General features: G+C 71.5%; 46 protein-coding genes and 4 pseudogenes (1 of these 50 cut by a window edge). 27 read left to right on the plus strand and 23 right to left on the minus strand.

The annotated features are described in order from the left end of the window. Positions 1–302: 302 nt before the first annotated feature. Together ACH4U8_RS41745 and ACH4U8_RS41750 are read left to right on the plus strand one after the other, a co-directional pair. Positions 303–950: a hypothetical protein gene (locus ACH4U8_RS41745; RefSeq protein WP_395783514.1), complete on the plus strand. Its 648-nt coding sequence runs from the start codon at positions 303–305 to the stop codon at positions 948–950. Positions 951–1,148: 198 nt separating this feature from the next. Beyond that, positions 1,149–1,775, plus strand: coding sequence for a DUF6544 family protein (locus tag ACH4U8_RS41750; RefSeq protein WP_395783516.1), 627 nt, complete (start codon positions 1,149–1,151; stop codon positions 1,773–1,775). Between the two features lie 342 nt (positions 1,776–2,117). Here ACH4U8_RS41750 and ACH4U8_RS41755 read toward each other — a convergent pair whose 3' ends face one another. Further along, a complete protein-coding gene (locus tag ACH4U8_RS41755; RefSeq protein ID WP_395783518.1) occupies positions 2,118–2,810 on the minus strand; it encodes a hypothetical protein in 693 nt (230 codons plus the stop codon). Between the two features lie 241 nt (positions 2,811–3,051). After that, positions 3,052–3,402, minus strand: a pseudogene (locus ACH4U8_RS41760) (amino acid permease); the annotation flags it as partial. Here ACH4U8_RS41760 and ACH4U8_RS41765 point away from each other — a divergent pair. Beyond that, positions 3,373–3,657, plus strand: coding sequence for a response regulator transcription factor (locus ACH4U8_RS41765; RefSeq protein WP_395783520.1), 285 nt, complete (start codon positions 3,373–3,375; stop codon positions 3,655–3,657). The pseudogene ACH4U8_RS41760 and the gene ACH4U8_RS41765 sit on opposite strands and share 30 nt — an antisense overlap. Before the next feature lie 192 nt (positions 3,658–3,849). Here ACH4U8_RS41765 and ACH4U8_RS41770 read toward each other — a convergent pair whose 3' ends face one another. Continuing rightward, positions 3,850–5,103: a sensor histidine kinase gene (locus ACH4U8_RS41770; protein WP_395783522.1), complete on the minus strand. Its 1,254-nt coding sequence runs from the start codon at positions 5,101–5,103 to the stop codon at positions 3,850–3,852. Further along, positions 5,100–5,756, minus strand: coding sequence for a response regulator transcription factor (locus ACH4U8_RS41775; protein WP_379988289.1), 657 nt, complete (start codon positions 5,754–5,756; stop codon positions 5,100–5,102). Before ACH4U8_RS41775 ends, ACH4U8_RS41770 begins: the two co-directional genes overlap by 4 nt. A gap of 165 nt (positions 5,757–5,921) precedes the next feature. On the opposite strand from ACH4U8_RS41775, the gene ACH4U8_RS41780 reads away from it, so the two are divergent. The 4 genes from ACH4U8_RS41780 to ACH4U8_RS41795 are packed head-to-tail and all read left to right on the plus strand — an operon-like array spanning position 5,922 to position 9,527. After that, positions 5,922–6,464 (plus strand): hypothetical protein, encoded by a 543-nt coding sequence (locus ACH4U8_RS41780; protein WP_360323735.1) that lies wholly within the window; start codon positions 5,922–5,924, stop codon positions 6,462–6,464. Continuing rightward, positions 6,461–7,609, plus strand: coding sequence for a peptidoglycan-binding protein (locus tag ACH4U8_RS41785; protein WP_395783524.1), 1,149 nt, complete (start codon positions 6,461–6,463; stop codon positions 7,607–7,609). Before ACH4U8_RS41780 ends, ACH4U8_RS41785 begins: the two co-directional genes overlap by 4 nt. Beyond that, positions 7,606–8,334, plus strand: a complete 729-nt coding sequence (locus ACH4U8_RS41790; protein WP_395783526.1) for an ABC transporter ATP-binding protein — start codon at positions 7,606–7,608, stop codon at positions 8,332–8,334. Before ACH4U8_RS41785 ends, ACH4U8_RS41790 begins: the two co-directional genes overlap by 4 nt. Further along, positions 8,331–9,527, plus strand: a complete 1,197-nt coding sequence (locus ACH4U8_RS41795; protein ID WP_360323739.1) for an ABC transporter permease — start codon at positions 8,331–8,333, stop codon at positions 9,525–9,527. Before ACH4U8_RS41790 ends, ACH4U8_RS41795 begins: the two co-directional genes overlap by 4 nt. 108 nt (positions 9,528–9,635) lie before the next feature. Here the strand turns inward: ACH4U8_RS41795 and ACH4U8_RS41800 are convergent, their stop codons facing one another. The 4 genes and pseudogenes from ACH4U8_RS41800 to ACH4U8_RS41815 form a co-directional block, all read right to left on the minus strand. Next, complete coding sequence (locus ACH4U8_RS41800; RefSeq protein WP_395783528.1) at positions 9,636–9,812, minus strand: hypothetical protein; 177 nt, start codon at positions 9,810–9,812, stop codon at positions 9,636–9,638. 100 nt (positions 9,813–9,912) lie between these two features. Next, positions 9,913–10,158: a DUF4436 family protein gene (locus tag ACH4U8_RS41805; protein WP_395783530.1), complete on the minus strand. Its 246-nt coding sequence runs from the start codon at positions 10,156–10,158 to the stop codon at positions 9,913–9,915. 140 nt (positions 10,159–10,298) lie between these two features. Beyond that, complete coding sequence (locus ACH4U8_RS41810) at positions 10,299–10,466, minus strand: hypothetical protein (RefSeq protein ID WP_395783643.1); 168 nt, start codon at positions 10,464–10,466, stop codon at positions 10,299–10,301. Positions 10,467–10,645: 179 nt separating this feature from the next. Next, positions 10,646–11,383, minus strand: a pseudogene (locus ACH4U8_RS41815) (hypothetical protein); the annotation flags it as partial. Here ACH4U8_RS41815 and ACH4U8_RS41820 point away from each other — a divergent pair. From ACH4U8_RS41820 to ACH4U8_RS41835, 4 genes are all read left to right on the plus strand, one after another. Next, a complete protein-coding gene (locus tag ACH4U8_RS41820) occupies positions 11,273–12,091 on the plus strand; it encodes an APH(3'') family aminoglycoside O-phosphotransferase (protein ID WP_395783532.1) in 819 nt (272 codons plus the stop codon). The pseudogene ACH4U8_RS41815 and the gene ACH4U8_RS41820 overlap by 111 nt on opposite strands. A gap of 777 nt (positions 12,092–12,868) precedes the next feature. After that, complete coding sequence (locus ACH4U8_RS41825) at positions 12,869–13,183, plus strand: hypothetical protein (protein ID WP_395783534.1); 315 nt, start codon at positions 12,869–12,871, stop codon at positions 13,181–13,183. Between the two features lie 771 nt (positions 13,184–13,954). Then, the gene (locus tag ACH4U8_RS41830; RefSeq protein WP_395783536.1) at positions 13,955–14,395 is read left to right on the plus strand and encodes a hypothetical protein; all 441 of its coding nucleotides are present in this window, start codon (positions 13,955–13,957) and stop codon (positions 14,393–14,395) included. A 24-nt stretch (positions 14,396–14,419) separates the two neighbouring features. Beyond that, a complete protein-coding gene (locus tag ACH4U8_RS41835) occupies positions 14,420–14,560 on the plus strand; it encodes a hypothetical protein (RefSeq protein WP_395783538.1) in 141 nt (46 codons plus the stop codon). Positions 14,561–14,616: 56 nt separating this feature from the next. Here the strand turns inward: ACH4U8_RS41835 and ACH4U8_RS41840 are convergent, their stop codons facing one another. From ACH4U8_RS41840 to ACH4U8_RS41870, 7 genes are all read right to left on the minus strand, one after another. After that, positions 14,617–14,847 (minus strand): hypothetical protein, encoded by a 231-nt coding sequence (locus ACH4U8_RS41840; RefSeq protein ID WP_395783540.1) that lies wholly within the window; start codon positions 14,845–14,847, stop codon positions 14,617–14,619. 1,103 nt (positions 14,848–15,950) lie between these two features. Next, on the minus strand, positions 15,951–16,472 hold the full coding sequence (locus ACH4U8_RS41845) for a hypothetical protein (RefSeq protein ID WP_395783542.1): 522 nt from the start codon (positions 16,470–16,472) through the stop codon (positions 15,951–15,953). Positions 16,473–16,749: 277 nt separating this feature from the next. Then, positions 16,750–17,985, minus strand: a complete 1,236-nt coding sequence (locus ACH4U8_RS41850) for an SAM-dependent methyltransferase (protein WP_395783544.1) — start codon at positions 17,983–17,985, stop codon at positions 16,750–16,752. Positions 17,986–18,317: 332 nt separating this feature from the next. Further along, complete coding sequence (locus tag ACH4U8_RS41855) at positions 18,318–18,512, minus strand: hypothetical protein (protein WP_360323761.1); 195 nt, start codon at positions 18,510–18,512, stop codon at positions 18,318–18,320. Positions 18,513–18,521: 9 nt separating this feature from the next. Then, positions 18,522–20,969, minus strand: a complete 2,448-nt coding sequence (locus ACH4U8_RS41860; RefSeq protein ID WP_395783546.1) for a tetratricopeptide repeat protein — start codon at positions 20,967–20,969, stop codon at positions 18,522–18,524. Between the two features lie 92 nt (positions 20,970–21,061). Further along, complete coding sequence (locus ACH4U8_RS41865) at positions 21,062–21,469, minus strand: hypothetical protein (protein WP_395783548.1); 408 nt, start codon at positions 21,467–21,469, stop codon at positions 21,062–21,064. Between the two features lie 337 nt (positions 21,470–21,806). Continuing rightward, positions 21,807–22,187 carry a transposase gene (locus ACH4U8_RS41870; protein WP_395783550.1) on the minus strand — a complete coding sequence of 127 codons (381 nt, stop codon included), beginning with the start codon at positions 22,185–22,187 and terminating at the stop codon, positions 21,807–21,809. A gap of 56 nt (positions 22,188–22,243) precedes the next feature. Between ACH4U8_RS41870 and ACH4U8_RS41875 the strand changes: the two genes are divergently transcribed. Then, a complete protein-coding gene (locus ACH4U8_RS41875; RefSeq protein WP_395783552.1) occupies positions 22,244–23,545 on the plus strand; it encodes an MFS transporter in 1,302 nt (433 codons plus the stop codon). 59 nt (positions 23,546–23,604) lie between these two features. On the opposite strand, the gene ACH4U8_RS41880 is transcribed toward ACH4U8_RS41875, so the two are convergent. The 6 genes from ACH4U8_RS41880 to ACH4U8_RS41905 are packed head-to-tail and all read right to left on the minus strand — an operon-like array spanning position 23,605 to position 29,647. After that, complete coding sequence (locus ACH4U8_RS41880) at positions 23,605–25,401, minus strand: gamma-glutamyltransferase family protein (RefSeq protein ID WP_395783554.1); 1,797 nt, start codon at positions 25,399–25,401, stop codon at positions 23,605–23,607. A gap of 23 nt (positions 25,402–25,424) precedes the next feature. Beyond that, positions 25,425–26,303: a PhzF family phenazine biosynthesis protein gene (locus ACH4U8_RS41885; RefSeq protein WP_395783556.1), complete on the minus strand. Its 879-nt coding sequence runs from the start codon at positions 26,301–26,303 to the stop codon at positions 25,425–25,427. After that, positions 26,300–27,193: an LLM class flavin-dependent oxidoreductase gene (locus ACH4U8_RS41890; protein ID WP_395783639.1), complete on the minus strand. Its 894-nt coding sequence runs from the start codon at positions 27,191–27,193 to the stop codon at positions 26,300–26,302. The genes ACH4U8_RS41885 and ACH4U8_RS41890 overlap by 4 nt, the downstream gene beginning before the upstream one ends. Before the next feature lie 5 nt (positions 27,194–27,198). Next, the gene (locus ACH4U8_RS41895) at positions 27,199–28,164 is read right to left on the minus strand and encodes a hypothetical protein (protein WP_395783558.1); all 966 of its coding nucleotides are present in this window, start codon (positions 28,162–28,164) and stop codon (positions 27,199–27,201) included. Further along, positions 28,161–28,640 (minus strand): VOC family protein, encoded by a 480-nt coding sequence (locus ACH4U8_RS41900; RefSeq protein ID WP_395783560.1) that lies wholly within the window; start codon positions 28,638–28,640, stop codon positions 28,161–28,163. The genes ACH4U8_RS41895 and ACH4U8_RS41900 overlap by 4 nt, the downstream gene beginning before the upstream one ends. A gap of 59 nt (positions 28,641–28,699) precedes the next feature. Further along, on the minus strand, positions 28,700–29,647 hold the full coding sequence (locus tag ACH4U8_RS41905; protein WP_395783562.1) for a class I SAM-dependent methyltransferase: 948 nt from the start codon (positions 29,645–29,647) through the stop codon (positions 28,700–28,702). A 428-nt stretch (positions 29,648–30,075) separates the two neighbouring features. Between ACH4U8_RS41905 and ACH4U8_RS41910 the strand changes: the two genes are divergently transcribed. The 11 genes and pseudogenes from ACH4U8_RS41910 to ACH4U8_RS41960 all read left to right on the plus strand — a co-directional run. Beyond that, positions 30,076–31,101 (plus strand): amidinotransferase, encoded by a 1,026-nt coding sequence (locus tag ACH4U8_RS41910; RefSeq protein WP_395783564.1) that lies wholly within the window; start codon positions 30,076–30,078, stop codon positions 31,099–31,101. 50 nt (positions 31,102–31,151) lie between these two features. Beyond that, on the plus strand, positions 31,152–37,571 hold the full coding sequence (locus ACH4U8_RS41915) for an amino acid adenylation domain-containing protein (protein ID WP_395783566.1): 6,420 nt from the start codon (positions 31,152–31,154) through the stop codon (positions 37,569–37,571). Between the two features lie 34 nt (positions 37,572–37,605). Further along, on the plus strand, positions 37,606–41,487 hold the full coding sequence (locus tag ACH4U8_RS41920; protein ID WP_395783568.1) for an amino acid adenylation domain-containing protein: 3,882 nt from the start codon (positions 37,606–37,608) through the stop codon (positions 41,485–41,487). Position 41,488: 1 nt separating this feature from the next. Further along, positions 41,489–43,348, plus strand: coding sequence for an asparagine synthase (glutamine-hydrolyzing) (gene asnB / locus ACH4U8_RS41925; RefSeq protein WP_360324053.1), 1,860 nt, complete (start codon positions 41,489–41,491; stop codon positions 43,346–43,348). A gap of 26 nt (positions 43,349–43,374) precedes the next feature. After that, positions 43,375–45,207, plus strand: a complete 1,833-nt coding sequence (locus ACH4U8_RS41930) for an amino acid adenylation domain-containing protein (RefSeq protein ID WP_395783570.1) — start codon at positions 43,375–43,377, stop codon at positions 45,205–45,207. 1 nt (position 45,208) lies between these two features. Next, entirely contained in the window at positions 45,209–47,668 is a 2,460-nt protein-coding gene (locus ACH4U8_RS41935; protein ID WP_395783572.1) for a condensation domain-containing protein, read from the plus strand. 1 nt (position 47,669) lies between these two features. Then, entirely contained in the window at positions 47,670–48,461 is a 792-nt protein-coding gene (locus ACH4U8_RS41940; RefSeq protein ID WP_395783574.1) for an aspartate/glutamate racemase family protein, read from the plus strand. Beyond that, positions 48,458–49,612 carry an acyl-CoA dehydrogenase family protein gene (locus ACH4U8_RS41945; protein ID WP_360324823.1) on the plus strand — a complete coding sequence of 385 codons (1,155 nt, stop codon included), beginning with the start codon at positions 48,458–48,460 and terminating at the stop codon, positions 49,610–49,612. The genes ACH4U8_RS41940 and ACH4U8_RS41945 overlap by 4 nt, the downstream gene beginning before the upstream one ends. Before the next feature lie 330 nt (positions 49,613–49,942). Beyond that, entirely contained in the window at positions 49,943–50,365 is a 423-nt protein-coding gene (locus tag ACH4U8_RS41950; RefSeq protein WP_395783576.1) for a hypothetical protein, read from the plus strand. Between the two features lie 313 nt (positions 50,366–50,678). Next, complete coding sequence (locus ACH4U8_RS41955; RefSeq protein ID WP_395783578.1) at positions 50,679–51,284, plus strand: dihydrofolate reductase family protein; 606 nt, start codon at positions 50,679–50,681, stop codon at positions 51,282–51,284. Between the two features lie 29 nt (positions 51,285–51,313). Continuing rightward, a pseudogene (locus tag ACH4U8_RS41960) lies at positions 51,314–51,487 on the plus strand (respiratory nitrate reductase subunit gamma); the annotation flags it as partial. 473 nt (positions 51,488–51,960) lie between these two features. Here ACH4U8_RS41960 and ACH4U8_RS41965 read toward each other — a convergent pair. Then, positions 51,961–52,569, minus strand: a complete 609-nt coding sequence (locus tag ACH4U8_RS41965) for a TetR/AcrR family transcriptional regulator (protein ID WP_360322350.1) — start codon at positions 52,567–52,569, stop codon at positions 51,961–51,963. 171 nt (positions 52,570–52,740) lie between these two features. Between ACH4U8_RS41965 and ACH4U8_RS41970 the strand changes: the two genes are divergently transcribed. From ACH4U8_RS41970 to ACH4U8_RS41980, 3 genes and pseudogenes are all read left to right on the plus strand, one after another. Then, the gene (locus ACH4U8_RS41970; RefSeq protein ID WP_395783580.1) at positions 52,741–53,601 is read left to right on the plus strand and encodes an EamA family transporter; all 861 of its coding nucleotides are present in this window, start codon (positions 52,741–52,743) and stop codon (positions 53,599–53,601) included. Between the two features lie 199 nt (positions 53,602–53,800). After that, entirely contained in the window at positions 53,801–54,022 is a 222-nt protein-coding gene (locus tag ACH4U8_RS41975) for a hypothetical protein (RefSeq protein ID WP_395783582.1), read from the plus strand. A gap of 701 nt (positions 54,023–54,723) precedes the next feature. Beyond that, positions 54,724–55,134, plus strand: a pseudogene (locus tag ACH4U8_RS41980) (pyridoxamine 5'-phosphate oxidase family protein); the annotation flags it as partial. A gap of 872 nt (positions 55,135–56,006) precedes the next feature. On the opposite strand, the gene ACH4U8_RS41985 reads toward ACH4U8_RS41980, so the two are convergent. After that, entirely contained in the window at positions 56,007–57,227 is a 1,221-nt protein-coding gene (locus ACH4U8_RS41985) for a hypothetical protein (protein WP_395783584.1), read from the minus strand. Positions 57,228–57,487: 260 nt separating this feature from the next. Between ACH4U8_RS41985 and ACH4U8_RS41990 the strand changes: the two genes are divergently transcribed. Further along, a protein-coding gene (locus ACH4U8_RS41990; protein WP_395783586.1) for a tetratricopeptide repeat protein crosses the window boundary here: on the plus strand, positions 57,488–57,671 show its 5' portion. 188 nt of this gene lie beyond the right edge of the window; only the first 184 of its 372 coding nucleotides appear in the window; the start codon lies at positions 57,488–57,490; its stop codon lies off the right edge, out of view.

The following is a 57,671-nucleotide window of genomic DNA, read 5'->3' on the forward strand; positions in this document are numbered from 1 at the left end:
CGGGGGGGGGGGGGGGGGGGGGGGGGGGGGGGGGGCGCGCGGGGGGGGGGGGGGGGGGGGGCCGGGGGGGGGGGGGGGGGGCCCCGGGGGGGGGGGGGGCCCCCCCGCCCGCTTTTCGCTGTGCGCCTGCGCCGCTCGCCCGCAACGCCCTGCGGGCAACCGGCTGTTGGACCCGACAGGTCGGGCCGGTCGGCCCTGGGACGGACACCGGACACGCGGGAGATTGACGTCACGGCCCGGCGGAACACGTTCGTGGCCGAGCGCCGGGCACCGGGCCCGGCGTCACCAGGGAGGGAACCGACATGGCAATATCGCACCAGCACCGGCTGTCCTCGCGCCTGCACCTGCCGCGCCGCTTCGTCCCGGCGCCCCGGGTCACGGTCGACGAGTCCGCGCAGGACACCGCGACCGCCTCACCGGCCGTCGCTGCGGTCCGCACCACCGACATCGCCGTGGCCGGCCTGCGGGTCCTGCTGGGCTTCGTATTCCTGTGGGCGTTCCTCGACAAGACCTTCGGCCTCGGCTACGCCACCGCGAGCGGCAAGGGCTGGGTCGACGGCGGCTCCCCCACGAAGGGCTTCCTCTCCCACGTAGACGTCGGCCCGATGGCCGGCACCCTGCGCGGCTGGGCCGGCGAGCCCTGGGCCGACCGGCTGTTCATGCTCGGCCTGCTCGGCGTCGGCGTCGCGCTGGTCCTGGGCATCGGGCTGCGCCTGGCGGCCCTCTCCGGGACCGCCATGATGGCGCTGATGTGGATCGCCGAGTGGCCGCCCGCCAAGCACCTCGACAGCGGCAAGCCCACCGCCTCCACCAACCCCTTCGCCGACTACCACGTCGTCTACGCCATCTCGCTGATCGCCCTCGCCGCGATCGCCGTCGGCAGCCGACTCGGCCTCGGCGCACTGTGGGCCCGCCTGCCGATCGTCCGCGACCACCGCTGGCTGCTCTGATCGCCGCGCGACCCGGCCGGGCATCGCCCATGTGACGGGCCGGCGGAGTCTCGTGTGTCGGGTCATCCGGATCCGATCCCTACCGGCGGAAGCCGAAGCCATGCCAACATCGCCTTCGCGGCCCGAGGTCCTCGACTCCGCGCGCCCCGCCGAATCGGCCGATCCCGTGCGCGGCGAGCCGCCGGAGCCGATCCGGCGATGGCTCGCCCACGCGATCCCGGGCGCCGCACCGCCTCGACCTCGGTGGACATGCGCGCGCACGGACGCATCCGGGTCCGGCAACGGTGGTGTCCGTTCGTGGCCCGGCAGACGCTGACCCCGCCCACCGCATTCCGCTGGGACGCGCGCGTGCGCGGGCCGGGCGGGATCCGGATCAGCGGATTCGACCGCCTGGACGGGGACGGGGGTGCGATGTGCCGGCGGCTGTTCGGCGTGCTGCCCTTCATCGGGGCGTCCGGCACTGACATCACCCGCAGCATCGCGGGCCGCCTGGCCGGGGAGTACCTGATGATGCCCGCGTTCGCCCTGCGTCCGGAGGTGCGTTGGCAGGCCGTCGACGACACGCGGGCCGTCGCTCACCTGGTCGTCGCCGGGCATCCGCACGAGGTGGCCGTGACCGTGAACCCGTCCGGGGCCCTGGCCTCGGCTTCCCTGCCGCGGTGGGGCAACCCCGACGGCGGCCCCTGGCGCGAACACCGCTTCGCCGCGATCGTCGACGGCGAGGCCTCCCTGGGCGGACTCCTCCTGGCGACCGGCATTCACGCCGGGTGGGAGAGCACGGGCGCGTTCATCCACTACGACATCGACGCCGCCGACTTCCGATGACACGACTCGCGCACATGTCCGCCACAGCGTCGTGGCCCGATCGTGCGCCCCTCGGCGCACCCGTCGCTCCCCCGTGGGCGAACCCTCAGGCCTCCCGCGGGGCGACCACGAGGGTGGAGTCCGGGCCGAATCCCGCGGCGTGCGTCGGCTTGGGCCAGTCATACCGGGCGGGCAACGGTCACGGCCACGCTCACGGCGACGATTTCACTCGAACAGGCCACGAATTCCCGACTCCCGATGAGTCGATCGGCTGCCCGGCCCGTCGGGGCCGTCGATTCGGCGCTCAACACGGCAAAGGCGGCGACGGGCGTCCTTCCGTTTCCGGAGCCGACCAGCCGGTCATTACCCGAGGGCGCGCCCTATCGGCGACTGAACTTCGCCTCCACGCTTGCTTCGATCCCCGCGTCGACGATGAACGCAAGTCCACCGTGCGCCGAAAGGCCGAGCCTGACCGTGATGGATTCCGTCCGGAAACCGTGCGGCTGCTCCGCCGGCGTCGAACGGTGATGTGATCTGTGCGTGGATACGGCTGTAACTGCTTTGGAACTCATCCCAAGTGAGCGATGTGTCGTCGATCATCGCCTTGTGGCGGTGCGGGTCGCGACCATGTGCGTATGACGCCCACCAGCGCTCCGCGCGACTCTCGGCGGCGGCCACGTGTTCTTCGGTCCACAGATCGGGATCCGTCGGCGGCTGGGACAGGGGATCCACGACCGTATCGAGGCGCACGCGCTCGCCGACACGATGCTCGAGCCGGGTGACTTGGACGCGGCCGCCGCACATTTCCCGTTTCCGGTACGCGCTCTCAGCGTCCGAACCAAGCACCTTGGGCCCGGGGAGATGTGGGACCTCAGTGTCCGCGGTGATCACTGGGGTCTGGACGACCGAGACGACATCCTCAGTGTGGTCAACGTAGCCGAGTTGCAGCTCGCACCCGACGCCGTGGTCGTCGTCCGCGGCAATCCGCTGATCCTCGTGGTCCGACATCTGGTGTGCGCGACGCGCGAGTTCGCCGGAGTTCACCGCGTCGACCACGTATCAACCATCAGGCGCGCTTCGGATCACAGGTCCCGGTGGCAGCCCGACCGGGACCGAGGATCCCCCGCGTGTTACGCAACGCGGCCGAGTGGCAGCACCGTGTTCGCGGCCGAGGGTCCGCCCCGGAAATTCGATGGGGCGAACGGCCCTGTTCGATTCGGGCTGGTAGGAGCAGGGTCGAAAGCGGGGCTGTATCGGGCCGGCCCCGATGAAGGGAGCACTACATGTCCGCATTCCGGAACAAACCCTCGCGAGCGGCGGCATAGGGCATCTCGGCGCAGACCATCGTCCAGCCGCCCAGCGCGCCGATCCCCGACACGATCGCGGCCACCGCGACCGCGTCCCCGGCCCACGAGGCACCCGCCATGTGATCGGCCGCGTCGGTGAACGGCGCGGTGGAGGAGACGAGTTCGGCGTGCGGAACGGCGCCGAAGACGGCGAGCGTGCCGAGTAGGTAGACCGCCGCGCGGGCCAGGGTGCCGTGGACGGTGGCACGGGGCACGTTGCGGCCGGGCTCGCGAACCCGGCCGGCCGCGACCGAGACCGTCTCCAGGCCGATATGGCTGAACAGTGCGATGGCCGCGGCGGCGACATCGCAACGCCGGTGCGCCGCACGCTCGACGGCATCACGGACCGCGAGCGCGAGGTCTTGGCCCTGGTCGCGCGCGGGCTGTCCGACAGCGAGCTCGCCGCCCACCCGACCATCGGCATCGCCACCGCGAAGACGCACGTGGCGCGGCTGTTCACCAAGTTGGACGCGCGCGACCGCGTGCACCTGGTCATCCTCGCCTACGAGGCGGGACTCGGCCCGGCTTCCCGACCGGTGTCGGACGCACGCGGATAGCGTGGTCGCGGCAGGAACGCCCGGTGCACATACGACGGACCCCAGCGGTTGGGCATCCACAGACAGGACCGACTCGGCGGCCCGCTGCCCCGGCACCTCCGTGCCCGGGGTCCACGGTGCCGCGGCCGACCCGAGCGAGGGCGGGGCTCCCGGCCGCGTCGGCGTTCCGGGAGGACGGCGAGTCGGTACGCGTCATCGGAGTGCGGGCGGGTCGCCGTGCTGCGGGGTGGGCAGCCGAACGCGCACGGTGAGCCCGCCGCCGGGGCGGGCGTCGGCGGTGACTTCGCCGCGGTGTGTGGTGGTGATCGCTTCGACCACGGCGAGTCCGAGGCCGAACCCGGTGCCGCGTTCGCGGGCCTGGTGGAAGGGTGCGAACAGGGCGGGGACCTCTTCGGGGTCCAGGATCGGGCCGGTGTTGGTGACCTCCAGGTACGCGCTGTCCCCCACCAGGCCGGTGGTCATCGTCACCGTGCCGTCGCGGTGGTTGTGGCGCACGGCGTTGGCCAGCAGGTTGAGCGCGACCTGCCGCAGGAGGGCGGGGTCGCCCTCGACCGGCGCGGCAGCCGTCGTGTGCGTGACCCGGACACCGGCTTCACGGGCCTCGTCGGCCAGATCGTGCGCGGCGGCCCGGGCGGTGTCCGCCAGATCGACGGGACGCGCCTGGAGCGTGGCGCTCTCGCCGCGGGCCAGGGTCAGCAGTGCGGCGATCAGGCGTTCGGTGCGGGCGTTGGCGTCCAGCGCGCGTTGTACGGCGGGGCGCAGTTCGTCGGGGACGCGGCCCTGGGCGAGCGGGATCTCCAATGCGGTGCGTTGGATGGTGAGGGGGGTGCGCAGTTCGTGTGAGGCGTGGGCGGTGAAGCGTCGTTGCGCGGTGAAGCTTCGGTCGAGGCGGTCGAGCATGGCGTCGAAGGTGTCGCCGAGTTCGCGGATCTCGTCGTACGGGCCGTCCAGGGCCAGTCGTTCGTCCATGCTGCGGTCGGCGCTGATCCGGCGGGCGGTCGCGGTCACCTGGTGGAGGCGGGTCAGCGAGCGGCGGCTCGCCCACCAGGCGAGCAGTGCGGCGAGCGCGGTGAACGCGGCGAGCAGCAACGCGGAGCGGGTCAGCAGGTCGGTGAGGATGGTGTCCTGGAAGTTCCCGAAGCCTTGCGCGGGGGAGGTGGGGAGTGGTACCGACCCCTCCGAGGGCGTGCCGGGCAGGGCCGGTACGGGCGTGCCCGGTTGCACGGGCTGGGCGGGTTCGAGGGGTTTGGCGGACGTGACGAGGTCGCGGTTGGCGTGGATGAGCTGGCGTGCGCTGAGCCAGTTCAGTGCGAGCATTCCGCAGCCCAGGACCGCGAACACCGCCGTGGTGACCAGGGTCAGTCGGCCGCGCAGCGGCAGCCGGTCGGGGGCGAGGCGAGACCGGAGGTGGGACGGAGGACGCGATGCGCGGCCGGGTGGGTTCACAGCCGGTATCCGTAACCCGCGTCGTGCACGATCAGCGGTGGGTCGCCGAGCTTGCGGCGCAGCGCGTGCACCGTCACCCGGACGGCCGTGGTCGCCGGGTCGACGGCCGTGTCCCACAGGCGGTCGCGGAGTTCCTCGGTGGGGACCGGCGCGCCGTCGGCGAGCAGCAGCAGTTCCAGGACGCCCAGTTCCTTGGGGGTGAGGTTCAGTGGGCGGCCGTCGCGTTCGGCGGCGCGGCGCGCGGTGTCCAGGCTGACGCCGCGCCTGCCGATCACGACCGCGGCGCGGTTCCCGGCGGAGCGGCGTCCGAGTGCACGCAGCCGGGCGACGAGTTCGAGGTAGGAGAACGGCTTGGCCATGTAGTCGTCGGCGCCGTGCCCGAGACCTTCGACGAGGTCGGAGAGAGTGTCGGCGGCGGTGAGCATCAGGATCCTCGCCGGATGGCCGGTGGAGCCCAGCGCCCGGCACACCGCGTCGCCGCCCAGTGCGGGCAGGTCCCGGTCCAGGATCACCACGTCGTAGTCGGCGGCGGCCGTGCGTTGGAGCGCTTCGAGGCCGTCGTGGGCCACGTCGCAGACCATGCCCTCGCCGCGCAGCCCCTCGGCGAGCATGGCCGCCAGTTCCCGCTCGTCCTCGACGATCAGCACCCGCATGTGTCCCGCTCCGCTCGCTCGCACCGCCGCTGTGCCGCACGGGCACCGAAGACCAAGCCTGCCCGGCGTGGTGTTAGCCACCGGTTAGGCGCGCAGTCACAGCCGGCTAACCGCGGCCTCCGTAGAACTGTGCACGTCACCCCACGTTCACAAGGGAGATCGAACATGCGTACTTCCACCATGCGCCGCAGGTCGATACGAGTCGGGCTGGCCGCCGCCGCAGCGGGCACGATCCTGGCCGTCGCCGGCTGCTCCTCCGACGACTCGGCCCCCAAGGTCGCCGGGGACGAAGGGGCCGGCCAGGCCAAGCCGCAGGACGACAACGCGGTCCGCAAGGCGTGGGTCGACTGCATGCACAAGCAGGGCCAGACCAGCGTCACGCAGAACAAGGACGGCAACATCGGCCTCCCCGCCGCGAAGACCGACACCGGCCTGGAACCCGGCTACGAGACCGCGACCAAGCTGTGTGACGAGAAGGTCCCGGGCATCAAGCAGGCCAAGCAGGCCGACAACACCAAGTTCGTCGAGATGTCCCGCAAGTGGGTCGCGTGCGCCCGCAAGAACGGCTACACCGACATGCCCGACCCCGACCCCAAGACCGCCATCGTCACCATCCCGCGCGCCGTGTTCGACCCCACCAAGTGGGACGCGGCCTCGCGCGCCTGCGACGCGCAGTTCCCGATGGCCGGCTACTCGATCGGCGAATGACCATGACCCACACCGCCGAAACCCCCGCCCCCGCCTGCGACGAGAGCGGCCCCGGCCGCAAGAGGAAGCGCGCGAGGGTCGTCGTTCCGCTGCTGGTGGTCGCCGTGCTGGCCGGCGGCGGCGTCGTCGCGGTGGTCCGCCCCTGGGACCGCGACAGCGCAACGACGAAGCAGGCCGCCGTCCGGTACGACCTCGTCCCGGTGGAGCAAGGATCGTTGTCCACCAGCATCCAGCTCACCGGCTTGCTCGCGTTCGACACCCCCGCCCCCATCGTGGCCTCCGGCAAGGGCACCGTCACCGCCCTGCCCGCCGTCGGCGCCGTCGTCAAGACCGGCGGCAGGCTGTACGAGGTCGACGGGCAACCGGTGGTGCTGATGACCGGCGACCGCCCGATGTGGCGCGACCTGGGCCTCGACGTCCCCGACGGCTCCGACGTCGAGCAACTCGAGAAGAACCTGATCAAACTCGGCCACGCCAAGGGCCTGGACCTGTCCGCCGACCGAAAGTTCACCTCCGCCACCGCCGTCGCCGTCAAACGCTGGCAGAAGTCGCTGGGCGTCAAGGAGACCGGAACCGTCGCCCTGGGCAGCGTTGTCATGCTGGCGCAGGAGTCCGTGCGCGTACAGCAACTCGGCGCCAAACTCGGCTCGACCGTGGGCAGCGACTCGATCATGACCGTCACCCGCACCGACCTCGTCGTCACCGCGCAACCCGCCGACAACCAGGTCTCCCGGTTCAAACCCGACGGAAAGGTCCGCGTCAAACTGACCGACGGAACCGCCGTCGAGGGCCGCATCCGCTCCCTGGCCCGAGGCTCCACCGGTGGCGAGGACAAGTCGGGCGGCTCCGGAGACGGCCCGAACGGCAACAAGACCACCGTCACGATCGTGCTGGAGAACCAGGACAAGGCCCAGCAGGCGGGGCCTTCCCCGGTGACCGTCAACGTCGTCGGCGACACCGCCGACAACGCGCTCGTCGTCCCGGTCACCGCGCTCCTCGCCCTCGACGGCGGCGGCTACGGCATTCGCGTCGCCGACGGCCCCACCACCCGACTGGTCAAGGTCCGACTGGGCCTGATCGCCGACGCCAAGGCCCAGATCACCGGCGACGTGCAGCCCGGCGCACAGGTGGCGATCCCCAAATGACATCCACCCCACCGCAAACCCCCACCCCGGTCCTGGAACTCTCCGGCATCGTCAAGGAATACCCGGGCTCACCCCCGCTGCGCATCCTGCACGGCCTGGACCTGACCATCGAGGCCGGCGAACTCCTCGCCGTCGTCGGCCCGTCCGGCTCCGGCAAATCCACCCTGCTCGCGCTCCTGGGCTCCCTCGACCGCCCCACCTCGGGCCGACTGCGCTTCGAAGGCCGCGACGTGTCGAACCTGTCCGATGCCGAACTGGCCGCGCTACGCGCCCACCGCATCGGCTTCGTCTTCCAACAGTTCTTCCTCCTGTCCGGACTCACCACCGTCGAAAACGTCGCCACCGGGCTCCTGTACAGCGGCGCGGGATTGTCCGAACGGCGCGCGCGGGCCGCCGCGGCGCTGCGCTCCGTCGGACTCGGCCACCGCCTGGACCACCACCCCGACCAGCTCTCCGGCGGCGAGAAACAACGCGTCGCGATCGCCCGCGCACTCGTCGGCCGCCCCGCACTCCTGCTCGCGGACGAGCCCACCGGCGCACTCGACAGCGTCTCCGGCACCGCCGTCGTCGACCTGCTGCGCACCCTCAACGCCGACGGCACCACCGTCGTCGTCATCACCCACGACCGCGAACTCGCCGCCTCCTTCCCCCGCCGGATCGGCATCCACGACGGCCGCATCGACTTCGACGAACGCGCGCCCCAGCCCACCGGAGCCGGCCTGTGAGCACCACAACACGCCGCCGCACCCGACTACGCCCCACCGACCTGCTCCGCCTGGGCATGATCGGACCGCGCACCCGCAAGATGCGCTCCGCGCTGTCCGCACTCGGCATCGCGCTGGGCATCGCCGCCGTCGTCGCGGTCACCGGCATCTCCAACTCCAACCAACAGCACCTGCTGGAACGACTGGACCAACTCGGCTCCAACCTGATCACCGTCGCCCCCGGCAAAGGCTCGGACCAGAAACCGGTACCGCTGCCGCCCGCCGCCGAGAAGATGCTCGCCGCCATCGGCCCCGTGCAGCAGGTCACCGCGACCGGCGCCACCAAGGCCGACGTCTACCGCAACGACCTCGTCCCCGAGCAGCAGACCGGCAGCATCACGGTGCTGGCCGCCCGCCTGAACCTGCTCGACGTGCTGCGCGCCACCCTGAGCAGCGGGCACTGGCTCGACGCCGCGAGCGAGAACCTTCCGGTGACCGTCCTCGGCGACCAGACCGCACAGCGCCTCGGCGTGACCACGCCGGGCGAGCGGGTGTGGCTGGGCGGCCAGTGGTACAAGGTCGTCGGCATCCTCGCCCCCAACGAACTCGCCCCCGAACTGAGCACCACCGCCCTGGTCGGCTGGCCACAGGCGGTCGCCCACCTCGGCGCGGACGGCACCGCCGCCACCGTCTACCTGCGGTCGTACTCCGAACGCGTCCCGCAGGTACAGTCCGTGGCCGCGGCCAGCGCCAACCCCGGCAGCCCGAACATGGTCGCGGTCAGCCGCCCGTCCGACCTCCTCGCCGCCCGCGCCGAAACCGAGAACACCCTCACCGGGCTCGTCCTGGCCCTGGCCGGCGTGGCACTGCTGGTGGGCGGTGTCGGCATCGCCAACACCATGGTCGTGGGCGTGATGGAACGCCGCGGCGAGATCGGACTGCGCCGCGCCCTGGGTGCCCGCGGCGGCCAGATCGCCATGCAGTTCCTCCTGGAAGCCGTACTCATGGGCTTCCTCGGCGGAATGGGCGGACTGCTCCTCGGCGGCCTGGCCGTCTACGGGTACGCGCTCGTCCAAGGCTGGGCGGTGGCCATCCCGCTCTACACGCTCTTCGCCGGCCCCGCCGTGTCGGTGGTCGTGGCCGCGCTCGCCGGGATCTACCCCGCACTGCGCGCCGCGAAAGCCTCCCCCACGGACGCGCTGCGCTCGGCCTGACCGAGACCGGTCGCCCCGGGCGGCGTCTCGGCCACGAGCCGACGCGCCGACCGGGGCAACCGGCGTTTCCCGAGTACCGCGCTTCGGGGCGTTCGCGCGCGGGGGCGGTCAGCGTCGCGGGCGGTACACGGTCAGGCCGACCTCGACCGGTGAGCCGCCCGCCGCGGTGACGACGCGGACGAGAGCCAACTCGCGCGTCGTGCGCGAGCGGACGCAGAACGACCGTCCCGCCGACACGTCGCGCAAGGTGACGGTCCCGGTGGGGCGTCCGTCGAGGGCGGCCACGCACTCCTCCGGTGTCGGAGTCGGCGTTTCGGCGCGCAGCACGGCGGCGTCGCTGTCTGAGGTCCACAGTGGATTTCGGGTGTGGGCAGGGAAGTTCAGGTCACCGCGCACCTCCGGCGGGGTCTGTAGCGACAGGCCACGCCGCAGGGGCGGGACCGCCGTCCTCGGCCGGGTTGCCGCGCGGTGTGACGAGCAGGCGCAGGACGAGTTCGCGCGCGGTCGCGTCCACGCGTTGCACCGAGGCCCGCACGTCCACCCGGTCGGGCGCCGAACTCGACGCGCGGTGACGGGTGTCCAAGGCCATGCGTTCGCCGACCTGGAGCCAGACGCCCACCACGAGGACCACACCCCCAGTGCCAACGCGGCGGCCACCGCGGCCGCGAGGCGGCCTCGGCTCCAGACCGCGCACACGATCACCGGTTCGTAGCCCGCGACGGTCCGGGCGATCAGCGCGATGTCCCGCTGCACGCCGGCGAGCTGCCGGCCTCAGATCGACCGGCTCGCCGGCCACGACATCCAGGTCCGCACGTGTGGCACGTCGTCGGCGGGTACCCGCGGGCCGAGGTCGCCGGGCGCGGGCGACGTGCCGCCCGCGGCGGCGCCGAATCCCAGGGCACGCAGGATGCCGCTGCGGGCGGGACGGGAATCGGACATGGGAGACCTCCAACCGGTCGTGCTGCCACACGGATCGCGGCGTGCGTAGAGAGGGGGTGCGGGAGAACCGCTCGATGCCGGTGCCGGTGTCGAGTTCGAGTACGCGCGCGAAGCGGTCGAGGCTGCTCGGTCACCCGGCACTCACCGACGACCCAGCGGTACGTCCAGCGGGTGGTCCCGGTCGCCCGGTCGAGGCCCAGGATGCCGTCGCCCGCGCTCACCGTGATCGTGTCGCCGGCAGTGGCCGCGAGCCGGATGCCGTTCTGCGGTTTGCCGACGTTTCGGTGCCACAACAGTGTGCCCGTGGCGGTGTCGAGGGCTGCGATCTCCTCGCAGGCGACCGGGTCGCTGTGCGGTTTCCCGTATCCGATGACACCGACGCCGCCGCTGGTCGCCGTGCCACCCGCGGAAGCGCTGCACGGGACCAGGTTCTCGACGGGGGCGGGCACCTCCCAACGCTGGGCGCCGGAGTGGAGGTCGTAGCGCACCCCGGACACGTCGATCCGCACGAGGACGTCCGCGGTGAGCCAGAGGCCGACCACGTCGACGTCCAGATCGCGGTCGCCGGGCATCGCGGACCAGGTCCGGTGCCGCTCACCCTCGACGACCAGAGGAGGCAGCGGGTCTCCGCCGAACGCCGCGCCCGGCCGCAGCGCCGCGGACCGACCGGCGGGCGCGGCGGTGCCGGCGCCGTCGCGCGCCTCCTTGGCGCCCTTGCCGACGTCCTCACCGTCAACGCCCAACGCGCTGGCATGGTCGACCTCCGGGATTAATCGCGGTGCGGGGTGCTGGTTAGGTTGGCGGGCATGATCGATCCGATGTCCGTATTCCGAACGTTGCTGGATGTCGGCCGCGATGGCGGCGGGTGGGAACCCGTCACGGAAGGCGAGTCCGAGGCCAGTGTCTTTCGTTCTCATGATGGGTCGCGATACGCCAAGTGCGTCGCTGCCGACCACGTGGCCTCATTGGAGGCGGAGCGGGACCGTGTCGTCTGGCTCAGCACGCAGGGTGTGCCTGGTCCACGCGTACTCGACTGGCGCGTCAGCGCCAATGGTGCCGCCTTGTTGACAAGCACGGTCACAGGAGTCCCCGCCGATCGTGTTTCGGCTTCGATGCTCCAGGCGGCCTGGAAGCCGATCGCGGATGCCGTGCGTCGGTTGCACGATCTTCCTCCGCAGCAGTGCCCATTCACTCGCGGCCTTGCTCAGATGTTCGCCACTGCGCGCGACGTCGTCGCGCGAGGTGCGGTCAACCCGGATTTCCTCCCGCAAGATCAGCAGCAAACGTCTCCCGACGAGCTGCTTGCGCGACTTGCCCCGCAAGTTGAATGCCGTCTCGCGCAGGAAGCCGCAGAAATTGTGGTCTGCCACGGGGATCTGTGCCTGCCCAACATCATCCTCGACCCGGAAAGCATGACCGTGGCGGGCTTCATCGATCTCGGCCGCCTCGGACGGGCCGACCCCTACGCCGACATCGCCCTTCTTCTCGCCACTGCCCGCGAAATGTGGACCGACGACCAACAGTCGAACTCAGCGGACGAGACGTTCGCCAACCGCTACGACATCGTCCTCGATCGTGGCCGAGAGGACTTCTATCTGCACCTCGATCCCCTCACCTGGGGATAAGCCGTTGACCGATGCCGCCGAATGGCGACGACACGGATGACAACCACCAGGTTCCCTGCCGCTCGGAGGGCGCCACATTGCGACAGGCGCAGCCCGGCCCTTCTGCACCGCGCCTGTCAGGGACACGGGACAAGAGGGCCTGGGACGACCAAAGCTATCGGTTCACACCCGCATCTTTACCGCAGACACTCCGCCCCGCCCTCAGCACATCCCGATGTCACCCGATAGAGGTGGCTCCGATTCTCGTTGCCGATCATGGAACTGCGTCGTTGTCCATCCCCTTCACGGACAGAGCAACGTGGCTTCCGTTTCCGTTGCCCGAGTGGCTCCCGCTCACCCTGTCAAAAACAGCCCGACCCTGTGGCAGATCCGCCTGCGCAACGACAACGGCGGACACGGCCTCCACGAGCTGGGCACCGCGAGTTGCTCCGCACCCGGCTCGCTGTGAGTGGGGAACGGCTCAGCGGTCCCCCGCTCACAGCACGTTATTCCCCGGATCGCCCGGGCTGTTCACCGTGCTCGACCCGGACTCAGTCCCCGTCGTACCCTCCGCTGACCTCGACGAGATCGGGGCGTTCCCCATCTGCGCCGCGCTGTCGACCGCGGCCGCCGTCGCCATGGTCAAGGCCGTGCGGCTCCACCGCCGCAGCCGCTGATGAAAGAACCGCAGGATTTCGTCGAACGCCGCGTGTCTCCCATCGTGTGCGCGCCGAAATCTCGATGGTGCCTACTGTCGCCCCCGGCACCTGACGGCCTCGGGCGGTGTCCCCTGTCAGCATGGCAACTCCTGGTCGCGGTCTGCGGGTATCTGCGATCCCGCAGCTTCCACAGGCTGGTGCTGGGAACGGGCCCGACCGCGACCACCTGCACGGCGCCGCCATCGTGGGCGTGCGCCCGCTGCCGTGGACGGCACACGCGTGGATCCTCACCCCCGAAGGCGAATTGGGCATCACCGTCGAGAACGCCGAACGCCCGTGGCTGCCCCTCCTGTTCACCCCTGCTCGAAAAGCATCGAACCAGGAGGATCGTCTTCGCTCGTTCGAGTTAATGAATGGCGGCCCGCCCCGGCGGGCCGCTGCCATGAACGAGTGACCGCTACCGGCGCCCCCACGCGCCCGTCCGCCGCTCCCCCACGCATGCAACTCGTCGCCGGACGCCACGACCAGGCCGTGGCGGACCTCACCGGCCGACAACTCGCCACGCGCCTGCCCCGCTTGGTGAACACCACGTTCCGCCTCGCCTGGACGGCGGACCCCGGAGCGCTGACCGCTCTCCTGCTGTGCCAACTCGGCGCGGCGCTGTGCGCGGCGTTCGGCCTCGCCGCCACCGCCGGCGCCCCGACCGGACTCCTGGCGACCACCCCGACCGCCGATCGGCTGCGCGAGGCCGCGCCCGGACTCCTGGTCCTGGTCGCGGCATTGGTCGTGCGGTCCCTCCTCGTTTCCGGGGTGCTCGCCGTCCAGGCCCGGCTCGCGCCGCGGCTGGGTCGGATCGCCGAGGTCCGCGTCATCGCCGCCGCCACGTCGGTGGAGGCGGTCGCCTACGAGAACCCGGGATTCGAGGACGCGTTGGACGCCGCCGACACCGGCGCGGCCAACGTGCGCAACCTTCTGGCGGACACCGTCGACCTGACCGCCGCCGCCCTCACCCTCGCCGCGACCGCCGGCGTACTGGGCCTCCTGCACCCGGTCCTGGTGCCTTTGCTGGTGACGGCCGCCGCGCCGCGAGGGTGGGCGGCGATACGCACCGCGCGGATCACCCACACCGCGGCGCACGCCACCCGCTCCGACACCAGACTGCGCAACACCCTGCGGTCCTACATCACCGCCCGCACCACCGCCCCCCGAGGTCCGCACCGCCACGATGCGCCCGTTCCTGATCGGCCAGTACGAACAGGTCGCCGAACGCCTCGAACACCAGGCCGTACGACTGGCGGTCGCGTCACTACGCGTACGCATGACCGGAGACGCGCTCGCCGCACTCCTGACCGGGAGCACCTGGGCAACACTGGTGTGGCCGGCCGCGTCGGGCCGGGTCTCCCTCGCCGCGGCCGGGACGGCCGTGGTCGGCATCCGCGCCGCCTCGACGGCCGTGGACGTCATCGTCCGCGCCGCGGCGAAGGTCTTCCACACCGGGCTGTACGTCGACGACTGGCAGGCGTTCCTGGTCGACGCCGAACAATGGCGCACCACCCGAGGAACCACCGAACTTCCCCTCGCGGGGCCCACCGCGGTGCGGGCCGAGGCGCGCGCCCTGCGCTCGCTGCGCCGGCTCCTGGACGTGCTCGCGGCGGGACCGGCGTAGCGAGGCGGGGCCGGGTCAGGGGCCGTGTCGGATGCGGTCCGGGTCCGCGTCGAGGACGGCGAGGTCCGGGTGGTCCCGCAGTCGCTGCTCGCGCGCCCGGTCCCCGAGGTCGGCCTCGTGCGCGGCCCGCACGACGCCCGGGGCGACCGGGGTGACCAGACGTAGACCGCCGGCGCCCGAGCCGGTGTTACCCGAGGCCCTGTCGACGGGTAACGAATCCGTTACCCGCGCAGGTCGGCGGTGGGTCCAGGCGTTACCCGAGCAGCAGAACGGGGCCGGGCGTCGCGGCGTCCTCGCAGGGCCGTCTCGAACGCGGCGTCGGGGTCGTCGCGGGTGCGGGGGTTGCGGCGGGGCGGGTCGGCCATCGCGTACGGCCAGGCGATGGTGTCGTCCTCGTGACGGCCGAAGAGGGCGGTGGCGCGGGAGTTCAGGTCCACAGCGGCAGTGGTCACGGCTGGGTCTTCCGTTCGCGTGAGGGTCCGACGGGTGGGCCCGAGGCAGAGGTCACTCGAACGGGGGACCCGTGAACCGTCGACCCGCGGGCAGACACATCCCGAGGCGCGGTTCCGGGTCCTCGGGGAAGGAAGGCCCGGACCGCGCCCATCCGTGACGCCGACGCCCGGTGAACGAGGACCGGGAACAGCGGATGCGGGCATTGCGACGATCGGTCGCCACGCACCCGTTTCCGGGCCGGTGGCGGGGCGATGGGTACATGTACTGCGCGGAGCGGGTCCACCGGCCGATCGTGGTCGACCGGGTCCGAAGGATCGTCGCCGAGTACAACGCACGTGACGTTGAGGCAGCTCTGGTATCGGGCGATCTCCGAGGGGTTGGTGCCGAACACGCCGTCGATGTACCGCCGGCTGTCCTCCCGCCTTGCGCAGGCCCGGCGCGAGGGGCGCTTCCCCGACCTGGTCGACACCCTGCGCGAGGTCCACGTCCCACCGGCCTGGACCGACGACGCGGCGTTCCTGGAGCAGGCGCCGGACCGGTTCCGGCCGGACCGCGCTCGCGGCCGGGAGGTCGCGGTGTACGTCGCGGCGAAGAAGGACTCCCTGCGGGGGATGTTCAGTTCCTGGTTGGCCGATAACGAGAGAGGAGTTGCGCGGATTCCTCGCCGAATGGCCCGACATCCCGTGACGTTCGGCGCGTTGCCTGCGCGGCGGCCCCTGACGCCCCGCTCCGGGCGTTACCCGGACAGCGCAGTCCCGATACGAGACGGCGCGAAACGGCGCCGCCCCAAGTTCGGGGGCGGCGCCGCGCAGTCGAAGGTCGGTGAGCGTGGCCGCCTCACGGCGGAAGGCACACCGTGGCTCCGGCCGAACCGGTATTCCACGGAGGCAATGGTTGGGCCCGGGGGCACACCCTCACCGACACCGGATCACAACCGGCGCCGTCTCGGGTTCATTCCCCGCCGCCGAGCCGCGCCTGCGGTCCCGGTCGCGACGGACTCGACCGGGGGGTGGGCGGGGCGGTCGCCGCGCGGCCCCACCCCCGCGTGGGCCGCACGGCAACAGGCCGCGTGATCGTTTCCCGGGTTCGGGTAGGCGCCGACTCAGTGCTCGGAGTGCTGGGCCTGGTACGTGTCGGCGATGTCGAAGTACTCGTCGCAGGCGCCGCATTGCGCGTGCCCGAAGATGTGTGTGATGCCGAGAGCCAAGGCTTCCTGCTCGTCGCGGGCGGCGACGTCGTACAGGCGTTTGCCAAGGCCCTCGAGATCCTGCGGTCGTGTCGGTCGGAGCGGGCGTCGGTCCTCGTCGCCCAGGTCCCAGTCGCGACAGGCGGAGTAGTAGCCGTACTCGCCGATGGCGATGGTGACTTCCGCTTCGCAGTGCGGACAGGCGACCATGAGGAATGCGTCGGACAGTTCGTCGATGGCTTCGCTCCATATCGCCGAACCCTCGAGGGCGAGCATGGTGCGGAAGACGTATGTGTAGTCGGGGGTCTCCGGGCGTCGTTTCAGACGTTCGTCGGCCAGGCGGCGAAAACCCGAGATCTCCGTGGCGTGGTCGTCGAAGACCGCGTCTGCCCGGCCCTGCTCGATCGCCCCCTGCGCGATGGCGCCCGCCAGGAGCAACGCTTCACGACTGTCGTGCGCATCCGATGTCGAGGCCAGGGCGAGGAGGCGGGGGTAACAAGTCCCGGCCGTCGCGCCGTGGTTCCAGCACCTGATCCGGACAATGCCGGCGCAGGGAGCCCACCTCGTAGGCTGTTTCGTTTGCCCCGCGCACCCGCGCAGCGCGCACCGTGCGCCGTGCGCCGCCATCCCGATGGACGCCCGTACTTGGCTTCGGCAGAGGCGGGCGTTTTTCGTTGCCCGTCCCTGGCGAGCGGAGCAGGTGACTCGGCCCCACTCAGCCGTGGTTGCTCGCCTCGACGCTCGCGCGCAGTCGGCTGAGCGCGTCCGCGTACTCCGCGGGCGAGGCGGAACGGAAGGTGACGGGTCGTGTTCCGCCGTCGGCTTGCGCGAACTCGACGGTCAGGGTGCCGGCGGCGATGCGACCCGCCCTGAGGTGTTGGTCCTCCACCTCGAAGACGATCGCGTCTCCATTCGTGCGTCCGCCCAGCGGGTAGTCCTTGGTGACGACGCTCGCGTTCGGGGCGGTTCCGACCACGTAGGACTCCAGGCCGGTTCCCGAGATGGCTCCGGGTACGGTCGTCTGCCACTGGAGGTACGCGACGGTGTCCGGTGCCGTGAACAGATAGCCGGACGTCGCCGCGATCACCGGCGTGCGCGATGCGGATGGTGTGGTCGTCGATTTGGAATCGTCGGAGGAACAAGCGGCCGACAGGCCCACGACCAGTACCAGGACGACACGAGCGCAACGAAGCATACGGACAGCATCGACCGACCGGCCGGACCCGGCTACTGCACACATCCGAACGGGTGCCCGGGTGTCACGGGGGTCGGGCGGAGGCTTCGGGCAAGACCTGGAGGGCCCTCCTCGGGCGTGTTCGAGGGAACACTCGGGTGCGACCGAGGAAGCGCGACCCACGAAAACCGTGTGCCATGTGCGGTCGTGCAGGGAAAGAACCGCCCCATGGCGGATATGCGAGCGTTCCGGGACGCCCGCCGGGGACCAGGACGCGGGCGAACTCGCGCAGCATCGCGTCCGGGCCGGCGGCGCGGCCGAGGACGTCCACACGCACGATGCCGTCGGCAACGACGTCGGGCAGCCGGTGTCCTCCAGTTCCGCGACGCGGAAGACGGCCCGGCCGGCGCCGGCGCCGAGGAAGACGTGGCGAGGTGTGCCGGCCCGGGCCACGGCGACCGGTGAACAGTCGAAGCCGTCCAGGCGCAGGGCGAGGGCGCGGGCGAGCCACAGGCCGATGCCGCCGGTGCCGCAGCCGGCGTCCATCAGGAGCCGGCCCGGGCGCATCCGCAGGCGCGCGGCCGTCGGCCCGAGCAGGGGCATGTCGCACGAGCCGGAGGCGGCGACGTCGGTCGGGTGGTCCTCCCCCATCGCCCGCGCGTACAGGCGGGTGACCAGATCGGTGCGGGCCCGGGCGGCGTGGAAGGCGTCGTACCGGGCGCGTAGCCGGTTGCCGGGGACGGGGGAAGGTGCGGCCGTGGTGGGGGCGTGATTCATCGGGGCATCGACCTCCTGATCCGTGAGCGGGTGCCGGGGCAGACGACGTGGACGGCATGGACCGGGCCGGTCGCGTCCGAAAGGTCCAGGGCCACCGGTTCGTGTCCGGTGACGTGGTCCAGGCACCGCGCGACGTCGGCGGCCTGCGCGGCGAAGCCGCCGCCGGTCGTCGGGGCGAAGCGGGCGGCCGTTTCGGGCCACGGGCCGGGTCTGTGGTCTGTGCCGGGTGTGCGGGTGGGGTCAAGCCGTTTCGCGACCGTCGCGCAACGCTGCCGGGGAGCGCGTGGGGCGATGTCGCTGCCCTTGATCACCTTGGCGAACTCCGCGTCGAATTATTCCTTGCCCACCTTCTCCGCAAGCGTGGTCAGGTACTTCACCTGCGCGTCGGTGGCCGGCTCCGTCCTCGCCTTCGCAGCACGCTCGCTCCGCAGGGCGTAAATCCGCTCGTTCTCCGCCTTGCGGGCCTCCTCCGCCTCCGGACTGCGTCGTCCCGCCTCGGCGACCACCCCACCTTGCCGCGCACCCACCCACGCCGGCTACGCGGACCGCACCCGTTCCAGATGCGTCCGTACCCTCGCAGTAAGCGGGTGCCCCGGGCTCAACACCCGTTCGCAGTCGGCCAGGGCGCGTTCGAACATCGGGACCGCCCGCGCCAGATCACCCGCCGACTCGTACACGTACGCAAGGTTGCTGCGGGCGGTCAGGGTGTCGGGGTGGTCGCCGCCCAGCACCCGTTTGCGGTCGGCCAGCGCGCGTTCGTACAGCTCGATCGCCCGCGCCAGATCACCCGCCGACTCGTACACGTACGCAAGGTTGCTGCGGACAGTCAGGGTGTCGGGGTGGGCGCCGCCCAGCACCCGCTCGCAATCGGCCAGCGCGCGTTCGAACAACGGGACCGCCCGCACCAGATCACCCGCCGACACGTACACGCCCGCGAGGTTGTTGCGGACGGTCAGGGTGTCGGGGTGGTCGCCGCCCAGCACCCGCTCGCAATCGGCCAGCGCGCGTTCGAACATCGGGACCGCCCGCACCAGATCACCCGCCGACTCGTACACGTACGCAAGGTTGCTGCGGGCGGTCAGGGTGTCGGGGTGGTCGTCGCCCAGCACCCGTTTGCGGTCGGCCAGCGCGCGTTCGTACAGCTCGATCGCCCGCGCCAGATCACCCGCCGACTCGTACGCGCCCGCGAGGTTGTTGCGGACAGTCAGGGTGTCGGGGTGGGCGCCGCCCAGCACCCGCTCGCAATCGGCCAGCGCGCGTTCGAACATCGGGACCGCCCGCGCCAGATCACCCGCCGACACGTACACGTACGCAAGGTTGCTGCGGGAGCCCAGGGTGTCGGGGTGGTCGCCGCCCAGCACCCGCTCGCGGTCGGCCAGCGCGCGTTCGTACAGCTCGATCGCCCGCCCCAGATCACCCGCCGACTCGTACACGTACGCAAGGTTGCTGCGGGCGGTCAGGGTGTCGGGGTGGTCGCCGCCCAGCACCCGCTCGCAATCGGCCAGGGTGCGTTCGTACAACGGGACCGCCCGCGCCAGATCACCCGCCGACTCGTACGCGCCCGCGAGGTTGTTGCGGACGGTCAGGGTGTCGGGGTGGTCGTCGCCGAGTATCCCCTCATGGGTGGTGTGGGCGCGTTCGAGGGCGGGGACGGCGAGGGCGAGTGCGCCGTGTTCCCAGCGGTAGGCGGCGGCGCGGGTGAGGACATGGGCGGTGTGGGGGGTGTCGTGGTCGGGTGTGTGGTGGCCGGTGAGGGCGTCGGCGTGGGGGAGCAGGGTGTGGCATCGGGCCCAGGTGTCGGGGTGTCGTACGTCGGTGGGGAAGGCGGCGGCGAGGAGGGTGGTGGCGCGGTCGCGGGCGTGGTCGATGTGTTCGGGCAGGCGGTGGGGGTCGGCCGGGTCCGGGGTGCGGGCGAGGTGTTGGACGAGGCGGTGGACGGACAGGGTGGTGTCCCGGTTGTCGGTGAGCATGCTGTACGCGACGAGTTCGCCGATCGCGGTGGCCACTTCGGGTGGTGTGGCCAGGGGGTCGAGGAGGTCGCGGGGGATGGCGTCGGGGGCGTACCAGGCCAGGATCCGCAGGATGTCCCCGGCCAGGGGGGTGTCGGCGAGGTGGTCCAGGGTCAGGCGCCATACCCGGGCCACCGCGCGTTCCGGCGTGCCTCGCTCGGCGGTGGCCAGTACCGTTCCCGGCCAGCGGGCGAGCATGTCCGGGTAGGCGGTGGGTGTGGTGCCGGTCCGCGCGCAGAACGCGGCGGCCTGTTCCACCGCCAGTGCGAGATGCCCCAGTTCCGCGCACACCGCTTCCGCGCCCCGGGTGTCTCGGGGTGTGTCGTGGGTGAGGATCCGGGTGAACAGGTCCAGCGACTCGGACGGTTGCAGGGTGTCCAGGCGCAGGGTGGTGGCGTCGCGGTGCCAGTCGGTGGCGCGGCGGGTGGTGATCAGTACCCGTCCTCCGGGGATCCGGTCGAGCAGGGGGCGGACGTGGGCGGGGTCCTCGACGTTGTCCAGGACCAGCAGCCATCCGTCGTGCTCGGCGAGCCATCGGGTTGCCCGCGCGACCTGTGCGGGGGTGGGTAGTTCCGCGAGTCCGGGGTGCAGGGTGCGGGCCAGGGCGGCCAGGCCCGCATCGACGGCGGCGGCCCCGTCGGCGGAGCTGGTGGTGTCGGCGACGATCCACCATCGCACGCGTTCCGGGCGTCGCGCGGCCCAGCGGGCCGCCAGCGCCGACTTGCCGACGCCGCCCAGGCCGTGGATCGCGTGCACCACCACCTCGCCGGGAGCGGCGAACGCCTCGTCCAGCGCGGCCAGTTCGTGGTCGCGGCCGACGAACAGTCCTGTACGGGGGATGTTGCCGACGCCCGGGCCGGGCGCGTCGGCCGGGATCGGGGCGTACGCCTGCGGGGGCAGCGCGCGCTCGGCGAACACCGCCACCGAGCCCACCACGTCCCGCCCGGCCGCGATCGACCCCTGCCCGGCGGACACCTCCCGGCCCGGTGCGGGCGGGGACGAAGCCGGGGCGGACGCCTTCGGGGTGGACGGTTTCGGAGCGCGTCGCCACCAGGGGTGTCGATCGTTCACGGGCCGCAGTGCGCGCTCGAGCCGTCGACGTCGCCGCCGGCCGCGATCGACCCGCCCCTCGCGTGAATCCCCGAAGCGCCCGCCGCAGCGCCCGGGGCGGCGGACGTGTTTGGCGCGGTGTCGTGGGCCCGGGTGTTCCCGACGTTCCCGCGGGCCGCGACCGACCCACCCTCTGCGCGCACACCTTCCGGGGCGGGGGGCGGGTTCGCCGTCCGCAGCTGCCACAGCGCGACGCCCAGAGCGGCGAGCCCGACCACCGCACCGACCACCCCGGCGACCTGATCCAACCGCTCCAGGTCCGCCGCAGACACCCACACCACCAACCCGACCGCCACCCCGACACCGACACCGGCGCCGGCGCCGACGCCGACCGGAGCCCACCACGCCTTCGCCCACCCCGTCATCCGACCATCGTCCACCCCACACCGCGATCACGCCCCCGGAACCGATCGAATCGGCGAACACCCACGAAGGCGACCGTGCCGACCTGGCCACCAGGCCGCCGTGCGTGCGCCGACGAGATCGGGATGAGGGCCCGTACGCGGCCTCGGCCACCTCAGCCCCAACGCCTTCGAGGCACAAGAAACACACAAGACCGATACCGTGACACTCGCGGCATGAAAACCGGTGTCCATGATCCAGGGGCAACCTCAGTAGGGAACCGCGTGCAGCGGGTAGTAGAGGCGCTCGTCCGCCCAACACGTGATCACCGTGACGACGGCCGCAGTCGATCTTCCCGACCTATCCCAGGTACTGCTTGCCGACGTGCGCGGTCGCCGAGCCGTCCTTGCGGTCGCCGGAATCGTCGATCACCAACACCCCGCCCGCGTGCGGTGCGGTCGCCGGATCCGCGAGCAAAAGCTCCACGCGGCGGGCGTTGATCCGCTCGTGGTCCCAGGTCGACTCCGACGGGAAGAACCGGAGCCGCTGCACCGCGAGATGCCGTGCACCGGCCACGGGTTCCGTACCTGCCAGGCAGGTCAGCGTCTTGTTGCGGTCTCTCGGCAGCAACAGCCCGGCCAGGTACTCGCGGAACCCACGTCGCTGTGCCAACGTCGAGAACAGGTCGTCGAACCGCGCGGCATAGACCTCCAGCGGCCCCGGTGCGGGCGGACAGGGCACACGCCATCCCTCTCGTCTCCCGTTCATCGGGGCCGGCCGGCTGCCAGACTGGGGCGGTGACTACGGCGAAATCGGCGGCATCGCAGGGGCTTCCGGCGTCGAGGCTGGGCAGGAAGTTCACGCTGCTGTGGTCGGCCTCATCGGTCTCCGCCGTGGGTGACGGCATGCGGGACGCGGCCCTGCCCTTGTTGGCCGCCGCGGTGTCGTCGTCACCGAGCGCCGTGGCGTTGGTGACGGTGGCCGGAACGCTGCCCTGGCTGGTGATGTCCTTGGTGGGGGGTGTCCTGGCCGACCGATTCGACCGGCGGCGCCTGATGTGGCAGGTCGACCTGGTGCGGGCCGTGGTGGTCCTGGGCTTCGCCGCGTGGGTGCTGGTCGCGAGCCCGCCGTTGGTGGTGCCGGCCCTGCTGGCCTTCGTGCTCGGATGCGGCGAGACGGTCTTCGTCAACGCGTCCACGTCCGCCCTGCCGGATGTGGTGCGGCCCGAGCAACTCGAGGCCGCCAACGGTCGTCTGGAGGGCGGTCTCATCGTCGGCGGACACTTCGTCGGCCCGCTGCTGGGCTCCGCCCTGTTCGTCGTCGGCGCGGGGTACCCGTTCGCCGTGGACGGCGTCTCCTTCGTCCTGGCCGCCGCGCTGGTGGCCGCGTTGGGTCGGTCGAGCGCGAGCACGCCGTCACCTCGTCGCCCGGTGGCGGCGGACATCCGCGAGGGCGTTCGCTGGACCTGGACGCACCGCGGGATCCGGCTGCTGGCCATCGTGGCCGCGGTGGCGTCGATGGCCTTCTATCTGGCGGTCACCATGCTGGTGCTGCTGTTGACGAAGACCCTGGGGGCGTCGCCCGTGGCGTACGGCATGGTGTTGGCCTCGGGTGCCGTCGGCGGAGCGTTGGCCGGCGTCACCTCGGGCCGGCTGCGCAACCGCCTCGGCCTGACGGCCAGAATCGGTCTGTCCTTCTTCCTGATGGGAGCCTCACTGCTGGGTCTGGGGGTCGGCTCCTCCGTGGCCTTGGCGGCCGTCCTGTACGCCTTGGCCAGTTTCGGTGTGGTGACCTGGAACGTGCAGGTGGTCTCCCTCAGGCAACGGGTCGTACCGCGTCGGCTTCTCGGTCGGGTCAACAGCTGCTACCTGTTGCTGAGCCGTCTGGGGATCTTGGTCGGCGCCGGGCTCAGCGGCTGGCTCGGTTCCGCGTTCTCCGTGCGCACCCCCGCCATTCTCGGCGGTGTCGTCCTGCTCGCGTCCCTCGTCGTGGTCCCCAGGTTGGCGAGTCTCGAGGCGGTTCGAAGCCGACCCGCCGGACTCGACGGCGCAGCCGATCCGGATCCGGATCCGGTCGACGATCCGACGCTCCCCCGGTGACCGGGCACCGCTTTCCGCAAGGCCGGGCGCGACTCCCACCGCGCCCGTCCCGTCCGCGGTCACCGAACGACCGCGTACGCCTGTTGCCCACGCGGACTCGCCGCCGCCAGCACGCCGCCGTGCGAGTCCGGGCCCGTGGCACACACCTTGCCCAGGGTCATCGGCGCGACCGCCTGCACCTCGTGGCCGCGCCGGCGAAGCTCGGTCAGGACGGCCGGATCGAACCCGTCCTGCTCCACGACCGCAGCCAGCGGCCGCGCCCGACGGGGCGTGAACGAGCTCGGTACGTGATCGGTGTGGAAGGTCGCCGCTTCCACCGCCTGCTGGGGGCTCATGCCGAAGTCGACGTGGTTGACGAAGAAGTTCAGGGTCCACTGGTCCTGTTGGTCGCCCCCGGGCGTACCGAAGGCCAGGTAGGGCGCGCCGTCCCGGAGCGCCAAGGTCGGACTGAGCGTCGTACGGGGCCGTTTGCCGGGAGCGACGGAGTTGTTGTGCCCCTCGTCCAACCAGGCCATCTGGCCTCGGGTGCCCAGCGGAAATCCGAGACCGGGGACCACCGGGGAGCTCTTGAGCCACCCGCCACTGGGGGTGGCGACCACCATGTTGCCGTCGCGATCGGTCGCACTCACGCAGCACGTGTCGCCCTTCGCCGCCGTCCGCTGCAGGACGGTCGGGATGCCGTCGGCCAACTGCCGCAGCCAGTCCGGGTCGCCGGAGGAGGCGGACACGTCCAGTACCGGGGGAATCCACGGTTTCCGACCGTCGGGGGAGCCGGGGCGCAGGACATCGGACGCCTCGGATCCGATCAGGGTCCGGCGGGCCGCCGCGTAGACGGGGTCGAGGAGGCCGGCCAGCGGCACGTCGGCGTGCTCCGGGTCGCCGTACCACGCCTCCCGGTCCGCGAAGGCCAACTTGGCGGACTCGATCACGGTGTGCACGTGGTCCGCGCTCCCGAAGCCCATCGCGTTGATGTCGAAGCCCTCCAGCAGGGCCAGTTGCTGGAGGAAGACCGGGCCTTGGGACCAGGGACCCGCCTTGTGCACGCTGTGACCGCGGTAGTCGAGGGCCACGGTGGCCTCGACGGGTACCCGCCAGCCGGCCAGGTCGTCACCGGTGAGCAAGCCGCCGTTGTGCCGGCCGGTGGAGTCGATCGGCTCCTCGGTCGCCATGAACCGGTCGACGGCCTCGGCGACGAATCCCTCGTAGAAGGCCGAGATCGCGGCGTCCGCCTGTGCCTCGCGCGTTCGTCCGCCCGCCGTGGCCTCGGCGAGGATGCGGCGATACGTCCGGGCCAGCGCCGGATTGCGCATCCGGGCGCCGGGCGCGGGAGCCGCACCGTGGTGCAGATAGGTACGGCCGGACTCGGTCCACTCGTCGCGGAAGAGCGACGCCATCACCTCGATCATCGCGGCGGTTTTGGGCAGCAGCGGATAGCCGTCCTCGGCGTAGCCGATCGCGGGCTCCAGCACGTCCTGTACCGTCAGCCGGCCGAAGTCGCGCAGCAGGCGCATCCAGGCGCCGAAGGCCCCGGGCACGGTGGCCGCCAGCAGTCCGGAGCCGGGTATCACCGCCAGCCCGCGCCGGCGAAACGCCTCGGGCGTCGCCTGCCGCGGCATCGGACCCTGTCCGCAGACGATCCGGGTGGACCCGGTCGCCGCGTCGTAGACCATGATCGGGACGTCTCCGCCGGGGCCGTTGAGATGCGGCTCCACCACCTGGATGACCAGGGCCGCGGCGGTGGCGGCGTCGAACGCGTTCCCGCCGCGGTCGAACATCGCCATGCCCGCCGCCGAAGCGAGCCAGTGCGTGGAGGAGACCGCGCACGCGGTGCCGTGCAGTTCCGGACGATGCAGCACGAGACGTCCTTCCGAGGGGTCGGTCAAGGGGATTCGACGGGGCCCGCGAGGTGTCCGCAGGCGACCGGTGTCACCCGGCCGGTCACGCTGCCTCGCACCACGAGGCCGTTCTCGACCGTCACCGTGCACTCGAGCAGTGCGGGGCGGCCCGCCTCGGCTCCCTGGCGGACCGTGTATCCGTGCTCGCCGTTCGTGGCGGGCAGTCGCCCGGCGACGATCAGCCACCCGCCCAGGGCCATGGCCACCGGTCCGCACGCGGGGTCCTCGGGGATGCCGAAGCCGGGGGCGAACAGCCGGGCCCGGGCGAGGCGATCGGCCGGGTCCCAGGTGAACAGGCACAGAGCCGGCAGCGCGACGTCGCGCATGTGCGCGTAGTCGGGTCGGGCCCGGGCGATCGCGCCGGCGCGGACCGGGAGCACCGCGAAGCCCCCGCCGAAGCCCGCCAGTCGCGGCCCGCCGTCGCCGTCCGCATCGGCGAGGTCGGCCTCGGTCAGCCCCACCGCGTCGAGCAGTGGTTGCCGATCCAGCGGCTCGCCGCGCACCGGCCCCGTCGCGTGCAGGGTGGCGCGGTCGGCCCGCGCCGCGAGCACTTGGCGTCCGGTGCCACATTCCTGCACCAGCCGGCCGGTGGGAACGCGGCCCAACCGAGCCAGCGTGGCGGCGGTCCCCACGCCGGAATGCGCGCCGTGCGGTGATTCGGCGTCCGGACCGAAGACGCGTACCCGGTACGACGCGTGGGGCGAGGTCGCGGGGAGGACGAAGGCGGTTTCCGCGGCGCCGAGTTCCGCCGCGACGCACTGCATCACGGCGGACGAGAGTCCCGTCGCGTCGGGGACCACGGCCAGGGCGCTGCCCGTGAAGGGACGGTCGGTGAACATGTTGACGAGCTCGTAGCCGATCATCGTGTGTCCGTCGACGTGAAGAGCTTGCCGGCGATCCGCTCCACGACCTCGGGGCTGCCCTGGTAGGGGAAGTCGGCTCGGGGCCAATGGACGACCAGGTCGGTGAAGCCGATGTCCGCGAACAGCCCGCAGGCGTCCTCGTAGGCGTCCACCGAATCGATCACGCCGGTGATCATCGCGCCGGTGACGACCAGGCGGCGCACCGTCGAGGGGTCGCGGCCGATGTCCGCGCACGCCGCGTCGAGGACTTGCGCCTGTGCGCGAAGGTTCGCGATCGCCGATGCGTAGCCGCTTGGTTCACCCCAGCCGGGGTCGCCGGCCGTCACCCAGATGTCGGCGTGGCGAGCCGCCAGCCGGATGCCTCGGGGGCCGGTCGCGGCGATGGCAAGGGGCAGGCGCGGGCGCTGGACGCAGCCCGGCACCATGAAGGCGCCGTGGGCTTCGAACCAGGCACCCCGGTGGTCGGTCACCCGTCGGCGCAGCAGCAGGTCGGTCATTTCGACGAACTCCGCGAAACGGTCGTGGCGTTCGGCCGGGGACGGGGGTGTGTGGCCCAGCACCCGGTCGTCGTGGCCTCCGGCGCCGGCGCCGAGTCCGCAGATCAGCCGGCCGTCCGAGATGTCGTCGAGGGTCATCAATTCCTTGGCGAAGGTCACCGGGTGCCGGTAGGACGCGCTGGCGACCATCGTCCCGAGTCCGATCCGGGAGGTGGCCTCGGCCGCGGCCGCCAGCGTGGGGACGGCGCCGAACCAGGGCTTTTCGCGGAACCATCGCCACATCAGGTGGTCGTAGGTCCACGCGTGGTCGAAGCCGAGTTCCTCGGCGTGCGTCCACAGTCGCCGCGCGTGTAACCAGCGCTGCTCGGGCAGCAGGATCACCCCGTGCCGCATGGTGCTCACGAGGCGGTCATCTCCTTGGCCACCCGGGCCGCGGAGAAGCCGGCGGCCAGACCGGCGACGCGAAAGAGCGAGGGGGTCAGATCCTCCTCGCACTCCACGATGTCGGGATGTCGCATCTCCGCCAGTGTCTCGTCTCGGCTCTCGGGCGACCCCGGGTACAGGCCGTTCGTGGCGAGGTCCATCACGATGGCCTTGTTGCGCCGCAACAATTGCGCCAGGATCTCCTGCCGCGTGGTCGGCGCCCGCAGGGTCAGGAAGTAGCAGTCGAAGATCCCCTCCCACATGCGGGGCTGGTTGGCGTCGCGTTGCGCGACGGACTGCTGGAGCAGCGACCTGCCGCCTTCCACCAGCTTGGCCGCGACCCCCAGGTGGATGCGGTGGCTCAACTCGACCTGTCGGACCAGCCGTTCCCGCTCGGAGTCGACCACGGGTGGCAGTTTCCGGCCTCGGAACAGGCTTCGTACCGGCGGGTAGTCCGGCGCCCAGGTACCGCTGAAGGTGCTGTGCAGCCGATGCATGCTCGGTCGGATGTCCGCGTTGTAGATGGCGCTGTTGCACGAGCCCGTGTACAGCAGCATCCCGCAGTACGCCCGCACGTATTCCGTCACGGCGACCGAGGCGGCCTCGCGGTCCTTCGGGTTCGAGGACAGTCGCGACAGTTCGTCCGCCAGCAGGCGCCAGATCACGAAGGAGACGTGATGGCCGATGATCCAGCGAAACCAGAACAGTTGCCCCAGGCGGCTGTCGTCGACGGGTGGGGTGATCCCGAAGCCCTCCTTGGCCCGGGCCAGAAAGCCCAGGCACGCGTCGTCGAGGTCGGCTTCGTCGCGACTGCCGCCGTCGGGCGCGGCGCTGTTCGGCGCCGGCATCGTCAGCGGTTCCAGGCCGTAGGGGTAGTCGCCGAAGTCCCAGCCGTGGGTGCCGGGCAGGGAGAGTGCGGCGACGGCCGACGGGCGCCTCATGCGTTCTCCCCCACTGCTCCCCCGATGCAGGTGAACTCGAATTCCAGGCCGTTCACGTCGAGACAGTAGAAACTTTGGGTGCCCTGCGCGTCGGTCACGATCTCGGTGGGTTGCTCCGGGTCGACGAACGCGTAGCGGTGCGAACCGGAGAGTTCCAACCAACGGCTGCGCCAGGTACGCAGTTCGGCGGGCGTTTCGACGCCCAGGCACACGTGTTGGAAACGAGGTGCGTCCGGCGCGGCCCGGCGCTCGGTGGGAGTGCCGCGTTCGAAGAGATGGAAGTGCGCGGCCCCGACGGCCAGTTCGGCCATCCGCACGACGCCGGGCAGGCGGGATACGGTCAGGTCCGAGAATATGTCCGTCGCCCAGGTCAGCCGGCCGCCGAAGAAGTCCTCGTACCATGAAATCGAGTTGTCGAGGTTGTCCGTCTGCACCGCGATGTGGTGCAGAACGGGCACCGATTCGAGATCGGGCATACGAATCCTCTCAGGTGGCCGGCGGCCTGCGTCGGCCCGGTTCCGACATCCTGCGTGGTTCAGAGCCTTTCGAGTTCGAAGATGACCTCGCCGACGGCGACGTCGATCGAATTTTTGCTCCTGAGCCGCCAACCGCCTTCCTCGAAAACGGATTCCCAGTCGCGCACGGTCGGAATGAAGGTGCCCATCATGTCGTGCGCGACCTCGAATCCCAGCGCGAAGATCGGCAGGTCACGGTCGGCGACTCCCTCGCTGCGGGTGGCGTCACCCAGCAGGAATCTGCGCGCCCGCGGGAACAGGGTGCGCAGCCGCCGAAGGTTTTCGATGCACCGTTGCCGGGGCCAGAAGTCGTGCCCCATCATGAAGCAGGTCAGGAGTTCGACCTCTTCGAACGCCGGAACCGGGGCCATCGTCAGCACGTCGGCCTGCACGAACGTCATCCGGTCGGCAAGGCCGGCCGCGGCCGCCGCGGCGGTTGCCATCCGTACGGCCGGCTGGGCGATGTCGATGCCCACGGCCCGGGTACCCGGATGGCGGCCGAGGAGTTGCATGAGCCGCTCGCCGCTGCCGCAGCCCAGGTCGGCGACGACGTGAAAGTCGAAGTCCAGGCCCTGCACCGTCTGCCAGAACCAGGGGTCGTAGCAGAACTCGCTGATCTCCCGGCACGCGAAGGCGATGGCGGCGCTGTCGCGCGGGCAGAAATTTCCCACCCGGTTCTCGGTACGCACGACCTCGGGCGCCCGCCGGAACAGATCGGCACTCCCCCTGGTGAGCCAGTGAAAGAACGATTTGTTTCGGTATGCCTCGGAGAAGTGGACGCCCGGTAATATCTTGAACTCTTCGCGCTCGACGATCTCGACCGCCGACAGTGCCCGAAAGAGGCCGAGAACGGAAACGGTGTCGAGTCCCCGTTCGGCCGCGAAACTCTGCACGTCGAGCATTCCCTGCGTGTGTAACTCGTCAAACATACCGAGTTCCCAGGCGGCACCGATGGCCGAAGCCGCCACCGCAGAATTGTATATGTGGGTTATCGCTCTTTCGCTGTCCCCCGGCGTCACATCCACCCCTCTCACGCAAAATGGTGAGAAACAAAAATTTACGACAGGCGACATTTAATATCCATGATCACGATCGGGTAACGCAAGTGACGTGCGTCACATCGGCGTCGTGTTGACAGGGCGACCGCACCGACGGCAGGTTCACCATGACCCACCTGGACGACCAGGGCCGCCGACCACTCGGCACGCCGGGACGGCGGCTTGAATTCATGTCACCCCGCCTGTCTCGCGGCCTCCCTGGATAGGGCTTGGCGCGACCGTCGGACCGGAATGCGGCAGAGTGACTGGAGTTCACGTTGTCCGATTCGTCAGCAGACATACACTTATCAGGAAATTCTTCCGTCTCGTCATATACCGAGTGGGATCCACTCGAAGAAGTGATTGTCGGGATAGTTGACGACGCCACGTTTCCCCCGTGGCACGCGTCACTGGAACCGGTCATTCCGGCGCACCAGCACGAGACCTTCCGCCGCCGCGGCGGGCAACCGTTTCCCGCGGAGCTGATCGCCGCGGCCCGCAAGGAACTCGACGAGTTCGTGCACATCCTCGAAGCCGAGGGGGTAACGGTCCGACGCCCCGAGCCGGTCGCGCAGCGCACGCCCTACGCCACGCGCGACTGGACCAGCACCGGTCTGTACGCGGCCATGCCGCGGGACTGCCTCCTTGTGGTGGGCGAGGACGTCATCGAGTGCCCGATGGCCTGGCGCTCCCGGTACTACGAGAGCCTCGCCTACCGGCCGCTCCTGAAGGAGTACTTCCGGACCGGCGCCCGGTGGAGCGCCGGACCCAAGCCCGAACTCACCGACGCACAATACGACTTGACCTGGACCGAGCCGGCCGAGGGGATGCCGACCCGGCTGATCGTGACCGAGTTCGAGCCGACCTTCGACGCGGCCGACTTCCTGCGGCTCGGGCGCGACATCGTCGCGCAGAAGAGCAACGTCACGAACGAGTTCGGTATCGACTGGCTGCGCCGCCATCTCGGTGATCGATACCGGATCCACGTCCTCGAGTTCGACGACACGCACCCCATGCACATCGACGCCACGCTGGCCCCGCTGGCTCCCGGGAAGCTGCTCGTGCACCCCGAGCGGGTGTCGAAGGTACCCGCGATCTTCAAGGGCTGGGACGTGATGCGCGCCCCCCGGCCGGTGATTCCCGACAGTCACCCGCTCTACCTGACCAGCAAGTGGATCAACATGAACGTCCTGATGCTGGACGAGAACCGCGTCGTGGTCGAACGCGACGACGAGCCGATGATCTCCGCGATGAAGGAGTGGGGCTTCACCCCCATCCCGTGCAGCTTCCGCAACTTCAACAGTTTCGGTGGCTCCTTCCACTGCGCCACCCTCGACGTGCGACGCAGCGGCGGACTCGACTCCTATCTCGACCACCCCGGCTGACCCACCGCAGGGAGCACCTCGCCAAGCGTCGTCTCGATCTGGAGTGTGAGATGTCGGACCGCAGCGCCGGACGTATCGAGCTCATGGCAGGGCAGCGGGGCCTGTGGTACGCCCATCGATTCGACCCCGAGAGCCCGATCCTCAACGAGGGCGAGTATCTCGACATCGACGGCTCCCTCGACATCGGCCTGTTCGAGGAGGCATTGCGGCAGACCGTGTCCGAGGCGGAGACCCTGCGGCTGAGATTCTTCGAGGACGAGCACGGGCTCCGCCAGGAGGTCGACCCGGACCTCGAACATCGCCTGCACGTCGTCGACGTCAGCGCGGACCGGGACCCGCACCGGTCCGCGCTGGAGTGGATGAGTGCCGATCTGGCCCGCCCGCGCGACCTCGAACGCGGGCCGCTCGTCACGTTCGCGCTCTTCAAGCTGCACGATCGGCGTTTCCACTGGTACCAGGGCTGCCACCACATCGTGAACGACGGATTCGGCTTTCCCCTGGTGGTCGCCCGCGTCGCCGAGCTCTACACCGCCCTGTTCGAGGGCGGCTCGGCCGACGGCGAACCCCTCGAGTCCGTGCAGGCCCTCGTCGACGCCGATGCGGCGTACCGCGCCTCCCCCGCGTTCGAGGAGGACCGCCGGTACTGGCTCGACCTGCTGGCGGACCGGCCCCGCCCGGTTTCCCTGGCCGGCGGGGCGGTGCAAGGACCGGCCCGCGCGCGCCGGCGCGAGACGAGGAACCTGGACCCCGCGGCGGCCGACCGACTCCGGTCCGCCTGCCGCGCCTTCGGAACCAACCTGGCCGGCCTCGCGGTCGCGGCCACCGCGCTCTTCGCCGCCCGGGCCACGGGCGAGACGGACGTGGTCATCGGCTTCGCCGTACCCGGCCGCGGCCCCGGCATCGAGCAGACGATTCCCGGAGTCGTGGCCAACGTGGTCCCCATCCGCCTGTCGGTGCATCCCGAGACGACCATGGCGGACCTGGTCGACCGAAGCCTTGTCCAGGTCCTGGAGGCGATGCGCCACCAGCGTTACCGCTACGAGGACATCCGCCACGACCTCGGCCTCGCCCCGGGGGAGGTGCCCTGGGCGGTCTCGCTGAACGTCATGCCGTTCGACTACCGAGTCACCCTCGCCGGCCGGCCCTTCGTCGCCCACAACCTCGCCACCGGGCCCTTCGAGGAGATCTCCCTGAACCTGTGGGACATCTCGCGCGACGGCAGCCTGCAACTGGCCGTCGACACCGACCCCGACCGGTTCGACGAGCGCACGCACGCCGGCTGCGCGCGCCTGCTCGACGAAGCGCTCGACCGCGTCGTCGACACGCCGGGCCACACCCCGGTGGGCCGAATCGACGTGCTGCCGGCCGCCGTTCGGCGGCTGCTCCTGACCCGGTGGAACCCCCCGTCCGCACCGCTCCCCCCGCGCACCCTGTCCGAACTGCTCGCCGAGCAGGCCCTGCGCACCCCGGAGCGGACCGCGCTGGTGTACGGGGACACCTCCTTGACGTATGCCGAACTCCGGGCCCGGGCGGCGCGGCTGGCCCGCGTGCTCACCGAGCGGGACGTCGGACCCGAGCAGTTCGTGGCCGTACTGCTGCCCCGCTCCCCGGCGGGCGTGGTGGCCTTCCTGGCCATCCTCACCGCCGAAGGCGCCTACGTGCCGATCGATCCCGGGTACCCGCCGGAGCGCATCGCGTACATGCTCGACGACGCGCGACCGGCACTGGTGGTGACGACGGCGGACCTGGCGCGGAAACTTCCACCCGGCTGGACCGGACCACGGTGTCTGCTGGTGGACGAGGTCACCGGCGCCGCCGACCGGACGCCCCTCGCCGAGTCACGCGACGCACCCGCGCCCGACCTCCTCCCGACGCATCCGGCGTACGTGATCTACACCTCGGGGTCGACCGGACGTCCCAAGGGAGTGGTGATCGAACACCGGTCGATCGCCCGGTACGTGGCCCACGCCGTCCAGGCGTACGGCGTGGGCGAGCAGGACCGTGTCCTGGCGGCGTACGCCTTCACCTTCGACGGTTCCATGCTCGAACTGTGGGTCTCCCTGGCCGCCGGGGCGCAGATCGTGCTGGCCGACGACGACCAACGGCTCGACGCCGAAGCCCTGCAACGGCTGATGGCCGCCCACCGGGTCACCGTCGCGCATCTGTCCCCGGCCCTGATGCATCTGCTGCGGCCCGACGAACTGCCCTCGCTGCGCACGGTGTCCGCCGGTGGCGAGCGCGTGCCGGCAACGCTCGTGGACCAGTGGGCCGCGGACGGACGAGAGTTCTGGAACGGATACGGACCCACCGAGACCACCGTCGACGCCGCGCAGAAGCTGTGTGTCGCGCCCTCCGACGGCCGATCGCCGCCCATCGGCCCACCGGTCGCCCACGCCGCCGCGTACGTGCTGGACGCCGGTCTGCACCTGCTGCCCCCGGGCGCCGTCGGCGAGCTCTACATCGCCGGACCCGGCCTGGCCCGGGGCTATCTGCGGCGCCCCGGCCTCACCGCCGAGCGCTTCGTCCCGAACCCCTTCGGTGCGCCCGGATCGCGGATGTACCGTACCGGGGACCTGGTGCGCTGGACGTCGGACGGCGATCTGGACTTCGTCGGGCGGGCGGACCGCCAGGTCAAGATCCGCGGCTTCCGGATCGAGCCGGGCGAGGTGCAGGCCGCCCTGGCCCGGTGCGCCGGCGTCGCCGCCGCGCTCGCCGTGGTGCGCGAGGACCCCGGCACCGACAAGCGCCTGGTCGGCTACCTGGTGCCCGCAGCGGGAGCGCGGCCGGACATCGCCGCGATCCGTGCGCAGGTGGCCGGCTTCCTGCCCGACTACATGGTGCCCGCCGCCTTCGTCGTGCTGGACGCGCTGCCGTTGACCACCGCGGGAAAGGTGGACGAGCGCGCCCTGCCCGCACCCTCCCGCCAGGCCCCGAGCGGCGGACGCGAGCCCGGCACACCCGCGGAGAAGGCACTGTGCGCGATCTTCGCCCAGGTGTTGGGCCTGACCTCGGTCGGCGTCGACGACAGCTTCTTCGCGCTGGGCGGCCACTCCCTGTCGGCGACGCGCCTGCTCACCCGGATCCGGACCGTGCTCGGCCGGGAGACGGGCATTCGGACCGTGTACGAGGCACCGACCGTCGCGGCACTGGCCGCCCGGCTCGGCACGGCCGGCCCGGCCCGGCCCGCACTGGTCCCGGCGGTGCGGCCCGACCGGATCCCGCTGTCGTTCGCCCAGTCCCGACTGTGGTTCCTTCGACAATTCCAGGGGCCGGTCGCCACCTACAACGAGGGCATGGGGCTGCGTCTGCTCGGTGCCTTGGACGTCGCCGCCCTGCGCGCCGCGCTGCGCGACCTGGTGGGCCGGCACGAGGTCCTGCGCACCGTGTTCCCGGCCGACGACGGCCATCCGTATCAGCACGTGCTCTCCGCCGACTCGGTCGACCTCGACCTGCCCGTGGTGCCGATCGACCCGGCCGACCTGGCACAGGACCTGGCCCGGGCCACCCGGCGGGCGTTCGACCTGGAGTCGGAGATCCCGCTGCGCGCGCGGTTGGTCGCCCTGTCGCCCAGTGAACACGTCCTGTTGCTGGTGATGCACCACATCGCCGGCGACGCCTGGTCGTTGCGTCCGCTGTTGGCTGATCTGGGCCGGGCATACACCGAGCGCGCCGCAGGACGGGACCCCGGCTGGGCGCCGCTCCCGGTCCAGTACGCCGACTACACCCTGTGGCAGCGGAACCGGCTCGGCTCGGCGGCGGATCCGGACAGTGTCCACGCCGGACAACTGGCCTACTGGCGGCGGGCCCTGGCCGAGCTGCCGCAGGAGATCAGCCTCCCGTCGGACCGGCCCAGGCCCGCCCTGCCCTCCTACGCGGGCGACTCGGTTCCGCTGGAGATCCCGGCGCACGTGCACCTGGGGCTGGTGAACCTGGCCCGGGCACACGACGCGAGCACGTTCATGGTGCTCCAGGCCGTGCTGGCCGTGCTGCTGTCCAAACTCGGAGCCGGCGACGACGTCCCCATCGGTGCGCCGGTGGCCGGACGTCTGGACGACGCGCTGGAGGAACTGGTGGGGTTCTTCACCAACACCCTCGTGGTGCGTACGGACCTGTCGGGAGATCCGACCTTCACCGAGTTGCTCGCCCGGGTGCGGGAAACCTGCCTGGACGCCTACGCCCACCAGGACGTCCCCTTCGAACTGCTGGTCGGCGACCTGGCGGTGGAGCGTTCCCTGGCCCGGCATCCCCTGTTCCAGGTAGCGCTCGTGCTGCGCAACACGCGCTCGGGCGAACTGGTGCTGCCCGGCATCGAGGTGCACCCCGAGTCGGTGTGGACCGGCATGTCCCCGTTCGACCTGGTGGTGGAGTTCGACGACGAGTCCGCCGGGTCGCAGGGCCCCACTGGACTGAGCGGCGCCCTGCTCTTCGGCACCGACCTGTTCGACCGGAGCACCGCGTCGTCCATCGCGGACCGGCTGCGGCGCCTGCTCGCCCAGGTGGTGAGCGAGCCCACCCGCCGGATCGGCGCGTTCGAACTGTGGGCGCCCGGCGAGCGCGAGCGGGTGGTGCGGGACTGGAACGACACGGATCACCCGGTCGTCGCGACCACGCTGCCGGCCCTGTTCGAGTCCCGGGTCGAGCAGGGCCCCGAGCGCACGGCGGTCACCGCGCCCGACGGGAGCATGACGTACCGCGAGTTCAACGCCCGGGTGAACCGGCTGGCGAGGCTGCTGGTGGCCGCCGGGGTGGGGCCCGAATCCGTCGTCGCCCTGGCCGTGCCCCGCTCGCTCGACCTGGTGGCGGCGGTGTGGGCGGTGCTCAAGGCGGGTGCGGCGTACCTGCCGCTGGATCCGCAGTATCCGGCCGAGCGGATCGCCTTCCTCCTCGACGACGTCCGGCCGGCCCTGCTGCTGACCACCGTGCGCACGAGTGCGGAACTGCCGCCCGGCGTCCCGCGCCTGCTCCTGGACGAGCCGCGGACCGGCGCCGCGGCGGCCGCCGAGTCGGCCGAGGACCTGCGCGACGACGAACGGACCGGGCCGTTGTCGGCGCTGCACCCGGCGTATGTGATCCACACGTCCGGCTCGACCGGCAGGCCCAAGGGCGTCACCATGGGTACGGGTGCGATGGTGAACCTGGTGCAGGCGCACGCCCGGTGGGTCCGGCGGGAGCGGACGGGCATCGGCGGCCCGGTGGCGCAGTTCGCGGCGATCAGCTTCGACGTCTCGGCCTGGGAGATCATCGAGACCCTCACCTCCGGCAGGCACCTGGTCGTCCCCGACGACGAGGTCCGGCGCGACCCGGCGGCGTTCACCAGATGGCTGGACAAGCACGAGGTGGAGCAGTTCTGCGCGCCGAACGTGATGGTGGAGGCGGTGTGCGAGGCGGCCCCGGCCCAGGGGTTGGCGCTGCCGGCACTGCGCGACATCGGACAGGGCGGCGAGGTGCTGCGACTGACCCCCGGGGTCCGGGAGTTCCTGTCCGCGCGGCCGAAGGTGCGGCTGCACAATCTCTACGGCCCCACCGAGACGCATCTGGTGACCGCCTTCTCGCTGCCGGCGGACCTGACGCACTGGGAGTCCTCGACCGCGCCGTTGGGAACGCCGATCTGGAACACCCGGATGTACGTGCTGGATCGAACCCTGCGGCCGGTTCCGCCGGGGGTGACCGGTGAGTTGTACATCGCCGGCGCGGCCCTGGCCCGCGGGTACTGGAATCGTCCCGGCCTGACCGCCGACCGGTTCGTGCCGAACCCCTTCGACGACCCCGGCGAGCGCATGTACCGCACCGGCGACCTGGTGCGCTGGTCCGGCGACGGTTGGCTGGACTATGTGGGCCGCGTCGACGAGCAGGTCAAGGTGCGCGGGTTTCGGATCGAGCCCGGAGAGGTGGAAGCGGTGCTCGGCCGGCACCCGGACGTCGACCGGGTCGCGGTCGTCGTGCGCGAGGACCAGGCAGGAGAGAAGCGGCTGGTCGCCTACGTCGTGCCGGCCGCGGGCACCCGTCCGGACCCGGTCGCGCTGCGCCGCTTCGTGGCCGAGTCGGTGCCGGACTTCCTGGTGCCCACCGCGGTGCTGATCCTGGCCGACCTGCCGCTGACCGTGAGCGGCAAGGTCCATCGCCGGGCGCTGCCCGCCCCGGACTTCGCGCAGTTCGCCTCGACCCGGGCACCGGCTACACCGGAAGAGGAGGCCCTGTGTGCGCTGTTCGCGGACGTACTGCGACTGGAGCGGGTCGGACCGGACGACTCCTTCTTCGACTTCGGCGGTCATTCGCTCCTGGCCACCCGACTGACGAGCCGGATCCGGACCGTGCTGGGCATCGACGTCGCGGTGGGCGCGGTGTTCGAGGCGCCGACGCCGGCGGCGCTGGCCGCCCGGGTCAAGGGCACGAAACGTTCGCGCCGGCCGGCGTTGCGGCGGATGCCCCGCCCGGGGCCCGCGGCCGAAGAACGGAGCGACGGCTCGTGATCCACTCGGACCGCACCCACCTGGGGTACCGCCGATGATTCCGCTGTCGTACGCGCAACACCGGATCTGGTTCCTCAACAAGCTGGACGACGGGACGGGCTACCGCATCCCGTTGGTGTACCGACTCGTCGGGGAGCCGGACGTGGCGGCGCTGCGGGCCGCGTTCACCGATGTCCTGGCCAGACACGAGAGCCTGCGCACGGTCTTTCCCGAGTCCGACGGCGCCCCCCGCCAAGTGGTCCTGGAGGACTCCGCGGCCTGGCCCGTCCTGGCGGTCGAACGAATTCGGCCGCCGGAACTGCCCGGGGTCCTTCGAGCCGCGGGAGCGCACGTCTTCGACCTCACCACCGAAGCACCCGTGCGGTTCACCCTGCTCTCGCTCGGACCGGACGAGCACGTCCTGCTGATCCTCCTGCACCACATAGCGGCGGACGGCTGGTCGCGAGAACCACTCCTGCGCGACCTGGCGACCGCCTATGGGGCGCGGTGCGCGGGGCGGGCGCCGGGCTGGGATCCGCTGCCGGTCCAGTACATCGACTACACCCTGTGGCAGCGTGAACTGCTCGGCGACGAGGCTGATCCGAACAGTCTGATCAGCGAGCAACTGGCCTACTGGCGCGGCGCCTTGGCCGGCATCCCGGAGAACCTGTCGCTGCCCCTGGACCGGCCTCGGCCGGCCGCGGCCTCCCATCGCGGCGAGACGATCCCGATGCTGATCGCACCGCGAACGCACCTGGCCCTGATCGAGTTGGCCAGACAGGAGCGGGTCAGTCTCTTCATGGTGTTGCAGGCCGGGCTCGCCGCCCTGTTGACCCGGCTGGGCGCCGGCACCGACATCCCCATCGGCTCGGCCGTCGCCGGCCGGTCCGACGAGGCGATGGACGATCTGGTGGGGATGTGCGTCAACACGCTGGTGCTGCGCACCGACACCGGCGGCAATCCGTCGTTCCGGCAACTCCTGGCCCGGGTACGGGAGACGGATCTGGCGGCGTACGCACGTCAGGACGTGCCGTTCGAACGGCTCGTCGACGTGCTCTCCCCCTCCCGTTCGGCAGCGTGGAACCCGCTGTTCCAGGTCATGCTCGTCCTGGAGGACCGCACCACGAACCTCCCGTACCTCCCGGGCCTGCCCGCCACCGAGGAACCGATCGACAACCCGGACTCGAAAGTCGACCTGTCACTCCACCTCCGGGAGCGACAGACCGGCGACGGCAGCCCCGACGGCCTGGAAGGCGGCCTGGAGTTCGCCCGCGATCTGTTCGACTCGATCACCGCCGAACACATGGTCGAACGACTGGAGTCGGTGCTCGCGACCATGGCTGCGGACCCGGACCGCTCCATCGGCGACGTGGAGATTCTCCGGCCCGGTGAGCGCGGCGCCCTCCTCGGCGCGTGCCGCCCGGCCCCGGCTCGAACCCGGGAGCAGTTGCTCCCCGGGCTCTTCGAGGCGCAGGTGGCGCGTACTCCGGAGGCGACGGCACTGATCGCCGGGCAGGCACGGACGACCTACCGGGCACTGAACGCGCGGGCCGACCGGCTGGCCCGATGGCTGACCGGCCGGGGTATCGGCGCCGAGGACATCGTGGCGCTGCTGCTGCCCCGCTCCATCGACGCGGTCGTCGCCATGCTCGCCGTGCTCAAGGCCGGCGCCGCGTACCTGCCGGTGGACCCGGATTACCCGGCCGCCCGGATCGCCTTCATGCTCACGGACTCGGCGCCCACGCTGCTCATCACCACGGGGAGCGCGGCCGGCCCGGCCGGGGCGGGCACCGTCCCCGTTCTGGACATCGCCGCCTGGCAGCACGAGGCGGCGGATACGCCGCCCGAAGCGGGACCGACCCCGAGTGCGCGGGCCGGTGTGCCGCACGAGGCGAACGCCGCCTATGTGATCTACACCTCCGGTTCCACCGGCCGCCCCAAGGGCGTGGTGGTGGAACACCGTTCCCTGGCCGCCTACGTGGAACAGGCACGGGCGGCGTATCCGAGCGCGTCCGGGTCGAGCCTGGTCCATACCTCGCTGTCCTTCGACCTGACGGTGACCGCCCTGTACACCCCGCTGGTGAGCGGCGGGCACGTGCGGTTGGACGACTTGGCCGGGCCCCACACCGGCCCGCACCGCCACTCCCTCTTGGACGTCACACCGAGCCATCTCGACCTGATGGCGGCGATGCCGGTGGATCCCTCGCCGACCCGATGCCTGCTGATCGGCGGTGAGGCGTTGCGCGGGGAGTCGCTGGCCGGGTGGCGGGAGCAACACCCGGACGTCGTGGTCCACAACGTCTACGGCCCCACCGAGGCGACCGTGGACTGCGCCCGGTTCCGGCTCGACCCGGGCGAGCCCACACCGCCCGGACCGGTTCCCATCGGCCGCCCCCACGACGGCCTGAGCATGTACGTCCTGGACGAGCGGCTGCGCCCGGTGCCGAGCGGCGTCGCGGGCGAACTGTACGTGGCGGGTCCGGCCCTCGCGCGAGGCTACCTGGGCCGGTTCGCGCTGACGGCCGAGCGTTTCGTGGCGGATCCGTTCGGCCGGGCCGGTGCCCGGATGTATCGCACCGGTGATCTGGTCCGCCTGCGCTCCGACGGCGAACTCGAATACGTCGGGCGGGCGGACCACCAGATCAAATTGCGCGGCCACCGCATCGAGCCGGGCGAAGTGGAGGCCGCGCTGCTGGCCCTGCCCGGGATCTCCCGGTGCGCGGTCGTGGTCCACGAGCGTTCTTCCGACGACAGACGCCTGATCGGGTATGTCGTCCCGACCGGTCCGGTCGCGAGCGTGAGCCCGGCAGCCGTCCGGGCGGCCCTCGCCGACGCACTGCCCGCGCCGATGGTCCCCTCGGCCGTCGTGGTCCTTGCCCAACTGCCGGTCACGCCACACGGCAAGCTCGACCGCGCCGCTCTTCCGCTGCCGGAGACCGACGCACCGGTCGGTGACCGGCGGGCGCCGCGTACCCCGGCGGAGGCGTCGCTGTGCCAGGTGTTCGCCGAGGTGATCGGCGTCGACACGGTCGGCATCGACGACGGATTCTTCGAGTTGGGCGGGCACTCGCTGCTCATGCCGCGGTTGCTCACCCGGGCCAAGGAGGCCCTGGGGCTGGAACTGACCCTGAAGCAGTTGTTCGTGCGACCCACCGTGGCGCAGCTGCTCCGGGACCAGCCCGCGACGGCGGACCTGCTCGGCCCGCTGATCCGCCTACGCGGCGGAACGGGTCGGCCGCTGTGGTGCATCCATCCGGGGAGTGGCCTGGGCTGGAGTTACGCGGGCCTGCTGCCGTACATTCCGGCCCGACACCCGGTGTACGCCCTCCAGGCGCGCGGCCTCGACGGCTCCACCGCCCTGGCCGGCAGTTTCCCCGGGCTCGTCCGGGACTACTGCGCGCGGATCGTCGACATGCAACCGAACGGGCCGTATCTGCTTGTCGGTTGGTCCTTCGGCGGAGCCACGGCCCATGCCGTCGCGGTCCGACTGCGCGCGTCGGGGCATGCGGTCGCTCTGCTCGCCGCCATCGACGCCTGGCCGGCGGGCGCCCGTACCGATCGCGACACCGAAGAGCCCTCCGACGTCCGGCTGGTGGCCTTCGACGGCGGGGAGGCGATGGCGGCCCTGGACGAGGAGTCGGTGGCCGCGCTGCTGCGGGCCACCGGCAACAACATCCGCCTCCTGCAGGATCCGGGGATCGTCCCGGAGTTCTTCGACGGCTCGCTGCTGCTCTTCGAGGCCGCGCCCGGCGGCCGAGGAACGCAGGCCGGGCAACGGTGGCGGTCCTGCATCGGCGGGGACATCGCGGTGGTGCCGGTGGACAGCGAGCACCTGCGGATGATGCGCCCCGCGGCGCTGCGCGTGATCGGACCGGTCCTCGCCCGGGCGTTGCGATCGACGATGCCCCTGTCGCCGGCGATCAAGGAGCGGATCTGACATGTGCGGCATCACCGGGTCCATGGTCCTGCACAACGCTCGACCGACGACGGCCGAGGTACTGGAGCGGATGAGCGATACGTTGACGCACCGCGGCCCGGACGCGGCGGGCACCCTGATCCAGGACGGCGTGGCGCTGGCCTGCCGCCGGCTGAGTCTGGTCGACCTCGCCGGCGGCGGGCAGCCGATGTCCAACGAGGACGGCAGCGTCACGATGGTGTGCAACGGCGAGATCTTCAACCACGTCGAGCTGCGTGCCCTGTTGCTCGCCCGGGGCCACCGATTCGGGTCGTCCTGCGACGTCGAGGTGATCCTGCACCTCTACGAGGACGAGGGGCCCGAGCTGTTGGCCCGACTCAACGGCCAGTTCGCGTTCGCGATCCACGACCGGCGCAGGCGACAGCTCTTCCTCGCGCGCGACCACGCCGGGATCGCTCCCCTGTACTACACGGACACCGGCGGGCACTTCGTCTTCGGATCGGAGATCAAGTCGATCCTGGAACACCCCGGCGTACCGCGCGACGTGGACCTCACCGGTCTGGACCAGGTCCTCACCTTCCCCGGGCTGGTGAGTCCGCGCACCATGTTCCGCGGCATCGAGAGCGTGCGCAACGGCCACTACCTGATCGTGCGGGACGGTGTCGTCACCGATCGGTGCTACTGGGCCCTGGACTACCCCCGCGACGACGTCGCGCACCGGCCCGACGAGTTCTACCCGGAACACCTGCGTGAACTGCTCACCCGGGCCGTTCGGCTCCGGATGCGAGCCGACGTCGAGGTCGGTTTCTATCTCAGCGGCGGCCTCGACTCCTCGCTGATCGGCGCGCTGGCGTCGCAATCGGGACCCCCCGCCCACTCCTTCTCCATCACCTTCCCCGACGCGGCCATCGACGAGTCCGGGTATCAGCGCCTGATGGCGACCAAGGTGGGGTCCGTGCACCACGAGGCGGTCTTCACGGAGCAGGACACCGTCGCCGAACTCCAGCGCATGGTGCGCCATGCCGAGTGCCCGGTGAAGGAGACCTACAACACCTGCTCGCTGGTCCTGTCGGCGCTCGCGCGAGAACACGGCGTCAAGGCGATCCTGACCGGCGAGGGGGCCGACGAACTCTTCGGCGGGTATCCCGGGTACCGGTTCGACGCGGGCGGGCGCGGCCCGGTGGTGTCGGGCGATCCGCTGGAGGACGCCTTCGAGGACGACCTTCGCGCCCGGCTGTGGGGCGACCCGGAGCTCTTCTACGAGCGCCGGTACCACGCGTGGCGGGACGCGAAGCTCGAGCTCTACTCCGAGCAGGCCCGGGCCGCCTTCGAGGAGTTCGACTGTCTGCACCACCCGGTCGTCGACCACGAGCGCCTGGTGGGCAGGCCGCGGCTCAGTCAGCGCTCCTATCTGGACTTCACCCTGCGGCTGTCGGACCACCTGTTGACCGACCACGGGGACCGGATGGCCCTGGCCAATTCCGTGGAGGCCCGCTACCCGTTCCTCGACCGCGCCGTGCTCGATTTCGCCACGCGGATTCCCAACCGGCTCAAGGTGGGCACGCGGGGCGAGAAGCTCGTGCTGAAACAGGCCGCAGAGGGACTGGTCCCGCCGGAGATCATCCGCCGGGAGAAGTACGGGTTCCGCGCGCCCGCGAGCCCTCGGCTGCTCCGGCGCAACGTCGAATGGGTCGACGACCTGCTGTCCCCGGCGCGCATCGCCCGTCAGGGCTACTTCGATCCGGCGGTCGTGGAGCAGTTGCGCTCGCGCAGCCTGGACGCGGGCTTCGACCTGCATCCGCACCTGGACGACGATCTGTTGCTGGTCGTCCTGACGTTCGGAATTCTGCTGGACACCTTCAACCTTCCCGGTCACGTGTGAACGCGGGTCGAGCAAAGGAAACCGCAATGGCGTTCGAACCGATCCAGTCGCTTGTCGCCCGCGCGATCGACCGCTTCCCCGACCGAGTCGCCGTACAGACCGCGCACGGCTCGCTGCGCTATCGCGAACTGGACCAACGCGTCGACGCCGTCGCGGCCGAGCTGTATCGGTGCGGAGCACGCGGCGCCTCCGTCGTCGCGGTCCTCGCCGGCGACCGGGCCGAGCTGACCGCGGCCCTGCTCGCCGTCCTGCGGCTGGGCGGTGTGGTGGTCCCCCTCGACGTGGGCACCCGGCCGGATCGGCTGGGCTGGATGCTGCGCGAGGCGGACCCCGATCTCCTGGTCGTCGGCGCCGACGACGGCGACCTCGCGGAGGACGTGCGCGACACGTGCGACCGGGCCACCCTGGTCGATCTCGGCACGGTCAAGGACCGACCCGGGGACGACTACCCGCCCCACGTGCCGGCCCCGGACGATCCCTGCTACCTGTTCTTCACCTCCGGCTCCACCGGCCGGCCCAAGGGGATCCTCGGCCGGCTGAGCGCGGTGGACCACTACATCCGCTGGGAGGCGGAGCTGCTCGGCGCCGGTCCCCAATGGCGGGTGGGCCAGCTGATCTCGCCCGCGTTCGACGCCGTGCTGCGCGACCTGCTCCTGCCGTTGAGCGTGGGCGCGACGGTATGCGTGCCGGCCGAGGACGTCCGGCTCGACCCGGTCGCCCTGTGCCGGTGGCTGGACCGGGAACGGATCGATCTGATCCACTGCGTGCCCTCGGTCTTTCGCGCCCTGGCGGGCGCGATCGACACGGTCCGGCCGGGGTTCGAGGCGCTGAAGTGCGTGGCCCTGTCCGGCGAGCGCGTGCTGCCCGCCGACGCCGCCGGCTGGTTCGACCGCTTCGGCGAGCGGATCCGGCTGCTGAACCTCTACGGGCCCTCGGAAACCACCATGACGAAGACCTTCCACTTCGTCACCGCCGCCGATGCCCGGGGCAGGTCCGTCCCGATCGGACGCCCGATGCCCGACACCGCCGTCCTGCTGCTCGACGAACGCGGCCGGGAGGTACCACCGGGGCGGGTCGGCGAGGTTCACCTGCGTACGGCCTACCGCAGCCTCGGGTACCACCGCAGGCCGCAGGAGACCGAACGCGCCTTCATCGCCGACCCCACCCGGCCCGGCGACGACGAAGTCGTCTACCGGACCGGGGACTTCGCCCGCCTGCTGCCCGACGGCACGCTCGACTTCCTCGGCCGCCGGGACCGACAGGTCAAGGTCGGCGGCGTGCGGGTGGAGCTGGACGGGGTGGAGCAGCTCCTGCGCGAGGACCCGTCGGTCGCCGAGGCGGCCGTCGTGTCGGTCGAGCCGGACGACGCCCCGCCATACCTGTGCGCGTTCGTCGAGACCGGCACCGGGACGGACTCCGAGGAACTTCGCGCTCGGCTGAGCGAGCATCTGCGCGCGCACCTGCCGGACGGCGCGATCCCGGCGGTGATCGTGCCGCTGGAGCTCATCCCGCGCACCATCAGCGGCAAGATCGACCGCAAGGCGCTCACCGTGCCCGTGCGGTCCCCCGCCCGACCCGACGCGGACGCCGTCGCACCGCGCACCGCCACCGAACGCACGATCGCCGGGATCTGGGCGCGTACGCTGCCGGCCCCGGTCGACGACGTGCACACCCGGTTCTTCGACGTGGGCACCTCGCTGGCCGTGATCTCGGTACTGGCGCGGCTGACCGAGGAGTTCGGGGTGTCCGTCCCGCTGGCGGACTTCCTGGCGAACCAGACGATCGAGGGCCTGTCGAACCTGGTCGAGCGCTTGCTGCTCGCCGACGACGACGACGCCGACGACCTCTTCGGGAGCTGACATGACCGACCAGCCGCTGGACGCCGAGCAGATCGAGTCCGTCGAACGCCGGGTGCGGACGGCCGTGTTGGACCAGGACGGCGTCCTCGACTGCGCCGTCGTGTTCAACGAGGCCGACCCCGCGGCAGCGGGCGCCCGCGCCTGTGTCCGGTGCGGGATCAGCGCCGCGTACCCGGGACTGCGCTTCGACCCGGACGGCGTCTGTTCGCTGTGCGCGCGCTACGCCGCCCATCGATCGGCGATGCACGCCTACTTCCGTGACCCGCGGGAGCTGGCGCCGCGGCTGCGCGAGGCCGCGCGAGGGCGCGGATCGCACTACGACTGCCTGCTGCTGTTCAGTGGCGGCAAGGACAGCACATATGTGCTCTACCAGCTCGTGGGACTGGGTCTGCGGGTGATGACCTTCACCTTCGACAACGGGTTCATCTCGCGGACCGCGCTGCGCAACGTCGAGACCGTCACCGCCGAACTGGGCATCGAACACGTCACCGCCACCCACGCCGACCAGAAGCGGATCTTCCTGAACTCGCTCCAGGAGCACAAGAGCGTGTGCAACGGGTGCTTCCGCTCCCTCCTGGACCTGAGCACCGAACTCGCGCACCGGCGCGACATCCCCACGGTGGTCACCGGGCTCTCCCGCGGCCAGATCATGGACGAGCGGCTGTCCTGGTTCCACGAGCAGGGCATCTTCGACGTGGCCGAGATCGAGGAGAAGCTGCGGCTGGGCCGGGAGGTGTACCACCGGGCCGCGGGCACGGTCGACGCCGCCGCGGTGAACGCGGTCCAGGTCGTCGACTACTTCCGCTACTCGGCGGTGACGAAGGAGGACGTGCGAGCCTTCCTGCGCGAGCGCTCGTCGTTCTGGGCGCAGCCCACCGATACGGGGTTCTGCAGCTCGAACTGCATGATCAACGATGTGGGCACCTACGTTCACGCCGCGGAGCGCGGTTTCCACAACTACGAGGCGCCGACCCGCTGGGAGGTACGGCTCGGGCATCTGGACGTCGCCGAGGCGGACGCGGAGCTGCGGGCCCCGGTGGAGACCGCGCAGGTGAAACGGATGCTGGCCAGGATCGGCTATCCGGACCCGGCCGACGCCGACCGGACGGGCGCCCGGCTGGCGGTCTACTACGTCGCCGACCGAAGCGCGTCGGGCGACCGGCTCGCGGCCGCGGTGGCCGATGCCCTGCCGCCCGCACTGGTACCGGCGCAGTGGGTGCAGGTGGCGGAGATCCCCAGGGTCGCGGGCGCCGTGGATCAGTGGGCTCTGCGCGGGATGCACCGCCCGAAGGCCCCGGGCTCGCGGGGCGGGGGCGTCACCGCGGACGCGGATTCCGATCGCTCGGTCGCGGTCCGTCCGGTACAGCGTCGGATTCTCGATCGGGATCCGGTCCGGGCGGCGCACCGGGCCCGAGCCCTGTTCCTGACCTCGGAGTCTGGTTTCCCGGTCGCCGACCTGAAGCGGGTGTGGCTGCAACTGCTGCTGCACCACGAGGCGTTGCGGCTGCGGTTCGGCCACGGGGATCAGGGCTGGCGGCAGTCCCGGGGCGGCCTCGGCGGTGCGGTCCACGTCTCGCGGGTGGACCTCACCGGCCAGGACCCGGGCGCGCAGGGGCAGGTGCTGCGTCGGCTCACCGACCGGATGCGGGCCCGGCTGCACGTCGATCGGGGTCCGCTGCTGCGGGCCGCGGTGGTCGACCGGGGCACCCGGTCGGCGGGTCTGTTGGTCGTGGTGCACGAACTGGCTGCGGATGTCGAGTCCTGGCGGGTGCTGTTGGCGGACCTGGCCCTGGGGCTGGGACAGCTCCAGGCGGGCTCGGACGTCCGGTTGCCGCCTGCCGCGTCGTTCCTGGACCACCCGGCCGAGCCCGCCGGCGTCGAGGACGAGGCGGGCCCGGAGGTCGCCGGGGCCGGCTGTGTCCTCCCGGGTTCGCCCGCACCCGAGCCGATCGCCGAGGAGCCGCTCGAAGCGCGCTGCCCGGTGCGCGCGGCGACGGCCCGCGACGTCGCCGCTGCGATCGCGCACGTGCTGGTCGAGGAGTTCGGCGGCGGGCGACTGGTCGCGGACGTCCTCGACCACACCACGCGCAGGCCCGCGGCACGGGTGATCGGACCGCTGGCCGAAGCGGACCGCTGGGTGGTGACCCCGCTCGCGCGGGGAGCGAGCGTCGTACGGGTCGCGAGAGCGGCCGAGCCGGCCCCGGTGCGCTACGAACACTTCGGCGATCCGGCCGCCGCGCTGCTTCCGTCGGGGGTGGCCTGGACGCTGCGCGACACGGTGTGGCGGGACTTCGCCGGGCCGGGGCACCCGGGCGACACCGATACGACGATCACCGGTGTCGTCGACGCCGGCGAGCTCGTGCTCACCTGGTGGTGTCCCGCCTCCGTGGGCACGCGGCTGGCGGCGGCCCACATCCCCGAGCGCGTCGCGCGGCGGCTGATCGGGGAGCAGGCCGGCTGAGGTGGCGCGCTCACGCACCCTCGGTGTGCTCGGTGGGATGGGACCGGCGGCGACGGCGGAGTTCCTGCGGCTGCTGGCCGTGCGCGTCGCGGCCGGCAGCGACCAGGAGCACCCCCGGATCCTGATGCTGTCCGAGCCGGGCATCCCGGACCGGACCGCCGCGCTGCTCAGGGGCGACGACGCACCGCTCCTGCCGATCCGGCAGGCGCTGTTCACCCTTGCCGGCTGGGGCGCGGAGCTGCTCGCGGTGCCCTGCAACACCGCGCACGTCTACATCGATCGATTCCGCAGCCGACTGCCGGTGCCCCTGGTGCACATCGTGGAGGCGAGCGTGCGGGCCGCCGAGGTCGCCAGTCCCGACGGGGCCTGGTTGACGGCGACCGCGGGTACCGTCGCCGGCGGCATCTATCAGCGCTATGCGCAGCACCGGGGATACCGACTCCTGCTCCCCGACGAGGCGCTCCAGCAGCGCATCCACGCCGCCACCGTGCTGGTGAAGGCGAACCGGCTGCCGGCTGCCGGCACGACCCTGGGTTCGGCGGTCCACGAGCTGCTGCGCATTCGGTGCCTGCCGGTGATCAGCGCCTGTACCGAACTCCCGCTCGCCTACGCGCACAGCGGGCTGCCGGCGGAGTTCCAGGTGTCCAGCGTCGACGCCCTCGCGTCGGCCTGCGCGCACGCCCTGTACGCCCACCGCGGACCCGCACCGGGCCTGCTCTCGTCGACGGCCCGACGGGCGGTCGCCGGGTCCGGCTCCGGGTCCACGTCCGATCCCCCCGAAGGAGCACGATGACACTCTCACGCCTGTCGAAGGAACGCCGGCTGCTGCGCGAGACCGTCGCCGACTTCGCCCGCGCCAAGGTGGCTCCGGTGATCGCCGATATCTACCGACGCGAGGAGTTTCCCTACGAACTGGTCGCCGCCATGGGCCGCATGGGCTTGTTCGGACTGCCCTTCGAGGAACGCTACGGCGGCATGGGCGGGGATGTGTTCACCCTGTGTCTGGCCATCGAGGAACTGGCCAGAGTGGACTGCTCGGTGGCCGTCGCACTGTCCGCGGGCGTGACGCTCGGCGCGATCCCCATCCATCGGTTCGGCACCGCGGCACAGAAGGAACGCTGGCTCCCCGCCCTGTGCACCGGCGAGCGGATCGCCGGCTTCGGGCTCACCGAGCCCGGCGGCGGGACCGACACGGCGGCGGCCCGCACCAAGGCGGAACTCGACGGTGACGAATGGGTGATCAACGGCAGCAAGGCGTTCATCACCAACTCCGGTACCGACGTCACCAGCCTGGTCACGGTGACGGCGGTGACCGGTACCCGCGCCGACGGCGCCAAGGAGATCTCCGCGCTCGTCGTGCCGTCGGGCACCCCGGGCTTCACGGTGGCACCGTCGTACTCCAAGGTGGGCTGGTGCGCCTCGGACACCCACGAACTCGGTTTCGCCGACTGCCGGGTGCCGGCCGAGCACCTGCTCGGCGAACGCGGCCTGGGCATCGCGCAGTTCATGTCGGTGCTGGACGAGAGCAGGATCGCGATCTCGGCCGTCGGAGCGGGGATGGCCCAGGGCTGCGTGGACGAGTGTGTGCGCCATGCCAAGGAGCGGACGGCGTTCGGGCAGCGCATCGGCGCGTACCAGTCGATCCAGTTCAAGATCGCCGACATGGAGACGCGCGCCCACACCGCACGCCTGGCCTACTACTCGGCTGCGGCCTCGATGCTGCGCGGCGAATCCTTCTCGAAGGAGGCGGCGATGGCCAAGCTGGTCTCCTCCAGGGCGGCGATGGACAACGCCAGGGACGCGACCCAGATCTTCGGTGGCTCCGGAGTGATGAACGACAGCCCCGTGGGCCGCTTCTACCGCGACGCCAAGATCCTGGAAATCGGCGAAGGCACCACCGAGGTACAACAGATGATGATCGCCAGGCACCTTGGCTTGTCCTGACCCCACCGCCGGGCAGCGCCGCGACGCGTCATCTCCGGGTTCGCCGACCTCCCGAGTTCGGGAAGGGCCGACACCATTGCCGGCCGGTCATCGGATCCGGACGCGCGCGGCCCGACCCCGGGAGTCCGAGGCTGCGCCGACCGCCCGGAACGTCGCGGCCGGCCACGCTCGGTCCGACCGCGACCCTTCTCGGGTGGGGTGAGTGGGTTATCCCAGTCCGCGGTCGAGGGCGGCGGCGAGTTCGCCGTCCTCGGTATCGCCGCTCAGCTCCCGGAAGAAGGCGCCGCCCGGCTGCTGTTCCCTGCCAGGCACGGGCCGTAGGGTGTGCCGATGACCGAGCCCCCGACGTGGATCGACATGCGTCCCATGCCGTTGCCCACCATGCCGCGTCAGGTGCGGATCGCCGGGTGGTGGCTGTTCGCCATGGCCGCGATCGCTTTCGCCGTCGGCGTGTTCGTCTTCGTGAACGCCGAGGGCGAGAGCCACGCGTACCGTGCGGGACGACTGATGGGCGACATGCTTGCCGCCCTCGTGGGTGCGCTGCTCGCCCTCCGATTCGCGCGCGGCACCGGAAGGACACGCGTGGCCGCGATCGTCTGCGCGGCATTGACGCTCCTCTCCGCGGTCAGGATGGCGACCGAGGGCGAATCCGTCGGCCTGGTCCAGATCGCGGGCGCCATCGTGGTCGCCACCCAACTCACCCGCACCCCCGCCAAGGAGTGGTTCGATCGGCCGGCGCCCCGGCGGGAATGACGAGCCTCGGATCGGCCACCGGGACCGCGCAGCGGGCGCCCGGCGTCGTCTCCTGCGCAGCCGGGCCGACGCCGACCGGACCCCGGGACGGTCTACAGGTCGACGAAGGAGTAGAGGCGCTTGTCTTCACGATGCCGACCCGACTGCGTGCATGGTGCAATCGAGTAGGGCTCCGGGTTTTCCGAAGCACCGCCGCTCCGCCGACCGGATCGGCTGCAGCGTCACGGGTTTTCTCGTCGTTCCACAGCGCGGCCGATGAGTTTGTGGCTCCCGGTCGGTCCAAGCTCGTGACATCCGAGGAAAGGACACCGCCATGTCGGAGCTTCTCGTCGACTTCATCACCTCCCTCGACGGCCACGCGTCGGCACAGGGATGGCCCGGGTTCTGGGGCCTCGAGGGCCCGGAGTACCTCGCATGGCTCGGCGAGCAGCCCGAGGCCACCCACCTGATGGGAGCGAACACCTACCGCCTGATGTCGGGCTTCGCCGCCGGCGAGGTCCCGAAAGGCCAAGACGAGTTCAGGGCCGAGGAAGAGGCGTCCGTCGACGAGCTCACGCAAGCGTCCAAGGTGGTGTTCTCCTCCTCGCTCGAGGAGCCGCTGACGTGGGCCAACTCCACGCTCGTCCGCGACGACGCCGTCGAGGCGGTTCGCGCCATGAAGTCGAGTGGCTCGGGGCTCCTCGGCACGATCGGCAGCCTCAGCCTGTGCCGGTCCCTGCTGCGAGCCGGACTCGTCGACCGCTTCCGGGTCGTGATGTTCCCGGTGATCACCGGGGCCACGGGCGAAGAACGCATCTACGACGGCTATCCGGACGTCGCCCTCGAGATGATCGAGCACCGCACCTTCGACGGCCGCATCCAACTGGTCGAGTACAAACCCCGCGTGCTCGAACACCCGCCGCTCGGCGTCCCCGCGTGACGTCGCCCGTCCGCCGGTCCGGACGGCACATGGGTGGGGCCGGGGGTGGGGCGCCTGGTTCAGTCGTCACTGGTGCCGGTGTCGTCCGGGGCGTCCATCTGGCCGCGCTCAGCGCGCCGGTCCTGTTCGCGGTCTGGTCCTTCACCAGACGGGTCCACATGCTCACCGCTCCCTTGGGCCACCTCACTCGCTCCTACATCGTCTCCCGCAGCCGGGACGCCCAGTTGGCCTCGCACGCTCCCCGACGAGGATGGGAGCACACTCGAATGAACCACCAGCCGGTGTCGCTTGCGGAGGGACTCCTAACGCCCGTCGGGCACGACCCGCCACGTGGGCCCCTCCGGATGGGGTTGTGCGCCATCGGAATCGCGGCCTCACGGGCGAAGGATCCCTCACTCGGCAGGCGGTCCCCACCCGGGAAGGACACGTTACGGCAGCGCCGTTCGAACCGGAACGTATTCGATCGCCCGGCGCCGCACGCTCTCCGCCCTGTTGTGCCCCGGGCTTGCGGTAGGGAAGAGCCGCGGCGCTGGGGTTCCCACTGTCCGCAGGGTTCGGCAGACCGGCCGGCTCGAACGGCCGCGCGTCCGGCACCGGACCAGTGCAGGGGTCACGCGGACGACGGTAGGGCCGGGGCCGCGGAACGTCGCCGGGTTGTCCGTTGCGACAACGGCGATCAGCGACCGTTCGCGATCAGTCGGGCCGCCACGGCTCGGCCGTGGGCGAGCGGGTCCGTTTCCCACCCGCGCAACAGGCCGGCCATTGCGCCGTCGTACACGAGCAGTACATCCGCGGCCAGGGCGGTGGGGGCCGGGCCGCCGACCGCGTTCGCGAGCAGGGTCAGCCTGGTGCGGAGCAGCGCCGACTCTGCGGCGAGTACGGCATGGGCCGGGTGCTCCGGTGACGGGAGTTCGGTGGCCGTCGCGAGGAAGGCGCAGCCGCGTGCGGGGACGTGGCGGTTTCGGTAGGTGGCGACGGCGTCGAAGAGTGCCAGCAGCTTGCCGGTGGGGGTCTGCGCGGCGTTCACGGCCTCCTGCCAGATCCGGTCCCAGCGGTCCAGGCGGCGTTGCAGTGCGGCGGCGATCAGACCGTCCTTGCCGCCAAAGTGTGCGTAGAGCGTGCCGGGCGAGACGTGCGCCTGCTCCAGGACTCGGTCGACGCTCGTTCGAGCGATGCCGTCGCGGTAGAAGAGTTCGTCGGCGGCGTCGAGCAGTCGGGTTCTGGGGGGCGCGTCGGGTTTCGGTGCGGGATCGAAGGCGGGGTCGGGCCGGGAGTCCTGTGCCATGCCTGTACCATAACGCTCGTTACACTGAAACGATCGTTACGGTGGCAGGGCGTCGATGTCGGGTCGGGTCGTCGCACCGGCCGAGGGGTGGATATGGCCGGCACCTCGGGAGCGGAAACAGGCGCGGGAGCAGGAGCAGGGTCGGGATCGGGAACGAGGAGGTCGGGGTCGGTGTCCGCTCGGCCGGGTCCGTTCGTCGGCGCCGTGTTGGTGCTCGTCAGCTGTCTGGGCGTGCAGACCTCGGCCGCGCTGTCGTCGGGGCTCTTCGGCGCGTTGAGCGTGCCGGCCGTGGCGGGACTGCGTCAGGCGACCGCCGCGCTCGTCCTGTGCGTGCTGGTGCGGCCGAGGGTGCGGCGGCGTGGTCGGGGCGAATGGGCGGGGATCCTCGCGTACGGATCGGCGATGGCCGGCATGAATGTGGCGTTCTACGGTGCGGTGGACCGGCTGCCGCTCGGCGTCGCGGCCGCCTTGTTGTTCCTGGGGCCGTTCGCGGTCGCGGTCGCGTCGGTCCGGACTCGGCGTGACGCGTTGTTTCCCCTGGTCGGCCTGGTGGGCGTCGTGCTGGTCACTCGGCCCGGCGGGGGTGTCGAGTGGCTCGGGATCGGTTTCGGGCTGCTCTCGGCACTCGCGTTGGCGCTCTACACCGTGTTCGCGCAGCGAGTCGGCCGGGCCGACACGGGATTGCACGGTCTCGGCCTGTCCGTGGCGGTTTCGGCGGTGTTGTTGTTGCCCTTCTCCGGGCCCGCTGTGCCGCGCGTGGAGGCAGGCCAGTGGGCCCTGGTCGGCCTGTCCGGCGTCCTCGGAGTGGCTCTGGCCTTCACTCTCGACTTCACCGCCGTCAGACTCGCCGGCGCCACGGTGGTGGCAGTCCTGTTCGCCCTCGATCCTGTGGCGGGGACCCCGGTGGGCGTCATAGCCCTCGGCGAGGGCCTGCCCCCGTCCGCGCTCGCCGGTATCACGTTGATCGTCGCGTCCGGTGCGGCGGTCACCTGGCGCGCGGGGACAGCGCCGTCGGCCGACGGGAACACTTGACGACGCCCTCTACAACCAACCGCGTCCCGGGTCGCCGCCAGGGCCCTCTCGCCGTGGCCGACGATCGCCACCGGCGCCGACCAGCGCGCGCCCCGCAGATCCAGGTCCTCCAAGAGGCGGCGGCGATCGGCGTAGCGCGCGGTCGGCGACCAGGTCGCGGTCGTCCAGGAACGCAGGGCCTGGCCGGCAACGAGGACCCATGTTCGTGGGCTGCCAGAAGTGCGGCCTGGACGGCGTTCCGGGCATCGCCCATGGTGCGCTCGTAGTGGCCGAGTTTGTCGGCGGGTTCGGCGTCGGCAATGCGGAATCCGAGGCGTTCCTCGCGCGTGACGACGCCGCTGGGTTCGTGGACCGTGACGGCGGGTGCGGCGGTTGTGGGGATCTCGTCGCCGTGGTCGTCGGCGGCCTGGCCGGCGCGTAGGCGGTCCAGCCTGCGCCGGCGGAGTTCGGCGCGGATGAGGGCGGGTTCGTCGTCGTCGCCGAAGCCGGCGGAGACGTCCTCGCGGGCGGCGCTCAGGCGGCGAGTTCCTTGGCGAGTTCACGCATGACGACGGCGTGTTCGCAGGTGGGCGCGTAGTCGAGGAGGGCGGCCTCCTTGGGTTCCTTCACGGTCGGGGCCGACCCTTGTCGGTTGCCCACCCGCCCGGGTTCGTGCCCCCGACCCGCTGTGGAGCCGGTACACGGAACGAATGCGGTGGCTCCGGACGGACACCCGGATCGGCCGACGGGACCCCGGAGCACGCCGCATGCACCGCTCGTGTCGCGCGGCAGGCCGCCGATCGGGTGGCCCGGCCCGGCAATCGGGGCGGAGCACGGGCCGGTTCGGCGCCGAGGGACACATCGGCCGCCACACTGGCCGTGGGACCGTCACCGACCGAGCGGAGAACCGTGATGACCACCACCGACGCCACACCGACCGATCCGGCGCGCACCCCGCCCCGGGCGGTCCGGGCCGCCGCCGACGGGGACGCGAAGACGATCTCCGCCGCCCTCACCGCGGGTCGGTGAAACTCCGAGGATCGCCGTCCGTGCGTCCCAGGCCCCGTCTCGGGGGCACCCGCCGGTCGTTGCGAGCCGGGCGCCGCCGCGGGCCGCAGGAGAGGTGGTGTCGTGCCGGGACGGTTGAGCCGCGAGGAGCGTGAGCGATTCCTGGCCGAGCCGCACGTCGCGACGCTGTCCGTGGAGGCGGGCGATCGGGGGCCGTTGGGTGTGCCGGTCTGGTACTGGTACGAACCCGGCGGAACGGTACGGGTGTTGATGAGCCCGCGCTCGCGCAAGGCCGGACTGATTCGCGCGGCGGGTCGCTTTTCCCTGCTGGTGCAACGCATGGAACCCACCCCCCGCTACGTCGGCGTCGAAGGCCCCGTCACCCACAGCGCAACCGCGGATCCGGAACACTTCCGCGACCTCGCGTCCCGCTATCTGCCCCCGGAACTCGTCGACGCCTGTGTGCGCATGAGCTACGCACACGATCCCGGGCCGCGCGTCGTCTTCCACCTGACACCCAGACGCTGGGTGGGCGCCGACCTCGGCGGGATCCCACAGATCTCGGAAGACGACGCGGACAGTGGCCCCGCGTCGAGACCGACCCGCCCCAAGTACCCGGACCATGCGGCCGACGGGTGAGGCCCCAAGCGCCGCAACGCCCGTCGAATATCGCGTCGGACAACCCCCTTCTCCTCCCGCCCGGACTCCCGGTTCGCGGGGGGGCGTCCGGCCGTGTGGCAGCCGGGCACCCCCGTTCGGGCGCACCCGCGTCTCGTTCGGGGAACCTTGCACACCCGGGGCCGGATGGTGCACCGCGGGCGGGTGTCGTCCCGATCGCCGGTCCCACATCCACCGCGCGGCGGGAGGAGGGCGCCGTCACGTGGACGGCTTACCGCATTTGCGGTCGTCCCCTGCTTCTCTTGGCGCGGCCTGCTCCGACGACAAGAAGGACGACACAGGCGCCAAGTCGTCGAGCGGTGGCGGCACCTCCGTCGGGACCGGCGCGGCGTCGGGCACGGGCGGCACGCCGGAGCATCCGGGACGCCAGGCGATTCCGGCGGATCTGGGGCTACGGGTGCCGCAGGGCAGACGGGGTCTCCCGGTTCGCCCCGACCTGGCGGTTCGAAGTCCTTCAAGGCCGGGCCGGGGACAGCACCGGTCCGGTGCTGACCTCTACGGTCGCCAAGAGCCAGGAGGCGGACCTCGGCGACGACTACGTCACATTCGTCGTCTCTTCCGACCTCGGCTTCACCGTCCGACCGACGGCTGCCCCCACCGGCGCAGTGATCGTGCGAGGCATGGCCCTGGGCAGTGACAAGGCGATACCCGAAGCGGCGGTCAAGGCCCAGGTAGACAAGGCAAGGGCGGCTCAGCGGCGCTGCCCCGCTCACACGGCGGTCGACGCCGGTCGATGGGCTTCATGGGGCGGTCATGGCGGCGGCGCTTTCAAGGAGTTCGTGCGTCGTGCCGGGGAAGTCCGGCAGCAACTTCACCGCGGCGACCCACGCGTCGGTGTGTTCGCCGAGGTGGCGGGCGGTCGGCTCGGTGAGTGCGGCGGACGCTTCCGCGCACAGGACTGGTCCGCCGGTCAGGAGCGTGGCCAGGGCGTACACGGCGGGGGCGCCATGGGCGACGTAGTCTGCGGCCGGCAGGCGGCCGGCTCTGAGGGCGTCGAGCACGCGGGGTGCGGACGCCGAGGAGGTGCGCATCAGTTCGTCCAGCCCTGCCCGGTCGGCGGGGTCCGCAGGCTCGGCACGGCCGGACGTCGGCTTGCGGTCGCGCCGATCCACGGGGAGCAACTGCGGTGGACAACCGGGTTCCCGAGCGAAGAGAAACGCGAAGTGCCGTCGGGCGGACGGGGGAAGCCCTTCGGACAGGATGTCCCAGTCGAGTTCGTCGTCGCGGGGAGCGATCAGGAGCGAGTGCGCGTCTGTACTGGAGAGGTCCGCGTTCGCCAGTTGGTCCGCCAGGTACTCGGTGCTGCCCAGCCGGGCGAGCGCGTGGGCGAGGCACCCTGGATCGGTGGGGTTCTCGAACGCCGAGTGCACTTCGGGCGGGACGTTTTCGCGCGGCGGCCGCAGTTGCAGGTCCGGGCGGATGCCCGCGATGTCGCGTACCGCATCCGGGCCGGACAGCCGCAACAACTGCTGGTAGCCGCGGAGTATCGCCGCGAGCGCGCCTGGCGACCGGGTGTACGGCGCCAAGTACGTCAGTGCGGCCACGACTGTCCCGCGGTCGTCGGACTCGACCAACGGGTAGAGCCGGTACTCGATTCGCCCGCCCTGCCAACCGGCGAGCTCCTGCGGGCCGGGGAGCAGACTTGCGGGCGGCAGCATCGTCCGTACGCGGCGCTGGAGGCCGCGCGTCGTGGAATGGGACCGGTAGACGGCTGCCGTGAGTTCGGGATCGCCTTGGTCGAGGAACCGCTCGCGGATGCCCGTGCCGACCGAGGGATTGGCAACGATCGCCAGGTGTTGCCGGTGCGTCCCGTGCGCGACGACGCGGGCGACGAACGGGGCCGTGAGCGGTGACCGGCTGAGCAGCGTGTCCATGGCGTCCGAGGCGAGCCGGGACAGGACGTCCGCCGCGACGGCCGGTGACAGCCGCTCGAGCAGGAGGACCGCACCCGGAGGGATCACACACGCAACGCAAGCAGACCACGCGTCGACCTGTCCAGCTCAGCCCAGCCCCGCCCGGTCCAGCCTCCCCGATCAGCCCACGGAGGCCCGCGGGGTGGTGACGGCCGCGGCGCTCGCCAGGAGTTCGAGCGTCGTGCCGGCGAAGCCGGGCAGCCGCCGCAGGCTGCGCGGGTCTTTGGAACGCGGCTCGGGCGGGCAGCCAGGCTCCCGAGCGAGCACCGCCGCGTAGTTGTGCCGCGTGGTCGAACCTCGCCGGCTCGTTGAACAACCTGTCGGTCGATTACGGGGTGTTGGGTCGCCGGGACGAAGGCCTGGCCGCAATCGAAGAAACCGTCGAGGTCTACCGCCGCCTGGCCGCAGCCGATCCCGCCGCCCACGAACCGGACCTCGCCATGTCGGTGCACAACCTGTCGATCCGACTCGGGGAAGTGGGTCGGCAGGACG

It is taken from the genome of Embleya sp. NPDC020886 (genome assembly GCF_044333915.1).
In the GTDB taxonomy this organism is placed as follows: Bacteria; Actinomycetota; Actinomycetes; order Streptomycetales; family Streptomycetaceae; genus Embleya.

Bases quoted from the DNA above. Each gene is read 5' to 3' on its own strand.
- ACH4U8_RS41745 (WP_395783514.1), top strand. From the start codon at position 303: ATGGCAATATCGCACCAGCACCGGCTGTCCTCGCGCCTGCACCTGCCG.
- ACH4U8_RS41750 (WP_395783516.1), top strand. From the start codon at position 1,149: ATGGCTCGCCCACGCGATCCCGGGCGCCGCACCGCCTCGACCTCGGTG.
- ACH4U8_RS41765 (WP_395783520.1), top strand. From the start codon at position 3,373: ATGGCTGAACAGTGCGATGGCCGCGGCGGCGACATCGCAACGCCGGTG.
- ACH4U8_RS41775 (WP_379988289.1), bottom strand. From the start codon at position 5,756: ATGCGGGTGCTGATCGTCGAGGACGAGCGGGAACTGGCGGCCATGCTC.
- ACH4U8_RS41780 (WP_360323735.1), top strand. From the start codon at position 5,922: ATGCGTACTTCCACCATGCGCCGCAGGTCGATACGAGTCGGGCTGGCC.
- ACH4U8_RS41785 (WP_395783524.1), top strand. From the start codon at position 6,461: ATGACCATGACCCACACCGCCGAAACCCCCGCCCCCGCCTGCGACGAG.
- ACH4U8_RS41790 (WP_395783526.1), top strand. From the start codon at position 7,606: ATGACATCCACCCCACCGCAAACCCCCACCCCGGTCCTGGAACTCTCC.
- ACH4U8_RS41810 (WP_395783643.1), bottom strand. From the start codon at position 10,466: ATGTCCGATTCCCGTCCCGCCCGCAGCGGCATCCTGCGTGCCCTGGGA.
- ACH4U8_RS41820 (WP_395783532.1), top strand. From the start codon at position 11,273: ATGATCGATCCGATGTCCGTATTCCGAACGTTGCTGGATGTCGGCCGC.
- ACH4U8_RS41825 (WP_395783534.1), top strand. From the start codon at position 12,869: ATGGCAACTCCTGGTCGCGGTCTGCGGGTATCTGCGATCCCGCAGCTT.
- ACH4U8_RS41830 (WP_395783536.1), top strand. From the start codon at position 13,955: ATGCGCCCGTTCCTGATCGGCCAGTACGAACAGGTCGCCGAACGCCTC.
- ACH4U8_RS41850 (WP_395783544.1), bottom strand. From the start codon at position 17,985: ATGAATCACGCCCCCACCACGGCCGCACCTTCCCCCGTCCCCGGCAAC.
- ACH4U8_RS41865 (WP_395783548.1), bottom strand. From the start codon at position 21,469: ATGACGGGGTGGGCGAAGGCGTGGTGGGCTCCGGTCGGCGTCGGCGCC.
- ACH4U8_RS41885 (WP_395783556.1), bottom strand. From the start codon at position 26,303: ATGATCGGCTACGAGCTCGTCAACATGTTCACCGACCGTCCCTTCACG.
- ACH4U8_RS41890 (WP_395783639.1), bottom strand. From the start codon at position 27,193: ATGCGGCACGGGGTGATCCTGCTGCCCGAGCAGCGCTGGTTACACGCG.
- ACH4U8_RS41895 (WP_395783558.1), bottom strand. From the start codon at position 28,164: ATGAGGCGCCCGTCGGCCGTCGCCGCACTCTCCCTGCCCGGCACCCAC.
- ACH4U8_RS41900 (WP_395783560.1), bottom strand. From the start codon at position 28,640: ATGCCCGATCTCGAATCGGTGCCCGTTCTGCACCACATCGCGGTGCAG.
- ACH4U8_RS41915 (WP_395783566.1), top strand. From the start codon at position 31,152: ATGTCGGACCGCAGCGCCGGACGTATCGAGCTCATGGCAGGGCAGCGG.
- ACH4U8_RS41920 (WP_395783568.1), top strand. From the start codon at position 37,606: ATGATTCCGCTGTCGTACGCGCAACACCGGATCTGGTTCCTCAACAAG.
- asnB (WP_360324053.1), top strand. From the start codon at position 41,489: ATGTGCGGCATCACCGGGTCCATGGTCCTGCACAACGCTCGACCGACG.
- ACH4U8_RS41930 (WP_395783570.1), top strand. From the start codon at position 43,375: ATGGCGTTCGAACCGATCCAGTCGCTTGTCGCCCGCGCGATCGACCGC.
- ACH4U8_RS41935 (WP_395783572.1), top strand. From the start codon at position 45,209: ATGACCGACCAGCCGCTGGACGCCGAGCAGATCGAGTCCGTCGAACGC.
- ACH4U8_RS41945 (WP_360324823.1), top strand. From the start codon at position 48,458: ATGACACTCTCACGCCTGTCGAAGGAACGCCGGCTGCTGCGCGAGACC.
- ACH4U8_RS41950 (WP_395783576.1), top strand. From the start codon at position 49,943: ATGACCGAGCCCCCGACGTGGATCGACATGCGTCCCATGCCGTTGCCC.
- ACH4U8_RS41955 (WP_395783578.1), top strand. From the start codon at position 50,679: ATGTCGGAGCTTCTCGTCGACTTCATCACCTCCCTCGACGGCCACGCG.
- ACH4U8_RS41965 (WP_360322350.1), bottom strand. From the start codon at position 52,569: ATGGCACAGGACTCCCGGCCCGACCCCGCCTTCGATCCCGCACCGAAA.
- ACH4U8_RS41975 (WP_395783582.1), top strand. From the start codon at position 53,801: ATGTTCGTGGGCTGCCAGAAGTGCGGCCTGGACGGCGTTCCGGGCATC.